The organism is Nocardioides okcheonensis (assembly GCF_020991065.1).
In the GTDB taxonomy this organism is placed as follows: domain Bacteria; phylum Actinomycetota; class Actinomycetes; order Propionibacteriales; family Nocardioidaceae; genus Nocardioides; species Nocardioides okcheonensis.
The window spans coordinates 3050578-3106178 of the sequence record NZ_CP087710.1 but is presented as its reverse complement, the minus strand read 5'-3'; the positions used below and the strand labels follow the sequence as shown (position 1 = coordinate 3106178).

59 protein-coding genes and 1 pseudogene (2 of these 60 only partly in view) are annotated in these 55601 nt (G+C 74.1%); 35 read left to right on the top strand and 25 right to left on the bottom strand.

What is annotated here, in order from left to right; translation table 11 throughout:
* Positions 1-315: the start of a Fic family protein gene (locus LN652_RS15145; RefSeq protein ID WP_230441442.1), read on the bottom strand. 405 nt of this gene lie to the left of the window's left edge; only the first 315 of its 720 coding nucleotides appear in the window; its start codon is at positions 313-315; its stop codon lies off the left edge, out of view.
* 82 nt (positions 316-397) lie between these two features.
* Here LN652_RS15145 and LN652_RS15140 point away from each other — a divergent pair, with 82 nt between their 5' ends.
* From LN652_RS15140 to LN652_RS15095, 10 genes are all read left to right on the top strand, one after another.
* Positions 398-1723 (top strand): hypothetical protein, encoded by a 1326-nt coding sequence (locus tag LN652_RS15140; RefSeq protein ID WP_230441441.1) that lies wholly within the window; start codon positions 398-400, stop codon positions 1721-1723.
* A 52-nt stretch (positions 1724-1775) separates the two neighbouring features.
* Positions 1776-2624 carry a class I SAM-dependent methyltransferase gene (locus LN652_RS15135; RefSeq protein WP_230441440.1) on the top strand — a complete coding sequence of 283 codons (849 nt, stop codon included), beginning with the start codon at positions 1776-1778 and terminating at the stop codon, positions 2622-2624.
* A 79-nt stretch (positions 2625-2703) separates the two neighbouring features.
* Positions 2704-4182, top strand: a complete 1479-nt coding sequence (locus LN652_RS15130; protein WP_230441439.1) for a calcium-binding protein — start codon at positions 2704-2706, stop codon at positions 4180-4182.
* The gene (locus LN652_RS15125) at positions 4179-5120 is read left to right on the top strand and encodes a calcium-binding protein (protein ID WP_230441438.1); all 942 of its coding nucleotides are present in this window, start codon (positions 4179-4181) and stop codon (positions 5118-5120) included. Before LN652_RS15130 ends, LN652_RS15125 begins: the two co-directional genes overlap by 4 nt.
* The gene (locus LN652_RS15120; RefSeq protein ID WP_230441437.1) at positions 5117-6388 is read left to right on the top strand and encodes a hypothetical protein; all 1272 of its coding nucleotides are present in this window, start codon (positions 5117-5119) and stop codon (positions 6386-6388) included. Before LN652_RS15125 ends, LN652_RS15120 begins: the two co-directional genes overlap by 4 nt.
* 19 nt (positions 6389-6407) lie before the next feature.
* Positions 6408-7535: a sensor histidine kinase gene (locus tag LN652_RS15115; RefSeq protein ID WP_230441436.1), complete on the top strand. Its 1128-nt coding sequence runs from the start codon at positions 6408-6410 to the stop codon at positions 7533-7535.
* Positions 7532-8245, top strand: coding sequence for a LytR/AlgR family response regulator transcription factor (locus LN652_RS15110; RefSeq protein ID WP_230441435.1), 714 nt, complete (start codon positions 7532-7534; stop codon positions 8243-8245). Before LN652_RS15115 ends, LN652_RS15110 begins: the two co-directional genes overlap by 4 nt.
* Positions 8242-8631, top strand: a complete 390-nt coding sequence (locus LN652_RS15105) for a hypothetical protein (RefSeq protein ID WP_230441434.1) — start codon at positions 8242-8244, stop codon at positions 8629-8631. Before LN652_RS15110 ends, LN652_RS15105 begins: the two co-directional genes overlap by 4 nt.
* Before the next feature lie 3 nt (positions 8632-8634).
* Positions 8635-10149, top strand: coding sequence for a sodium/solute symporter (locus LN652_RS15100; RefSeq protein WP_230441433.1), 1515 nt, complete (start codon positions 8635-8637; stop codon positions 10147-10149).
* 140 nt (positions 10150-10289) lie between these two features.
* Entirely contained in the window at positions 10290-11117 is an 828-nt protein-coding gene (locus tag LN652_RS15095) for a DUF4190 domain-containing protein (protein ID WP_230441432.1), read from the top strand.
* A 182-nt stretch (positions 11118-11299) separates the two neighbouring features.
* Here the strand turns inward: LN652_RS15095 and LN652_RS15090 are convergent, their stop codons facing one another.
* The 13 genes from LN652_RS15090 to LN652_RS15030 all read right to left on the bottom strand — a co-directional run bounded on the left by LN652_RS15090 (position 11300) and on the right by LN652_RS15030 (position 23618).
* On the bottom strand, positions 11300-11959 hold the full coding sequence (locus LN652_RS15090; RefSeq protein WP_230441431.1) for a VOC family protein: 660 nt from the start codon (positions 11957-11959) through the stop codon (positions 11300-11302).
* A 107-nt stretch (positions 11960-12066) separates the two neighbouring features.
* Complete coding sequence (locus tag LN652_RS15085; RefSeq protein ID WP_230441430.1) at positions 12067-12270, bottom strand: cold-shock protein; 204 nt, start codon at positions 12268-12270, stop codon at positions 12067-12069.
* A gap of 221 nt (positions 12271-12491) precedes the next feature.
* Complete coding sequence (locus LN652_RS15080) at positions 12492-13922, bottom strand: aldehyde dehydrogenase family protein (protein ID WP_230441429.1); 1431 nt, start codon at positions 13920-13922, stop codon at positions 12492-12494.
* A 31-nt stretch (positions 13923-13953) separates the two neighbouring features.
* Positions 13954-14727, bottom strand: a complete 774-nt coding sequence (locus LN652_RS15075) for an SDR family oxidoreductase (RefSeq protein ID WP_230441428.1) — start codon at positions 14725-14727, stop codon at positions 13954-13956.
* Positions 14727-15614, bottom strand: coding sequence for a dihydrodipicolinate synthase family protein (locus LN652_RS15070; protein ID WP_230441427.1), 888 nt, complete (start codon positions 15612-15614; stop codon positions 14727-14729). Before LN652_RS15070 ends, LN652_RS15075 begins: the two co-directional genes overlap by 1 nt.
* On the bottom strand, positions 15611-16408 hold the full coding sequence (locus LN652_RS15065; RefSeq protein WP_230441426.1) for an enoyl-CoA hydratase-related protein: 798 nt from the start codon (positions 16406-16408) through the stop codon (positions 15611-15613). The genes LN652_RS15070 and LN652_RS15065 overlap by 4 nt, the downstream gene beginning before the upstream one ends.
* Positions 16405-17601 carry a CaiB/BaiF CoA transferase family protein gene (locus LN652_RS15060; protein ID WP_230441425.1) on the bottom strand — a complete coding sequence of 399 codons (1197 nt, stop codon included), beginning with the start codon at positions 17599-17601 and terminating at the stop codon, positions 16405-16407. The genes LN652_RS15065 and LN652_RS15060 overlap by 4 nt, the downstream gene beginning before the upstream one ends.
* A complete protein-coding gene (locus LN652_RS15055) occupies positions 17601-18977 on the bottom strand; it encodes an FAD-dependent oxidoreductase (RefSeq protein WP_230441424.1) in 1377 nt (458 codons plus the stop codon). Before LN652_RS15055 ends, LN652_RS15060 begins: the two co-directional genes overlap by 1 nt.
* Positions 18978-18985: 8 nt before the next feature.
* Positions 18986-20302 carry an MFS transporter gene (locus tag LN652_RS15050; protein WP_230441423.1) on the bottom strand — a complete coding sequence of 439 codons (1317 nt, stop codon included), beginning with the start codon at positions 20300-20302 and terminating at the stop codon, positions 18986-18988.
* Positions 20303-20417: 115 nt separating this feature from the next.
* A complete protein-coding gene (locus tag LN652_RS15045) occupies positions 20418-21029 on the bottom strand; it encodes a helix-turn-helix domain-containing protein (protein WP_230441422.1) in 612 nt (203 codons plus the stop codon).
* 98 nt (positions 21030-21127) lie between these two features.
* Complete coding sequence (locus LN652_RS15040) at positions 21128-21793, bottom strand: hypothetical protein (RefSeq protein ID WP_230441421.1); 666 nt, start codon at positions 21791-21793, stop codon at positions 21128-21130.
* A 92-nt stretch (positions 21794-21885) separates the two neighbouring features.
* Entirely contained in the window at positions 21886-22935 is a 1050-nt protein-coding gene (locus LN652_RS15035; protein ID WP_230441420.1) for an S-adenosylmethionine:tRNA ribosyltransferase-isomerase, read from the bottom strand.
* Positions 22932-23618, bottom strand: coding sequence for an SDR family NAD(P)-dependent oxidoreductase (locus LN652_RS15030; protein ID WP_230441419.1), 687 nt, complete (start codon positions 23616-23618; stop codon positions 22932-22934). The genes LN652_RS15035 and LN652_RS15030 overlap by 4 nt, the downstream gene beginning before the upstream one ends.
* A gap of 49 nt (positions 23619-23667) precedes the next feature.
* Here LN652_RS15030 and soxR point away from each other — a divergent pair, with 49 nt between their 5' ends.
* Positions 23668-24162: a redox-sensitive transcriptional activator SoxR gene (gene soxR, locus LN652_RS15025; RefSeq protein ID WP_230441418.1), complete on the top strand. Its 495-nt coding sequence runs from the start codon at positions 23668-23670 to the stop codon at positions 24160-24162.
* On the opposite strand, the gene LN652_RS15020 is transcribed toward soxR, so the two are convergent.
* Both LN652_RS15020 and LN652_RS15015 read right to left on the bottom strand, forming a co-directional pair.
* A complete protein-coding gene (locus tag LN652_RS15020) occupies positions 24140-24538 on the bottom strand; it encodes a VOC family protein (RefSeq protein ID WP_230441417.1) in 399 nt (132 codons plus the stop codon). The genes soxR and LN652_RS15020 overlap by 23 nt on opposite strands.
* Before the next feature lie 40 nt (positions 24539-24578).
* Complete coding sequence (locus LN652_RS15015) at positions 24579-25481, bottom strand: NAD-dependent epimerase/dehydratase family protein (RefSeq protein WP_230441416.1); 903 nt, start codon at positions 25479-25481, stop codon at positions 24579-24581.
* A 166-nt stretch (positions 25482-25647) separates the two neighbouring features.
* On the opposite strand from LN652_RS15015, the gene LN652_RS15010 reads away from it, so the two are divergent.
* Entirely contained in the window at positions 25648-27765 is a 2118-nt protein-coding gene (locus LN652_RS15010; protein WP_230441415.1) for a GAF domain-containing SpoIIE family protein phosphatase, read from the top strand.
* Here LN652_RS15010 and LN652_RS15005 read toward each other — a convergent pair.
* A complete protein-coding gene (locus LN652_RS15005) occupies positions 27705-28415 on the bottom strand; it encodes a phosphatase PAP2 family protein (RefSeq protein ID WP_230441414.1) in 711 nt (236 codons plus the stop codon). The genes LN652_RS15010 and LN652_RS15005 overlap by 61 nt on opposite strands.
* A 207-nt stretch (positions 28416-28622) precedes the next feature.
* Here LN652_RS15005 and LN652_RS15000 point away from each other — a divergent pair, with 207 nt between their 5' ends.
* Both LN652_RS15000 and LN652_RS14995 read left to right on the top strand, forming a co-directional pair.
* Positions 28623-28970 (top strand): DUF485 domain-containing protein, encoded by a 348-nt coding sequence (locus LN652_RS15000; RefSeq protein ID WP_230441413.1) that lies wholly within the window; start codon positions 28623-28625, stop codon positions 28968-28970.
* 1 nt (position 28971) lies between these two features.
* A complete protein-coding gene (locus LN652_RS14995; protein ID WP_230441412.1) occupies positions 28972-30606 on the top strand; it encodes a solute symporter family protein in 1635 nt (544 codons plus the stop codon).
* A gap of 83 nt (positions 30607-30689) precedes the next feature.
* Here the strand turns inward: LN652_RS14995 and LN652_RS14990 are convergent, their stop codons facing one another.
* Positions 30690-32837: a hypothetical protein gene (locus tag LN652_RS14990; protein WP_230441411.1), complete on the bottom strand. Its 2148-nt coding sequence runs from the start codon at positions 32835-32837 to the stop codon at positions 30690-30692.
* Positions 32838-33118: 281 nt separating this feature from the next.
* On the opposite strand from LN652_RS14990, the gene LN652_RS14985 reads away from it, so the two are divergent.
* The 8 genes and pseudogenes from LN652_RS14985 to LN652_RS14955 all read left to right on the top strand — a co-directional run bounded on the left by LN652_RS14985 (position 33119) and on the right by LN652_RS14955 (position 39813).
* Complete coding sequence (locus LN652_RS14985) at positions 33119-33667, top strand: sigma-70 family RNA polymerase sigma factor (RefSeq protein WP_230441410.1); 549 nt, start codon at positions 33119-33121, stop codon at positions 33665-33667.
* Positions 33664-33741 (top strand): annotated as a pseudogene (locus LN652_RS22165) (hypothetical protein); the annotation flags it as partial. The gene LN652_RS14985 and the pseudogene LN652_RS22165, both read left to right, overlap by 4 nt.
* Positions 33742-33916: 175 nt before the next feature.
* Positions 33917-34384, top strand: coding sequence for a hypothetical protein (locus tag LN652_RS14980; RefSeq protein ID WP_230441409.1), 468 nt, complete (start codon positions 33917-33919; stop codon positions 34382-34384).
* A 144-nt stretch (positions 34385-34528) separates the two neighbouring features.
* Entirely contained in the window at positions 34529-36484 is a 1956-nt protein-coding gene (gene acs, locus LN652_RS14975) for an acetate--CoA ligase (RefSeq protein ID WP_230441408.1), read from the top strand.
* A 35-nt stretch (positions 36485-36519) separates the two neighbouring features.
* Complete coding sequence (locus tag LN652_RS14970) at positions 36520-37326, top strand: S-methyl-5'-thioadenosine phosphorylase (protein ID WP_230441407.1); 807 nt, start codon at positions 36520-36522, stop codon at positions 37324-37326.
* The gene (locus tag LN652_RS14965; RefSeq protein WP_230441406.1) at positions 37323-38375 is read left to right on the top strand and encodes an NAD-dependent epimerase/dehydratase family protein; all 1053 of its coding nucleotides are present in this window, start codon (positions 37323-37325) and stop codon (positions 38373-38375) included. The genes LN652_RS14970 and LN652_RS14965 overlap by 4 nt, the downstream gene beginning before the upstream one ends.
* A gap of 72 nt (positions 38376-38447) precedes the next feature.
* Positions 38448-39041, top strand: a complete 594-nt coding sequence (locus tag LN652_RS14960) for a redoxin family protein (RefSeq protein ID WP_230441405.1) — start codon at positions 38448-38450, stop codon at positions 39039-39041.
* 4 nt (positions 39042-39045) lie between these two features.
* On the top strand, positions 39046-39813 hold the full coding sequence (locus LN652_RS14955) for a cytochrome c biogenesis CcdA family protein (protein ID WP_230441404.1): 768 nt from the start codon (positions 39046-39048) through the stop codon (positions 39811-39813).
* A 6-nt stretch (positions 39814-39819) separates the two neighbouring features.
* On the opposite strand, the gene LN652_RS14950 is transcribed toward LN652_RS14955, so the two are convergent.
* Positions 39820-41160: a hypothetical protein gene (locus LN652_RS14950; protein ID WP_230441403.1), complete on the bottom strand. Its 1341-nt coding sequence runs from the start codon at positions 41158-41160 to the stop codon at positions 39820-39822.
* 113 nt (positions 41161-41273) lie between these two features.
* Between LN652_RS14950 and LN652_RS14945 the strand changes: the two genes are divergently transcribed.
* The 7 genes from LN652_RS14945 to LN652_RS14915 are packed head-to-tail and all read left to right on the top strand — an operon-like array spanning position 41274 to position 46658.
* A complete protein-coding gene (locus LN652_RS14945; protein ID WP_230441402.1) occupies positions 41274-41930 on the top strand; it encodes a glycosyltransferase family 2 protein in 657 nt (218 codons plus the stop codon).
* A complete protein-coding gene (locus LN652_RS14940) occupies positions 41927-42577 on the top strand; it encodes a TIGR04282 family arsenosugar biosynthesis glycosyltransferase (protein WP_230441401.1) in 651 nt (216 codons plus the stop codon). The genes LN652_RS14945 and LN652_RS14940 overlap by 4 nt, the downstream gene beginning before the upstream one ends.
* Positions 42574-43236 carry a methyltransferase domain-containing protein gene (locus LN652_RS14935; protein ID WP_230441400.1) on the top strand — a complete coding sequence of 221 codons (663 nt, stop codon included), beginning with the start codon at positions 42574-42576 and terminating at the stop codon, positions 43234-43236. The genes LN652_RS14940 and LN652_RS14935 overlap by 4 nt, the downstream gene beginning before the upstream one ends.
* Positions 43230-44405: a molybdopterin-dependent oxidoreductase gene (locus LN652_RS14930; RefSeq protein ID WP_230441399.1), complete on the top strand. Its 1176-nt coding sequence runs from the start codon at positions 43230-43232 to the stop codon at positions 44403-44405. The genes LN652_RS14935 and LN652_RS14930 overlap by 7 nt, the downstream gene beginning before the upstream one ends.
* Positions 44402-44815, top strand: coding sequence for a phosphoethanolamine transferase CptA (locus LN652_RS14925; RefSeq protein WP_230441398.1), 414 nt, complete (start codon positions 44402-44404; stop codon positions 44813-44815). Before LN652_RS14930 ends, LN652_RS14925 begins: the two co-directional genes overlap by 4 nt.
* A gap of 5 nt (positions 44816-44820) precedes the next feature.
* The gene (locus LN652_RS14920; protein WP_230441397.1) at positions 44821-45507 is read left to right on the top strand and encodes a response regulator transcription factor; all 687 of its coding nucleotides are present in this window, start codon (positions 44821-44823) and stop codon (positions 45505-45507) included.
* Positions 45504-46658, top strand: coding sequence for a sensor histidine kinase (locus LN652_RS14915; protein WP_230441396.1), 1155 nt, complete (start codon positions 45504-45506; stop codon positions 46656-46658). Before LN652_RS14920 ends, LN652_RS14915 begins: the two co-directional genes overlap by 4 nt.
* 3 nt (positions 46659-46661) lie before the next feature.
* Here the strand turns inward: LN652_RS14915 and LN652_RS14910 are convergent, their stop codons facing one another.
* The gene (locus tag LN652_RS14910; RefSeq protein WP_230441395.1) at positions 46662-47093 is read right to left on the bottom strand and encodes a VOC family protein; all 432 of its coding nucleotides are present in this window, start codon (positions 47091-47093) and stop codon (positions 46662-46664) included.
* 32 nt (positions 47094-47125) lie between these two features.
* Positions 47126-48529, bottom strand: coding sequence for a Na+/H+ antiporter NhaA (gene nhaA, locus LN652_RS14905; RefSeq protein WP_230441394.1), 1404 nt, complete (start codon positions 48527-48529; stop codon positions 47126-47128).
* A gap of 154 nt (positions 48530-48683) precedes the next feature.
* On the opposite strand from nhaA, the gene LN652_RS14900 reads away from it, so the two are divergent.
* On the top strand, positions 48684-49097 hold the full coding sequence (locus LN652_RS14900; protein ID WP_230441393.1) for a phage holin family protein: 414 nt from the start codon (positions 48684-48686) through the stop codon (positions 49095-49097).
* Positions 49098-49116: 19 nt separating this feature from the next.
* On the opposite strand, the gene LN652_RS14895 is transcribed toward LN652_RS14900, so the two are convergent.
* The 4 genes from LN652_RS14895 to nth are packed head-to-tail and all read right to left on the bottom strand — an operon-like array spanning position 49117 to position 52275.
* Complete coding sequence (locus LN652_RS14895) at positions 49117-50292, bottom strand: MarP family serine protease (protein ID WP_230441392.1); 1176 nt, start codon at positions 50290-50292, stop codon at positions 49117-49119.
* A complete protein-coding gene (locus tag LN652_RS14890; protein ID WP_230441391.1) occupies positions 50292-51020 on the bottom strand; it encodes an NUDIX hydrolase in 729 nt (242 codons plus the stop codon). The genes LN652_RS14895 and LN652_RS14890 overlap by 1 nt, the downstream gene beginning before the upstream one ends.
* A complete protein-coding gene (locus LN652_RS14885; RefSeq protein WP_230441390.1) occupies positions 51017-51622 on the bottom strand; it encodes a TlpA family protein disulfide reductase in 606 nt (201 codons plus the stop codon). Before LN652_RS14885 ends, LN652_RS14890 begins: the two co-directional genes overlap by 4 nt.
* Positions 51619-52275, bottom strand: a complete 657-nt coding sequence (nth, locus tag LN652_RS14880) for an endonuclease III (RefSeq protein WP_230444754.1) — start codon at positions 52273-52275, stop codon at positions 51619-51621. Before nth ends, LN652_RS14885 begins: the two co-directional genes overlap by 4 nt.
* Before the next feature lie 234 nt (positions 52276-52509).
* Between nth and LN652_RS14875 the strand changes: the two genes are divergently transcribed.
* The 5 genes from LN652_RS14875 to LN652_RS14855 all read left to right on the top strand — a co-directional run.
* Positions 52510-53187 carry a Crp/Fnr family transcriptional regulator gene (locus LN652_RS14875; RefSeq protein ID WP_211733895.1) on the top strand — a complete coding sequence of 226 codons (678 nt, stop codon included), beginning with the start codon at positions 52510-52512 and terminating at the stop codon, positions 53185-53187.
* A 67-nt stretch (positions 53188-53254) separates the two neighbouring features.
* Positions 53255-53746, top strand: a complete 492-nt coding sequence (locus LN652_RS14870) for a SigE family RNA polymerase sigma factor (protein WP_230441389.1) — start codon at positions 53255-53257, stop codon at positions 53744-53746.
* Positions 53743-54912, top strand: a complete 1170-nt coding sequence (locus LN652_RS14865) for a hypothetical protein (protein ID WP_230441388.1) — start codon at positions 53743-53745, stop codon at positions 54910-54912. The genes LN652_RS14870 and LN652_RS14865 overlap by 4 nt, the downstream gene beginning before the upstream one ends.
* A gap of 151 nt (positions 54913-55063) precedes the next feature.
* Positions 55064-55561 carry a SigE family RNA polymerase sigma factor gene (locus tag LN652_RS14860; protein WP_230441387.1) on the top strand — a complete coding sequence of 166 codons (498 nt, stop codon included), beginning with the start codon at positions 55064-55066 and terminating at the stop codon, positions 55559-55561.
* Positions 55558-55601 carry the 5' portion of a WD40 repeat domain-containing protein gene (locus LN652_RS14855; protein WP_230441386.1) on the top strand. The gene runs 1243 nt beyond the window's last position, so only the first 44 of its 1287 coding nucleotides appear in the window; the start codon lies at positions 55558-55560; the stop codon falls past the right edge of the window. The genes LN652_RS14860 and LN652_RS14855 overlap by 4 nt, the downstream gene beginning before the upstream one ends.

Below are 55601 nucleotides of genomic sequence, written 5' to 3'. Positions count from 1 at the left end.
GGCGTGCAGCCGGGCGATCGCCTGCAGCGGCGCGGTCTTGAGCAGCGGCGCCAGCGCGAGCATCGAGGCCGAGAGCCGGACCGCGTCCGCGGCGATCGCGTCGCCGGTGCCGGCCCGCACCTCCTCGAGCGACGAGGTCGATCCCTCCAGCACGGCGCTCGCGTGGGCGCCGCGCAGCAGCGACTCGCCCGTCATCTCGGGCGAGGTGCGCCGCAGCCCGCGGTCGCGCAGCATCACGTCGATCCCGTCGCGGGTGCCGGCGTAGGCCGACGGCACTCCCTCGAGGTCGGTGAGCCAGGCGAGCGGGTCGATCATGGGGAGGACGGTAGTCGCGGCAACTTCCCGGTCGTCCGCTGCGTCCCCTCCACGTACGTCGCCGTCGACCCTCGGGGGAACCATGCTCCGCACCACCACCCTGTCCGTCGCCGCCCTGCTCGGGCTCGCGCTGCTGGCGCCCTCCTCCGCGCAGGCTGCGGGCGAGACCTGCCAGGGCCTGCCCGCCACCGTCGTGGGCACGGAGGGCCAGCCGCTGACCGGCACCGAGGGCGCCGACGTCGTCGTGACCAACGGCGCCTCGCAGACCCGGACGCTCGGCGGCGACGACGTCGTCTGCGTCACCGGCAGCAGCAACCCGTACGTCGACACCGCGGCGGGCGACGACGTGGTCGTCTCGACGCTGGCCGCCGACGCCTTCTCGACCGTCAAGCTCGGGCCGGGCAGCGACCGCTTCACCGGGTCGGCGTCCTCCGACGTCGTCTACGCCGGCGGCAAGGTGAGCCGCGTGCTCGACGACCTCGACCGCGACGTCATCGACAGCGGACCGGCCAACCCGGAGTACGGCGACTACGTGGTCAGCGGCCAGCCCGGCCAGCCCAACGGGGACCAGGTGCGGGTGCCCGGCGGTGAGCCGGGGCGCGGCGGCAGCGCCAGCACGCTCGAGCTGCACGGCCTGCCCGACGCCGGGGGCTCCTTCGACGGGAGCGGCGGCAGCGAGCTGGTGCTGGAGACCGAGGGCGCGCGGAGGGCGTCCGTCGACACCGTCGCCGGCACCTGGGCCACCGAGGCCGGCACCACGTCGATCAGCGGCTTCGCCGACTTCACGGTCGTCGACCGCGAGGGCCCGCGCCGCCTCACCTTCCGCGGGAGCGGCCGCGACGAGTCGCTCGACGTGGACCTCGGCTCCGACCCGCGCCTCGACGTACGCCTCGGCGGGGGCGAGGACAGGGTCGTGCTCCGGGGCGACCGGCTCGCGCGCCGCGGCACCGTCCTCGCCGGAGGTGCGGGTCGCGACGGCATCGGCGTCGTCATGGTGCACCGCGACGTCGACCTCGACCTCGGACGCGGGCGCCTGGTGGCGGGGAAGCCGGGCCAGCGGGTGCCGGTCCGCGCCTCCGGCTTCGAGGACGCCGAGGTCGTCGCGGGACGCATCGACGTCCGGGGCACCCGGGGCGACAACGACATCCGGGCGTGGGGGTGCAGCGCCACCGTCCGGGCGCTCGCCGGCGACGACGTCGTCTCGCCGCTGACCCTCGTCTCGGACGCGTACTTCGAGTGCCGCTCCGTGCGGACCCGCTTCGAGGGTGGCCCGGGCGACGACCGGCTGTCCGGCGACGCCGGCAGGGACGTGCTGATCGGCGGTCCCGGACGTGACGTGGCCAACGGTCGCTCGGGCCGCGACACCTGCAGCGCGGAGAAGATGCGCCGCTGCGAGGTGCGCCGCTGACCGCTCGGGCGGTGCCGGGAGGTCCGCGGGGGCGCGGGATACGGTGAGCACGATGAGCGACCAGCAGCCCGAGAGCCCCGCCACCGTCGACCACGCCCGGTCCTTCGGCCCCGTCGCCGAGGCGTACGACCGGGGCCGGCCGACGTACCCCGCCGAGGCGGCCGCCTGGCTGGTCGGCGGCGAGGCGAAGGTCGTCCTCGAGCTGGCCGCCGGCACCGGCAAGCTCACGCGCGAGCTGGTCGACCAGGGGCACGCGGTCTTCGCCACCGAGCCCGACGAGGAGATGCTGGCCGTCCTGCGCGAGCGGGTGCCGGAGGTCAGCGCCAAGCCCGCGACCGCCGAGGAGATCCCGGCCAACGACCGGTCCGTCGACGTCGTCGTGGTCGCGCAGGCCTTCCACTGGTTCGACCCCGAGCGTGCCCTGCCGGAGATCGCTCGGGTCCTCAAGCCCGGGGGCCATGTCGCCCTGGTCTGGAACAGCCGCGACGAGCGGATCCCGTGGGTGCGCCGGATGGGCGACATCCTCGGCCGACAGGACCTCGACACCTCCTCCTCCGAGCACCTCGTGCACAGCGACCTGTTCGGCTTCGTGGAGGAGCAGTCGTTCAAGCACTGGCAGGAGATCGACCGCGAGTCGATCCTCGACATGGCACGCTCCCGGTCGAGCTTCGCGGTGATGGACGAGCAGGCCCGCGAGGACCACCTCGTCGAGGTGCTGGCCTTCTACGACGACTACGGCCGCGGCATGGACGGCATGCGCGTCCCCTACCGGACCCGCTGCTACCGCGCGGTGGTGATCGACCGCGACGGCCCCGGCCACGCCGGCGACGACCCCGAGCCCGAGGGCCCTGTCGTGAGCGACGGCACCGACACCGACATGCTGCTGATCGACTTCCGCTGAGCCCTGGCCTCCCGTCACAACCAGATCGGGCCGGCGTGCGTCCCACCATCACACGCACCCACCTAGCTCGGGAGAGACCATGCGTCGTACGACGTCCCTGACCGCCGCCGGCCTGCTCGGCCTGGCCCTCGCCGCCGTCCCCGCCACCGGCGCCACCGCGGCCGGCGAGACCTGCCGCGGCGAGGCCGCGACGATCGTGGGCACAGGGCCCACCCTCACCGGCACCGAGGGCCGCGACGTGATCGTCACCGCAGCGGCCCGCACCGTCGTCGCGCTGGGCGGCGACGACCTGATCTGCCTCAGCGGCACGCCGTCCACCGGGACCGACTTCATCAACGTGGACGCCGGCGCGGGGGCCGACACCGTGGACTCGACAGCCCTGGCGCCGGGCTACTACGCGACCACGGTGCTCGGGGCCGGGTCCGACACCTTCGTCGGCGGCCGTGCCTACGACGTGGTGTTCGCAGGCGAGCAGGTGGCCCTCCCCGGAGGCGGCAGCGCCCCGGGAGCCGACGCGGAGAAGGACACCATCGACACGGGCGACGCCCGCGACACCGTCTGGACCGGCGCCGCCGGCGTGCCCAACAGCGATGCCGTCACCCTCGGCACCGGGGAGGACGACCTCATCCTCGCCGGGTCCGCCGTCGCTCCCGACGCCGTCCTCGACGGCGGGACCGGCTACGACGGCCTCAACCTGCTCGGAGGGACCGGCGACCTCGGCGTCGACCTGGCGGCCGGCACGCTCACCACCTCGCTCGGCACGGCCCGCTTCAGCGGCTACGAGAGCGCGTCGCTCGAGGTCGGGACGGGCAACGTCTCCGTCCGTGGCACCGACGGACCCGACCGGGTGACCGTGCGGCCGACCGGCGGGGCGCCGACGCTCGACGTCGCGACCGGCGACGGCGACGACGTCCTCACCGTCGAGCCGGCCACGGCGATCGCACCGGGCAGCCGGATCGATGCGGGCACCGGCGAGGACGAGCTGGTCGCCGCCACGGACGCCGGCCGGCTGTCGCTCGACCTGGCGACCCAGCGGTTCGGCGTCGGCGGGGTCGACGCGGTGGCCGTCGGGCTCGAGGACGCCTTCCTGATGGCCCCCGAGGTGGTCATGGACGGCGACGACGGTGACAACGAGCTCATGTGGACCGGCTGCTCCGCCACGCTCCGGGGCGGCCTGGGCGACGACTCGCTGCGGTGGCAGTACGACTACGTCTTCGAGGCCTACGAGTTCCGCTGCGACGGTGACGTGTCGATGAACGGCGGCGACGGGCGCGACACCCTGCGCGGCTCGGGCAGTGACGACCTGCTGATCGGCGGGCGCGGCCACGACACCGTCGAGGGGCGCAACGGCGACGACCGGATCCGCGGCAGCCGGGGCAACGACCGGGTCGACGGCGGCGAGGGCCGCGACCGGGTCAGCGGTGGCTCCGGCAACGACGTGCTCAACGGCCGCGCGGCCGACGACGTCCTGATCGGCGGGCCCGGTCGCGACCGGGTCGACGGCAGCCGTGGCCGTGACCGCTGCGTCGCCGAGCGCAAGGCACGGTGCGAGCGATGAGGCGTACGACGATGCTGGGGGCAACCGCCCTCCTGGGCCTGGGGCTGCTGGTCCCGACCACGGGGGCGAGCGCCGCCGACGAGATGTGCCAGGGCCAGGTCGCAACCATCGTCGGCACGCCCGACGGGCGGCTGGTCGGCACGCCGGGTGACGACGTGATCGTGTCGTACGGCGACTACACCGTCGACGCCGGCGACGGCGACGACCTGATCTGCCTGCGCCCCATCGTGGGCGGACTCGTGGTCGAGGTCGATGCCGGGCCGGGCGACGACTCGGTGGTGTCGGAGGGCGAGCTCAACAACTCCTTCACCGACCTCGGCCCCGGACGCGACTCCTTCGTCGGCGGCGGCGGTGAGGACCGGGTCGACGCCAGCTTCGACGACACGGTGGTCGCCGACGCCGGGGACGACTTCGTGGACTACTCGATCGCCCGCGGCGAGCGCCTGCCGTCGGTGGTCGGGACCGCGACGATGTCGCGGCGTGAGGGCTGGATCAAGGTCATCGCGCCCGGGCGGAAGCTGGCCATCGACGGCCGAGCCGGCACGGTCCGGATCGACGGACGGGTGGTCACCACCTTCGAGGTGTCGCCCCGCATGCTGTTCGGCGTCGCCCAGCGGGTGGCGCTGTCCGGCACCCCGGGCTTCGACCGGCTCGGCTCGGCCGCCTGCGGGACCGCCGTGCTGAAGGGCCTCGGCGGCAACGACGAGCTCGTCGCCCTGGGCGACAAGGCGACGCCGAGGCGGGAGTGCCGCGACCGCCGGATGGTCGGCGACGGCGGCCCCGGCAACGACACGATCCAGGGGACCAAGCAGGACGACGTGCTGCGCGGAGGGGCCGGCAAGGACGACCTGCGCGGCTACGCCGGGACCGACACCGCCGACGGCGGCCCGGGCCGCGACCGGTGTGACGCGGAGCGCCGGACCGGGTGCGAGCGGTGACGAGTACGACGACCACCGCCCTGGCCGGGGCCACCCTGCTCGGCCTCGCCCTGCTCACCCCCACCTCCCACGCGGCCGCGGCTGCCGGGACCTGCCAGGGCGCGCCGGTCACGATCACCGGTGAGCCGGGCGGGCGGGTCACCGGCACCGAGGGCCCAGACGTGATCGTCACCGACGGCGCCATGTCGGTGGACGCGCTGGGCGGCGACGACCTGGTGTGCGTCTCCTTCGAGACCGGTTTCCCCGCCACTCCCGTGGCCGTGGACGCGGGCGCGGGCGACGACGTCGTGGACGGCACCTCCTCGACCGACGCGGTCGCAGCCGACCTGGGCACGGGCGCGGACACCTTCATCGGCAGCGACCTCGGGTCAGGCACGGACGACCTGGTCACCGTGGCGCCGGACTCCTCCGCGCCGGACGTCCTCCAGGCAGGAGGCGGCACCGACGGCCTGGTCCTCGACTCCGGCGCCGCCGACCTCGTGGTCGACAACGTCGCCGGCACCGCCCGCGTCGGCGGGCGGGTCGTCGCCACGTGGACCGGGATCGAGCAGTTCCGGCTGACCCGGACCGGCGCCCGGACCCTGACCTTCGTCGGCTCCTGGGTCTCCGAGACGGTCGTCGACGGTGGGACCGGCTCCGGCGTGCTCGACGTCGACCTCGGCGGCGGACGCGACTCGTTCGCCACGAGCGCCCCGCCGGCGGTCGGCAGCCGCATCGCCGCCGGCGGCGGCGACGACCGCCTGGAGATCGCTGCGGCCGGGACGGACCTCGACCTCGACCTCCAGAGCGGCGTCCTCGAGGTGGGCCGGCGCGCGACCCACGAGGTGGCGGTGCCGGACTTCGAGGACGTCGCGCTCACCGCGCGCCGCGCCGTCGTCGACGGCGACCGCGGACCCAACGACCTCGCGGTGACCGCCTGCTCCGCCGTCGTGCGCGGGCACGGCAGCGGCGACCGGATCGACACCCGCTACTCCAGCACCTTCGACGCAGGCGTCGACTGCCGTCGGTCCGCGCGGCTGGTCGGTGGCCCGGGCGGCGACGCGATCTTCGGCACCGGCGGACCCGACCGGATGTCCGGCGGACCGGGTGGCGACGAGCTGCGCGGGGGCGGCGGGGACGACCGGCTCAGCGGCGGCGCAGGGTCCGACTTCATGCTCGGTCAGTCCGGGCGTGACCGGGTGTGGGGGGACGGCGGCACGGACCTCGTCTCCGGCGGGCCGGGCCGCGACACGTGCCGCGCCGAGCGCGCGCGGTCCTGCGAGCGCTGAGCGGGGCTACCCTCGCGCCATGGCGTGGAGGTGGCGGCGTACGTCGCTGGGCGGCGAGGCCGACCGGGCAGCGTTCCGCACGCTCCACCACGCCTCGCTCGCCAGCCCGGCGCTGCGCGAGGGGCTGACCGTCGCCAGCGCCGAGCGCAGCGTCCGGCACCTGCGGGCCCTGCTCGACACCCCGGCCGCCGGGCTCGGCGACACCAGCGGGCTGCTGGCGTGGGACGGCCTCGGCACCCACCACCGCAGCCAGCTGCCGCCGACGATCGCGCAGGTCGCCGAGACCGGGCGCACGATGATCGTCGACGAGCGCACGCTGCGCTGCGACGACGGCGGCTGCCAGGTCAGGCAGGCGGTCGTGAGCCCGCTGGTCGTCGAGGACACCCTCGTCGGCGCCCTCGTGGTGGCCGCCCCGCACACGACGGGCGGCCTCGTGCGCGCCGCGGACGAGGTCGCGTCGTGGGTCAGCGGCCAGCTCGAGCTCGCCGAGCTCGACGCCTCGCGCACCCGGCTGATGGAGGCCGAGGTGCGCGCGCTGCGGGCCCAGATCAGCCCGCACTTCATCTACAACTCGCTCGGCGCGATCGCCAGCTTCGTGCGCACCGACCCCGACCGGGCCCGCGAGCTGCTGCTGGAGTTCGCCGACTTCACCCGCTACTCCTTCCGCCGCCACGGCGAGTACACGACGCTCGCCGAGGAGCTCCGCTCGGTCGAGCGCTACCTCCTGCTCGAGCAGGCGCGCTTCGGCGACCGGCTCCAGGTGACCCTCCAGGTCGCGCCCGAGGTGCTGCCGGTCGCGGTGCCGTTCCTCTGCATCCAGCCGCTGGTCGAGAACGCCGTGCGCCACGGCCTCGAGGCCAGCGCCGACAAGGAGGACGGCATCGGGCGGCTCTCGATCACTGCCCGCGACCTCGACCAGGAGTGCGTCATCGAGGTCGAGGACGACGGGACCGGCGAGGACCCCGAGCGGGTGCGTCGCGCGCTCGCCGGCGACGCGTCGATGGACTCGGTCGGCCTCGGCAACGTCGACGCGAGGCTGCGCAACGCCTACGGCGACGACTACGGTCTGGTCGTCGAGACCGCACCCGGCGCCGGCACCAAGGTCGTCGTGCGGGTGCCGAAGTTCGCCCCGGGGGTCCAGGTATGACGACGTTGCGTGTCCTGGTCATCGACGACGAGCGTCCCGCGCTCGACGAGCTGACCTACCTGCTCGGCCGCGACCCCCGCATCGGCGAGGTGCGCGGCACCGACTCCGCGACCGAGGCGCTGCGCGTCCTGCAGGCCGAGGAGGTCGACGCGGTCTTCCTCGACATCCAGATGCCCGGCCTGACCGGCCTCGACCTCGCGCAGGTGCTCTCCCGCTTCCGCACCCCGCCGCCGATCGTCTTCGTCACCGCCCACGAGGAGCACGCCGTCGCCGCGTTCGAGCTGCGCGCCGTCGACTACGTCCTCAAGCCGGTGCGTGAGGAGCGGCTGGCCGAGGCCGTACGCCGTGTCGTCGAGGCCGGCGGCCCGGCGCCGTCGGGCGACGTGCAGATCCCCGTCGAGCGCGCCGGCGTCACCCGCTTCGTCAACCGCTCCGACATCACCCACGTCGAGGCCCAGGGCGACTACGCCCGGCTGCACACCGCCGAGGGCTCCCACCTCGTCCGCACCCCGCTGACGTCGCTCGCCGAGCAGTGGGCCGACGCCGGCTTCGTGCGGATCCACCGCTCGGTGCTCGTCGCGCTCCCCCACGTCGAGGAGGTGCGCAGCGAGGCCGGCCGGGTCAGCGTCGTCGTCGGCGGCGTCGAGCTGCTGGTGAGCCGGCGCCACACCCGCGACCTGCGCTCGGTGCTGACGAAGAAGGGCACGTGAGCCAGCCGCCCCCGCCCCGCGTGCGGGTCACCGGCCCGCCGCGGCGCCGCGCCCACGTCGTACGCACCGGGCGGGCGTCGGAGATCGACGCGGAGACCGAGCTCGGCGAGGTCTTCATGCGCTCGCTGCTGCGCGAGCAGCTCCTGCTGGCCCTGCGGGTGCTGCTGGCGCTCGGGCTCACCGTCGGGGTGCTGCCCCTGGTGTTCCACCTGTTCCCCGGCCTCGACGACGCCCGGATCGGGCAGATGCCGCTCGCGTGGGCGCTGCTGGGGGTGCTGACCTACCCGTGGCTGGTCGTCCTCGGCTGGTGGTACGTCCGGCGCTCGGAGTCCAACGAGCGCGACTTCGCCGACCTCGTCGGCACCGTGCTCCCGGACGAGGACTGAGCGGTGAGCACCGACGTCGTGCCGGGCGTGGTCGCCGTCGTGCTGGTGTCCCTCGCTACCCTCGTGATCGGCACGTGGGGACTGCGGATCTCACGCACCACCAGCGACTTCTTCGTCGCCTCGCGGACCGTGCGTCCGCGGCTGAACGCGAGCGCGATCGGCGGGGAGTACCTCTCCGCGGCCTCCTTCCTCGGCGTCGCCGGGCTGCTGCTCACCTTCGGCGCCGAGATGCTCTGGTACCCGGTCGGCTGGACCGCGGGCTACCTCGTCCTGCTGGTCCTGGTCGCCGCGCCGCTGCGCCGCTCCGGGGCGTACACGCTGCCCGACTTCGCCGAGGCGCGGCTGGGCTCGCGCGGGGTCCGCAAGCTGTGCTCGGTGCTGGTCGTCGGCATCGGCTGGCTCTACCTGCTGCCCCAGTTCCAGGGCGCGGGCGTGACGCTGCGCGCCACCATCGGGGCGCCGCCGTGGGTCGGGTCGCTGGTGGTGGCGCTGGTCGTGCTGGCGTCGGTCAGCCCCGGCGGGATGCGCTCGATCACCTTCGTCCAGGCGTTCCAGTTCTGGCTCAAGCTCACCGCCCTGCTGGTGCCGGCGTGCGTGCTGCTCGCGGTCTGGGCCGCCGACGGCGCGGCCGACCCGACGACCTCCGCGCCGACGTCGTGGTCGGTCCCGCTGGCGGCGCCCGGCGACGGCATCGGGCTCTACACGACGTACTCGCTCATCGTGGCGACCTTCCTCGGCACCATGGGCCTGCCGCACGTGGTGGTGCGCTTCTACACCAACCCCGACGGGCGCGCCGCCCGGCGGACCACCCTCGCGGTGCTCGGCCTGCTCGGCATCTTCTACGTCCTCCCGCCGGTCTACGCCGCCCTCGGCCGGATCTACGCGCCCGACCTGGTGGCCGGGCGCTCCGACGTGCTGGTGCTGGAGCTCCCGGGCCTGATGCTCGACGGGCCGGTGGCCGCGGTGCTCACCGGCCTGCTGACCGCGGGCGCGTTCGCCGCCTTCCTCTCGACCAGCTCCGGGCTCACCATCGCGGTCGCCGGCGTGCTGTCGCAGGACGTGACCGGCCGGCGGTGGGGCTCGTTCCGGCTGGGCGGGGTCGCCGCCTTCCGCGTGGCCGCTGCGCTGGCCGTCGTCGTGCCGCTGGCGATGTCGGTGCCGGCCCAGGACGTCGCGGTCGCGCGGACCGTCGGGCTCGCGTTCGCGGTGACCGCCTCGACCTTCGCCCCGCTGCTGATGCTCGGCATCTGGTGGCGCGGCCTGACCCCGGCCGGCGCGGTCGCGGGGCTCCTGGTCGGCGGGCTCGGGTCCGGCACCGCGGTGGCCTGGACGCTGTCGACGTCGTCGGCCTCCGGCTGGACCGCCGCCCTGCTCGGCCAGCCCGCCGCCTGGTCGGTCCCCGCCTCCGTCCTGGCGATGGTGGCGGTCTCCCGCCTCACCCGGTCCTCCGTCCCCGCCCACGCCGGGCGGTTCATGGTGCGGCTGCACACGCCCGAGGCCGTCGACCTCCAGCGGTGAGGGTGTGATGTACGTCTACCCAACGTCAGGCATGTCTTTACACGTTCTCTGAACGTGGCCCCGTGATGGCTCTTAACCTTCAGCAGTCCTGCCCCACTCGGATCGGGACATCCAGACGATGACCACGCCCGGGGGAACAGATGACCCACACCGATCAGCCCAGCTACGCGCCCTACCCGAACCAGATGCCGCCAGTACAACAGCCCAAGGGGAGCAACGGGCTCGCGACCGCCGGGTTCGTCCTCGGCCTCCTCGGCCTCCTCGGATCGTGGATCCCGGTCCTGAACATCCTCGGCATCCTCCTCGGGGTCATCGGCGTGATCCTCGCCGCAGTGGGCCTGGCGAAGAGCAAGAAGGCCAACGCTGGCAAGGGGCTCGCCATCGCCGGCATCATTCTGGGCGTCCTTGCCGTCGTCTTCGCCGTTCTCGTCAATGCGGTGTTCGTCAGTGCGGTGGACGAGGCCGTGAAGGAGTCCACCAAGACCAGTGTCGACACCTCCAGCTCCGGCAAGGGCAGCAAGGCCTCCGGCAGCTCCGCGGACACCGAGATCGGTACGTCTCGGGACAACCCGGCACCGCTCGGCTCGTCGATCAAGGGCGACAACTGGAGCGTGAGGATCAACTCCGTCAAGCAGGTGGGCCAGGACTCCATGGGCCAGAGCCCTGCTGCAGGGATGACCCTGATCTCGATCAACCTGACCGCGACCTACGAGGGCAAGGACGCACAGGGAGAGACCGCATGGGCGACGGTCAAGTTCGTCTCTCCGGACGGCACGACCATCGACTCCACGGGCGGCTCCTCGATGTTCATCGCCGACAACGAGTTCGACTCGCTGCAGACCGTCTATGAAGGCGCGTCGGTCAAGGGTGACCAGCTGCTCGAGGTGCCCGCCGACAGCTGGCAGGACGGGGTGCTCGCCATCTCGCCCTCGATGCTGAGCGACGACACGTTCGTGGCCGTCAAGTAGACCTCGGTCCGAAGTGGCACCATGCAGGCAGTTCGCGCGTCGTCGCCGGACTTCCACGCTCAGCTCGTGGCCGACGCCGGCGAACTGCCTTCATGGTGCTCGCGTCAGCGGACGACAGTAGGCAGTTGGCGCTCTGACGTCAGCGGTCCACGCTCAGCCCAAGGTGGGAGCCGGCGAGCTGCCTACGCTGCTCGGACCCGCACCTCGTTGCCGTCCGGGTCGGCGAGCTCGACGTCGCCGTCGGTGCGGGCGACCACCCGGGCGCCGAGCGCGACCAGCCGGTCCACCTCGGCGTCGACGTCGCCGACCTCGAGGGCGAGGAGCATCCGGTCGGGGTGGTGCTTGGGGTTGAGCGGCTCCCCGCCCCAGGCGATCTTGAACCCGCCGGACGGCGGCGAGATCGCGGTCTCGCCGTCCTCGTCGTGCACCAGCGGCCACTCCAGCACGCGGCTCCAGAAGACGCCGAGGTCGCGGGTGCCGTCCGCGGCCAGCTCGCCGAGGAAGCCGGTGCCGGCGAGCCAGCTGTTGCCCTCGGGGATCACGCAGAACTCGTCGCCGCCCGGGTCGGCGAGCACGACGTGCGGCTCCTCGGGCAGCTGGCCGACGTCGAGGCGGGTCGCGCCGAGGGCGAGCGCCCGCTCCACCGTCTCCGCCTGCGTCCGGTCGTTGCTGGTCAGGTGGAGGTGGAACGGGTTGAGCCCGCGGCGCGGCTCGGCGGTCGCCTCGAACCGCAGCCCGACCGGCGCCCGGTCCAGGTCAGGGCCGAGCAGGTCGCTCCAGAAGCGCGCGACCCGCTCGGGGTCGCTGCACCGGACGACGAGGACGGGCACCCGGGCAACCATCCCGGCACCGTAGGCGGGTCGTCCGTCCCGCGGCCACCGGTTATCGGCCCCGGAACGGCGAGGAGCCCCGACCGCGTGGCGGTCGGGGCTCCTCGGTGGTGCGTGCGTCAGGCGACGCGGACGTTCTCGGCCTGCGGGCCCTTGGGGCCGGCGGTGATGTCGAACTCGACCTTCTGGTTCTCGTCGAGCGACTTGTAGCCGTTGGACTGGATGGCGGAGAAGTGGACGAACACGTCCTCGCCGCCACCGTCCTGCGCGATGAAGCCGAAGCCCTTGTCAGCGTTGAACCACTTGACGGTGCCCTGAGCCATGATCATTTCCCTTGTTCGAAACCGGCGGACGACGTGCCCGACCGGGCGCTGAAGACATCCGACTGAGCTGATGTCCAGCGAACCGAAGACCAGGAGCATGAGATACGAGCCGCACCAGGTGCGCGGCCAGGACGACCGTGGGTCGTCCCTTCAACACCACCAGCCTAGGGCACCGGGCCCAGAAGCGACACTTCCGCGCCCGAACCGGTCCGTACGGGTCGTCAGCGGTCGTGCCCGACGTAGACGCTCTTGGACCAGGTGTAGAAGTCGACGGCGCGCGCGCCCTGCTCCCGGAAGGTGTTGCTGGAGGAGTCGCCGACGCCGCCGAACGGCACGTTGAGGTCGAGGCCGGTGGTGGGACGGTTGACCTTCACCACGCCGACCCGCGCGCGGGCGGCGAAGTCGTGGGCGGCCGCGAGGTCGCGGGTGCAGACGCCGGCGGTGAGGCCGTACGCGCTGTCGTTGACCCGCGCCACGCCCTCGTCGAGGTCGGCGACGTCGATGACGGCGACGACCGGACCGAAGACCTCCTCGCGGGCGAGGCGGCTGTCGTGAGCCACACCGCTCGCGACCACCGGGTGGAGCAGCTGCCCCTGCGCCTCGCGCGGTTCGCCGCCGAGGTCGTAGCCGGCGGCCGCAGCACCGTGCACGGCCTCGACGTCCTTGGCCAGCTGCTCGGTCGAGACGACCGGCCCCATCGTGGTGGCGGGGTCGAGACCGTCGCCGGGCACGACCGCGGCGGCCCGCTCGCGCAGCGCTTTGACCAGCTGGTCGCGCGCCTGCGGGGTGACGTAGACCCGGGAGGTCGCGGTGCAGGCCTGCCCGGTGAGCCCGAACGCACCCGCGGCGATGGTCGCGGCGGCGGCCTCGGTGTCGGCGTCGTCGAGCACGAGGTAGGCGTTCTTGCCGCCCATCTCCAGCTGGGCGCGCGCGCCGCGGTCGTCGAGCAGGCGGCGGATCGACCGGCCCACGCCGGTGGACCCGGTGAACGACACCGCGGCGACGTCCGCGTGGCGCACCAGCGCGTCGCCGGCCTCGGCGCCGGTGCCGTGGACGACGTTGAGCACGCCGGGCGGCAGGCCCGCGTCGAGCAGCGCGGTGGCGAGGTGGTTGACCGAGAGCGGGGTGAGCTCGGCCGGCTTGAGGACCACGGCGTTGCCGGAGACCAGTGCGGGCGCGGCCTTCCACGCCGGGATCGCGATCGGGAAGTTCCACGGGGTGATCAGCCCGACCACGCCGAGCGGCTCGGCGCGCGTCCACACCGTGGTGTCCGGGACGACGCTCGGCAGCACCTCACCGCTCGCGCGCCAGCCGCCGGCACCGAAGAAGCGCAGCACGTCGATCGCCCGCCGCACCTCGCCCATCGCCTCGGCGCGGGTCTTGCCCTCCTCGCGGACCAGGTCCTCGGCGATGCCGGCGTGCCGCTGGCGCAGCAGGTCGGCGGCGTCGAGCAGCACGGTGCCGCGGGCGACGGGGGTCAGGGCCGCCCACCCGCGCTGGGCCTCGACGGCGGCGGCGACCGCGTCGGACACGTCGGCGGCGGTGGACCGCGGCGCGACCGCGACCACCTCGGTCGGGGCGGCGGGGTTGCGGCGCTCGGCCACGGGGTCGCCGGTCCAGCTCCCGGCGATCAGGTTCAGGGCGTGGGTCATGGAGGTCTCCTCGGAGAGGGGTGGTCGGGGGTCAGAGGTTGGCGAGCAGCCCGCCGTCGCAGCGGACCAGGCCGCCGGTCAGGTAGGACGCACGCGCGCTGCACAGGAACGCCGCAGCCGCGCCGAACTCCTCGGGGGCGCCGTAGCGGCCTGTCGGGATCCGTGCCTCGGAGGCCGCACGGACCAGGGCGACGTCGTTGCCCTGCCGCTCCGCTGCGGCGGCGTCGAGCGCGGCCACGCGGTCGGTGGCGATCCGGCCGGGCAGCAGCATGTTGACGGTGATCCCGTCGACGGCGACCTCGGCGGCGAGCGTCTTGAGGTACGCCGCGAGCGCCGCGCGGCCGACGTTGGAGGCCGCCAGCATCGGCAGCGGGGCCTCGACCCCGCTGGAGCCCACCGCGAGGACGCGGCCCCAGCCGCGGCGGCGCATCGGGCCGAGCGCGCGGTGCACCAGGTCGACGTGGGTCGCGAGCAGCAGGTCGGTCGCGGCGGTGGCGGCAGCGGCGTCCATGTCGGCCGCCGCCCCCGGGTGTGGACCGGGGCCGTTGAGGACGACGATGTCGGGGTCGCCGAAGGCCTCCCGGGCGCCGTCGAGCAACCGGGCGGCCGCGCCGGGCGCGGTGAGGTCGACGGCGAGCGCGCGGGCCGAGGGGAGGTCGGCGGCGACCTTCTCGGCCTTCTCCGCGTCGCGCCCCGCCACGACGACGTGGGCGCCCTCGTCGGCCAGGGCCCGGGCGACGGCCTCGCCGAGCCCTCCGGTCGCAGCCAGCACCAGCGCGGTGCGGCCCTGGATGCCGAGGTCCATCAGCGCACCCCCAGCCGCTCGAGGTGGGCGGCCAGCACGGGCGCCAGCGACGCCGGCAGCGACCGCGCCGGCGGCCGGACGGCCGACTCGGCGATCAGGCCGCGGCGGCGCAGGCACTCCTTGCGGATCGCGAGGGCGATGCCGGCCTGCTGCTCGAAGGTGATCAGCGGCAGGTGGTCGAGCAGCTCGGCCCGCGCCTGCTCCGGCTCCGCGGGGTCCCAGGCGCGTACGCACGCCACGAGCGCCTCGGGGAAGGAGAAGCCGGTCATCGCACCGGCGGCACCGACGGCGAGCTCGTCGAGCAGGTTGATGCCGCCGAGGCCGCCGAAGACCGGCACGTCGCAGCGTGCGGTCAGCTCGGCGACGGCGACCGGGGTCGGCGGGGACTCGGCCTTGACCGCCGTGACGTGCGGCGACGCGGAGACCACGTCGCCGAGCACGGCGGCGGACACGGCGACGCCGCTGACGACCGGGTAGTCCTGGACCACCACGTCGGCGCCGGTCGCCTCGTGGACGGCGCGCAGGTGGGTGTCGAGGACGGCCCGGTCGGCGCTGTTGGCCTGCACCATCACGCCGGCGAGCCGGTCGCCGACGAGCTCGACGGCCATCGCGGCCTCGTCGACCACGGGCGCGGTCGCCAGGCTGGTGCACCCGACGACGAGCGGCAGCTCGGTGGTGTCGAGGACTGTCTCGAGGACCTGGCGGCGCTCGGCCCAGGAGAGCCGCGCCGCCTCCCCGAAGACGCCGAGCACGGTCAGCCCGGTGACGCCGGCGGCGTCCGCGTGCTCGACCAGCTGGGCCAGGCCGTTGTCGTCGACGTCGTGGGTCGACCCAATGAACGGGGTGGCGAGCACGCCCCACACGCCGGGGCGCATGTGCGGGTTCACCGGTCGCTCCAGACCGGGCGCCGCTTCTGCTGGAATGCAGCGACCCCCTCGTCGGCGTTGGGGCTGACCAGGGCCTCGACGAGCGCGGGCAGGCGCGCGGCGTGGGCCTCGTGGTCGCTCAGGTGCTCGGTGCGGTTGAGCACCTGCTTGATCGCGCGCAGCGAGGTCGGGGCGCAGGCGAGGACCTGCTCGAGCCACCGGTCGACGGCGGCGTCGAGCTCCTCGGCCGGCACCACCTCGTTGACCAGGCCCATCGCCGCGAGCTCGGCGGCCGGGGCCCTGCGCCCGGTGAGCAGCAGCGACGCGGCCTGCGTGTAGGGGATGCGACGGGCCAGGCGCACCATGCCGCCGTCCAGCGGCATCCGGCCGACCCGGGGCTCGGTGAGCCCGAAGCTGGCGTGCTCGGCGGCGACCACCAGGTCGGCGCCGAGGACGACCTCCATGCCGCCACCGAGGGCGTAGCCGTTGACGCGGGCGATGACCGGGACGTCGAGGGTGCGGCGCAGGCTCAGCCCGGCGAACCCGTTGGGGTCGAGGTCGGCCCAGTAGTCCACGCCGGTCTTGCCGACGCCGGCGCTCGACATGTCGGCCCCGGTGCAGAACGCCCGGTCGCCGGCACCGGTCACCACGACGGCGTGGATGCCGGGGTCGCGCTCGACCTCGTCCCAGATCTCGTTGCACCGCCGGACGCTGGCGGCGTCGAGCGCGTTGAGGACGTGCTGGCGGTCGAACGTCACCCAGGCGACGTGACCCTTCAGCTCGAAGCGGACCTCGTCGACCTGCGCGGCGCTCACCGGATCACCCCGTCCCGGACGGCGGCGGCGACCGCGTCCTCGTCGTGGCCGAGCTCGCGCAGCACCTCGGCGTTGTGCTCGCCCAGCATCGGCGCCGGGCGCCGCGTCGAGCTCGGCGTGGCCGACAGCCGCAGGGGGCTGTTGAGCACCCGCACCGTGCCGGTGTGGGGGTGCTCCATCTCGGTGATCATCTGGTTGACGGCCGTCTGCTCGTCGGCCAGCGCCTCGGCGAGCGAGCGGACCGGCGCGCAGAGGATGTCCTGCTCCTCCAGCCGCTCGACCCAGTGGGCGGTCGGCTGCGTCGCGAACCGCGCGCGGAACAGCGCCTGCAGCTCGGGCTTGTGCTCGAACTGGCCCTCGAGGGTGTCCCACCCCGGACGGGTGGAGAGGTCCTCGTCGAGCTCGAGCGCCTTGGAGATGTCGCGCAGCGGGTTCTCCTTGAAGGCACCCACCATGCACACCGCGCCGTCGGTCGTCGGGAAGACCCCCGACAGGGGCATCGCCGCCCAGTTGACCTCGTGGCCGCGGTTGAGCTGGGTGGCCGCCTCCTGCATCTGCATGTGCAGCATCGAGTCGTACATGTTGACCTGGACCTTCTGGCCCTCGCCGGTGCGGTCACGGGCGATGAGCGCCAGCAGGATGCCCTGGCACAGGTGCATGCCGGTCGTGTAGTCGGCGAGCGTCGTCGGGTAGACCGACAGCGGCACGCTCTCGTCGGAGCGACGCCACATCACGCCGGAGTACGCCTGCGCGATCACGTCCTGCCCGCCCTTGTGGGCGTACGGGCCGCTGTCGCCGAAGCCGGTCCCGGAGGCCCAGATGATGCGCGGGTTGACCTCCTTGAGCGCCTCGTAGCCGAAGCCCATCCGCTCCATCACGCCGGAGCGGAAGTTGCTCACCACGACGTCGGAGCGCCGGACGAGGTCGAGGACGACCGCGCGGCCGGCCTCGGTGCGGGTGTCGATGGTGACGCTGCGCTTGTTGCGGTTGATCGAGATGAAGATCGGGTTGTCCTGCCCGGCCGGGTCGGGCAGCGAGTTGCGGCTCAGGTCCCCGTGGACCGGGCGCTCGACCTTCACCACCTCGGCGCCGTGGTCGGCGAGCATCTGCGTGGCGCTCGGTCCCATGTAGACCTGGGTGAAGTCGAGGACGACGACGCCGTCCAGTGCTGCCTGCGGGGCTTCGGTGCTCATCAGTGGGCCTCCTCGAGCGGGGTGTCGGTGCCGGTGTCGGTGCCGGCGTTGGCGGACGGCCGGTCGCCGGGGTCGGCGCCCTGGTCGCGCATCCGCATCTGGATCTCGTCGACCGGGACCTCGCGCACCAGCAGGTCCTTCTGGACCGCCAGCGCGGCGGCGATGCCGGTCGCCTGGCCCTGGGCCATGCACGGCGGGATCTCGCGCGACATCCGCTGGGCCTCGGGCGTCGCGGAGTAGTGCCGTCCGGCGACCAGGAGCTGGTCGACCTCGCGCGGGAGCAGGGCGCGGTAGGGCGTGTAGTAGTCGCGGCCACGGGCCACGCTGTCGGCGAAGTGCCGGCGGTTCACGACGTCCTCCTTCGTGACGACGTACTCCCCCTGCAGCAGTCGAGTCTGGCGCACGCCCATCTGCTGCGCCACGTCGAGGACGTAGGCGTCCTGGAAGCCGGGGAGGTCGGCGCGGATCGCGTCGAGGGCGGCCTCGATGCGGTCGCGGGCGGCGAACTCGGCGTTGGTGAGCGACTCGGGGTCCGCGCCGTCGAAGCCGGTCATGTGGGGGGTGTTGCACCACACGACGCCCGGGATCGGCGTCTTGAGCCACCACAGCTCCCAGGCACCGCCGAGCAGCCGCTTGATCCGGCGGTTGATCGCGCGGGCCTCGCGGGGGTTCTCCTGCTCGAACCGCTCGGCCGCGTCGGTGTCGACGCCGCCGAGGCGGAACACGAGGGTGACGAGGTACGCGTCGTGGGCGTGGGCCGCACCGGCGCGCGACGCCACGTCGATGTCTCCGGTCGTGTCGATCACGACGTCGGCCAGGATCGCCTGGGGGCCGGCCTTGGTCTCGACGACCACGCCCTTGACGACGCCGTCGTCGACGATCGGGCGGGAGAACCAGCTGTGCATCCGCAGGTGCACGCCGGCCTCGCGGACCAGGTCGATCGAGGTCGCCTTCCAGGCGTCCGGGTCGAACGCGACGGCGTAGCAGATCGGCTTGGGGTTGCTGTGGGAGTGGAAGTTGAAGGTGCCCCAGCGCCCCCACTTGTTCCACAGCTCCTGCGACGTGCGGCGCTCCTCGACCGGCGGGTAGACGGCGAGCTTCTTGCGCGCCATCCGCTCGACGTACTCGTCCACGATGCCGGTCACGGTGATCTCGTTGCCGTTGACCATGTCGTCGAGGACGAGGACCATCCCGCCGGAGGCGAGGCCGCCGAGCGCGGAGTAGCGCTCGACGAGCGTCACGTCCACGCCGCTGCGGGCCGCCGCGACCGCGGCGCTTACGCCGGCGGGGCCGCCGCCGACCACCAGCACGCCCGTGCGGCGGACCACCGGTGCGTCGAGCTGGTCGCTGTTGATACTGAGCTTCTGGGTGTTCACGTGGGTTCTCACTCTCCGGCGAAGATGCCGCTGTGGCGGCGGGCGACGAGGTACAGGACGACGCTGATGACGGACAGGGCCGCGCAGTAGACCGGGAAGACCCAGAGCAGGTCGCGGGTCTGCAGCCACACCAGCAGGTAGGAGGCGGTGCCGCCGAAGAGGGCGACGGCGACGCCGTAGCCGAGGCCGGTGCCGGTGGCCCGGCAGTACTTCGGCATCAGCGAGGTGGCGACCACGTTGTAGAGGGTCATGTTGGCCACCAGGACGATCCCGCCGACGAACAGGACGGCGGCGAAGGTGCCCATCCCGGGGCCGGCGTAGAGCAGCATGAGGAACACGGCGGGCACCGAGGCGAGGCGGGTCACGAGGAAGGTGCGCGAGAGCCTCGCCCGGTCGGCGACGGCCCCGGTGACGAGCGAGCCGAGGAGCAGGATCACGCCGAGCCCCGTGGTCATCGCGAACACCGTGGTCGGGTCCTCGCCGAAGCTGCCGCGGGCCAGGCTCGGCAGCCCGACGTTCCACGCGTAGTTGAACGCCTGGGTCGCACCGACGACGAAGACGATCGCCAGCAGGCCCAGCCAGTGGGTGCGCAGCCCGGCCCAGGTGCCGGTGGGCTGGTCGGCCTTCTCCTCCTCGGAGAGGGTCTCGGGCAGCGAGCGGCGCAGGTAGAGCACGAAGAAGCTCATCGCCGAGCCGAGGAGGATCGGCACCCGCCAGCCCCACTCGGCCATCGCATCGCCGCCGACCAGCCAGCTGGTGAGGAAGCTGGCGAGCGAGGCGAGGAGGATGCCGAGGTTGACGAAGAAGGACATGTAGCCCGCGGCCCGGCCCTCGCGGCCGGCCGGGTTGAGCTCGACGGCGTACGCGATGGAGAGCGGCGCCTCGATGCCGGTCGAGAGGCCCTGGAGGACGCGGCAGGCGAGCAGCACGATGCCGGCCCAGACGCCGATCGTGTCGTAGGTGGGCAGCAGGCCGATCACCAGCGTGGTGACCGCCATCAGGCTCACCGACAGCAGCATCACGCGGCGGCGGCCGACGCGGTCGGCGACGTGGCCGAGCAGCACGCCGCCGAGGGGGCGCACCACGAAGCCGACGGCGAACACCGCGAGCGCGTCGAGGGTGGCGCTCACCGGGTCTTGGGAGGCGAAGAACTGCGGACCGATGATCGCGGCCAGCAGGCCGAAGATCATCCAGTCGTACCACTCGAGGGTGTTGCCGAGGCCGAGGCCGAGCATCGCCCGGCGGGTCACGTGGTCGTCGTGGGCGCGGGTCGCGGGGTCGGGCGTCACGGGGTCGGGGGTCGTGGGTCGTTGGGTCGTGGTCATGGCGGGCTCCGGTTCGGTCCGTGCCGAGCTGCGGGCAGGCAGCATCGACCGAGGCGTCGACGACGCCGGACGGCTGTGAGGGGAGGGAGGTGGGGCGACCGGAGGGGTCGCAGGGCTACCAGGTGGGCGGGGTGCTCACCCAGACCGCCGTGCACTCCTCGGTGTCCGAGGGGTTGGCGTACCAGTGCGGGATCGTCGAGGCGTAGCGGATCGAGTCGCCCGCCTCGAGCCGGTGACGGACTCCGTCGAGGAAGACGTCCTTCGTCCCGGACAGCACGATCCCGAACTCCTCGCCGTTGTGGCGGTAGGGGGTGGCGCTGGTGTCGTAGCCGGGTGGGGTCACCACCCAGTTGGCCTCGAGCGCGCCGTTGAGGTCGGGGGTCAGCAGCTCGATCCTCTCGCCGTCGCCGCTGACAACACCGTGGTTGTCCAGTCGCCGCCGCTCGTCCTTGCGGACCACGACCTTCTGGGTCTCGCTGGGCTCGAGCAGCTGTCCGACGGGGAGCTGCAGGCCGTGCGCGAGCTGGGCCAGGGTCGCGAAGGAGGGGTTGCCGCGCCCGCGCTCGATCTGGCTGATCAAGCCGACGCTCACCCCCGCCGCCTCCGCCAGCCGCTCGGTGGAGAGCTGGCGCTCCTTGCGGAGCGTGCGGAGACGGGCACCGAAGTCAGAGAGCATGGACTCCACCGGAAGAGCGTTGGTGCCGTTCTTCGAGCTGTCCCTGCTCATGTGACCTCCGTCTGCTGTGGTGTGGACCACAGCATGGTCGGCCGTCCTTCACTATGTCAACGATTTCTTCATTTTAGTGAAGGAAGCCGTCGGCGAGGTCATGCCAGCCGGTAGATCTCCGCCCCGCCCGCGTCGTCGTCGAGCGAGATCCGCGCGTAGTCGGCGAAGCCGGCGCCGCCGGAGAAGGAGGCGCGCAGCAGGCTCAGGTGGTCCGCCGACCACCACGGTCCGCTCCGGTCGAGCTCCAGGCCCGCGACCGCCTCGGGCACGGCTGCGCCGTCCGGCGCCTCGAGCCGGCCCAGGACGATCTCGGGGCGGAAGTTGCGGCGGTCGAGGTAGAAGCGGTGCAGCGCGGCGACCTCGAGGACGTTGCGGTAGATCTCGCGCAGCGCGTCGACGTCGCCCTCGAGCTCGGCCGTCACGGTGTACGGCGCCGACTCCGCCACGACGACCTTGGTGACGCGCAGCACGGGGGCGTGCCAGGCCCCGGCCGCCTCCTCGAGCTCGGCGGCCAGGTCACCCGCGACGTCGGCGGTCACGTTGCCGAACTTGGCGATCTTGACGAACACCGACTCCGGGGCCGCGGGGGCGAACGACACGACCGGCGCGAGCGGCTCGGCCGGGCGGCGACGCCACCGGGCCAGCAGGCCGCGCTCCGGCTCGGGCTCGGGCGGCGCGGTCGCCGCGATCAGGGCGGGGACGGCGTCGAGCACGGTCGCCCGGATCGCCTCCTCGGGCACGGCCACCACTGCGTGCAGCTGCATCGTCGACCCCCTCGACAACGGTTCCGGTCCGCACGGCCCTGCGCGCACCTCTGTCCCCACCCATCGGCCCCCTGCGGTGCGACCTGAGGGATTCAGCGGCGCAGCAGCAACGCCGCGTCCCCGAACTCGTGCCACAGGTAGCCCTCCGCGACCGCCGAGTCGTACGCCGCCTGCGTGAGGCGCTCCCCCGCGACCGACTCGACGAGGAGGAGGTGGGAGGCCATCGGGTCGTGCCAGCCGGTCACCAGGCCGTCGACCACCCGGGGCGGCTGGGCGGGGCTGACCACGCGCGACGTCCAGCCGCGACTGGCGACGACGTGGCGGCCGAGCACCGCCGACTCGAGGGCCCGCGTCGCCGTGGTGCCGACGGCGACGACCCGGCCGCCCGCGTCGCGAGCGGCGTTGATGGTGCGGGCGCTGCCGGGCGACACCTCGAACCACTCCGGGCCCGGCGCCTCGCCGGCCTCCTGCGACGAGACGCCCGTGTGCAGCAGGACGGGCGCGAAGGCGACGCCGGCGGTCACCAGGCGGGTCACCAGCTCGTGGGTGAACGGCCGGCCCGCCGAGGCCATCTCGGCGCTGCCGGGGTGCCGGCCGAAGACGGTCTGGTACGCCTCGAGCGGGTAGCGGCGGTCGAGGTAGCCGTAGGCGATCGGACGCCCGTGCCCCGTGAGCCGGTGGTCGAGGTCGCCGCGCACGCCCGCCCGCCAGAGGCGGTTGCCCGAGCCGGTCGGCGACGACGCCCGGCCCGGCCACGGCTCGCGCAGCACCAGGCGGACGTCACCCACCGCGACGACGTCGCCCGCGCGGGCGTCGAGCAGGGACCGGGAGGCGTCGGGCGCCGTGCGCAGCTCGACCACGCGGTCGCCGTCGTCGAGGCGGTGGGCGACGTGGAGCACGACCGGCGTGCCGTCGAGGGTGGCGTCGACCTCCGCGTGGACCGTCGCCGAGGTGTTGACGACGAGGACGTCGCCCGGGTGCAGGTGGTCGGGGAGGTCGCGGAAGCGGACGTGCGACAGTCCGTCGGGCGTGCCGACCAGCAGCCGCACCCCGTCCCGCTCGAGCCCGCGCTCCTCGGCGGGCCGGGGCGCGAAGGTCGACGCGGCGAAGCGGGTGTGCGGGGTCTCGGCGAGCAGGGTCATCGGACCTCCTCCGCCCGGTAGCGGCCGGAGGCCGGGCGGTCGGCGAGCAGCGCGAGGAGCCGAGGCACCACCGACTCGGGCAGCGGCCGGTCGGAGATGTCCTCGCCCGGGAAGGCGTCCTGGTGCATCGCGGTGCGCATGTCCCCGGGATCGACCGCGTACGCCGTCAGGCCGGTCTCGGCGGCGAAGGTGAGGGTGACGTGGTCGAGCGCCGCCTTGCTGGCGCCGTAGAGGCCCCAGGTCCCGTAGTGGTGCACCGCGGCGTCCGAGCTGATCGAGACCAGCGCCCCGTCCGACGCCCGCAGGAGGGGCAGCAGGGCCGACGTCAGGACGAGCGGCCCGCCGACGTTGGTCCGCCACACCTGCTGGAGGTCGGCGAGGTCGACCTCGGCCAGCGGGCGCATCGGCAGCGGGCCGAGCGTGCTGGCGTTGTGCACCAGCAGGTCGAGCCGTCCGTACCCCTCGACCGCCGCCACCAGGGCGGCACGGTGGTCGGCGTCGGTGAGGTCGCCGACCACGACGTCGACCCCGTCCGGGAGGTCCGCGCCGGCGAACCTGTCCCCGCTGCGGCCGTCGGTGACGACCCGCCACCCCTCGGTGGCGAGCGCCCTGCTCAGGGCCAGTCCCAGACCGGCCGATCCCCCGGTGACCAGAGCCACCCGTGCTGTCGTTGTGGTGTCCATGGCGCTATCGTTCAAGTTGAAGTGAACTTGAGTTCAAGGGAGGACGACGATGGATCCACGCGACCTGCTGCCGATGGGCGAGATCTCGCGGCGCAGCGGATTCGCCGCGTCGGCGATCCGCTACTACGAGGCCGAGGGGCTCATCGAGGCACACCGCTCCCCGGGCGGGCAGCGCCAGTTCGAGCGCAGCGTGCTGCGCCGGCTCGCCTTCGTCCGGGCAGCGTCCAACGTCGGGCTGAGCATCGAGGAGATCCGCGACGAGCTGGGCCGGCTCCCCGGCAACCGGACCCCGACCAAGGCCGACTGGCACCGCATCTCGCGGCACTGGGGGCGACGCCTCGACGAGCAGATCGCGGCGCTCCAGCGGCTCAAGAGCGGCCTGGACGGCTGCATCGGCTGCGGCTGCCTGAGCCTGCGCTCGTGCGCCTTCTCCAACCCCGGCGACGTCGTCGGGGAGCGCGGCCCCGGCGCCGGGCTGCTGCCCGACACCCTCCGCCGGCCGCACCCCACCCGAGGGTCGGTCAGGACACCTCCGCCGCGCTGAAGAGCGTCAGCTGCATCCCGTCCGGAGCGGCCACGCGGGCGTTCCGGTCGCCCCACGGCGTGACGGCGGCCGGCGCCACCTCGGACGCGCCGGCCCGGACCAGCGCCGCCGCCGTGGCGTCGGCGTCGGCGACCCGCAGCGCGAACCGCACCGGGCCCGACACGCGCCGCCCGACCTCGACGTCGTCGACCATCGCCGCCTGCGCGGCGTCGAACAGCTCGAGGGTCGCGCGGCCCGCGTCGAGCAGCAGCACGCGACCCCGGTCGCTGCTCCAGTCCTCGAGCTGCGCGAGCCCGAGGGCATCGCGGTAGAGGGCGACGGCGGCGTCGAAGTCATCGACGGTGAGGGCGATCCTGAGCTCGGTCACAACGGTCATGGACCGATCCTGCGGCCTCGGGTGCACGTGAGGTCAAGGGTCAGCGCAGCCCGGCCCGCAGCTCGTCCAGGGCGTCCGCGAGGGCGACCCGCGGCGACCAGCCCCAGCCGCGGGCCCGGTCGGCCAGGATCCGGCCGGTCCAGGCCGGGCCGTCCTCCCAGGTCGGCTCGAGCCCGAGGGCGGCGCACACGGCACCGACGTAGTCACGCCGGGTGGCGGGCTCCCCCGCCACGTTGACCGGCGTGCAGGCCCCGACGACCGGACCGTGCGCGGCGTCGGAGGCCACCGTGGCGATCGCCCCGGTCGCGACGTCCGCGACCAGCGTCGCGAGGTCGTCGACGTGCACCCAGGCGAAGGTCGCGCCGGGCACCGCGCGCCGGCGGGACTCGTCCTGCGCCATCGCCGCCGGGGTGACCGTGTTCCACACCGAGGACTCGCCCGCACCGAGGATCGCCGGCGGACGCACGAGCACGCGGGTGGTGCCGCCGAGGCGCGCGAGGGCCGCGTCGGTGTCACGCTTCACCACGCCGTAGTCGTCCGCGTCGTCCGGCACCAGCGCGCCGTCCTCGTCGACGTCGCCCACGTCGGGGCTCCGGTCGTAGACCCCGGCGGTCGAGACGTGCACGACCAGCGGCACGCCGGCGTCGGTGGCGGCCGCGGCGATCGTCATCGTGCCGTCGAGGCCGACGCGCCGCTGGTCGTCGCGGCCCGAGCCGAGCGGGTGGACCGTCGTCACCAGCACGTCGGCACCGGCCACGACACCGGCGGCGTACGCCGGGTCGGCGAAGTCACCGACGTGCTCCTCGACCCCGGGCAGGTCGGGTGCGGTCCCGGCGCGGCGCACGACGGCGCGCACGGCGGCGCCCCGCTCGCTCAGCGCTCGCACCACGTGGCTGCCCACGAGTCCGTTGGCCCCGGTCACGACGACGGTGGAGGTGGTCATGCCCCCACTCTGTCGCACCCCCGGTCGCGGGCCCAGCGACACCACCCCTCGGCGATCCGCGTACGCGCGCTCGGGGGCACGTCTACCATCGAGACGACGGCTGCGCCCTCCGGCGCCGGCAGCCGTGCACGGCCGTGGCGCCGGCGGACCCGATGGCAGGTGGGCCGTGACCGACCGAGCCCGCGCGCTTCGCGAGAGCCCGATGTGGCTGAGTGGCGTCCTGCTGCTCCTCGTGGTGATGGGCGTCGACCTCCTGCTCGGGCGCCAGGTCAACGGCGCCTACGGCGGTGCCGCCGTGCTCACCGCGGTCTACGCCGACACCCGGCGCACCACCGGCGTGGCGGCGCTCGGTCTCGCGCTGTCGGTGGCGTCGGGCGTGTGGCACGGCAACCTCGGCGACCGCGACTGGGCGCTCCGCTTCACCACCTGCGTCATGATCTGCGCCCTCGCGCTGGTGAGCGCCCGCGCCAACGAGCGCGGCCAGCAGCGCCTGGTGCGGACGACGGCGCTGGCCCAGCGCGTGCTCGACTCGCTGGCGGTCGAGCTCACCGGCGCCCGGACGGTCAAGGAGGTGGCGGACGGGTTCCTGGGACAGGCGATCGGGACGATGGGCGCGAGCTCGGCGATGGTGATGTCCCTCGACGACGACGGGGTGCTGCGGACCCTCAGCTGGTACGGCCGCGGTGGCACCGCCGCGGACCAGTACCGGGAGGTCCCGCTGTCCAGCGACCTGCCGGGCGCGGTCGCGGTCCGGGAGGGCCGGGACATCCACTACCGCTCGGTGGCGGAGATCGTCGCCGCCTTCCCCGGCCTGGCCGGCTACTACCAGACCGAGCGCAGCCTCCACCTGCTGCCGCTGCGCCGCGACGACCGGACCCACGGACTCCTGGTCATCACCTTCCCGCCGGACCTCCTCACCCCGCACGAGGACGGCTTCCTGCACTCCCTGGCCGGCGCGCTGACCAGCGCGGTGGAGCGCGCCGCCGAGCTGCAGCGGGCCGACGCGGCCGCCCAGCGCACGCTCCTGCTGTCGGAGCTCTCGATGAGCCTGTCCCGCACCCTCGACACCGGCGCCACCCTCGCCGAGTGCGGGCGGATCCTCGTGCCGCGCTTCGCCGACTGGTGCTCGATCCGGCCGCTGCGCGACGGCGTCCCGGGGCCGGCGTCGGTCACGAGCGGCGCGACCGGCGCGGACGGGGAGGCACTGCTCCACGTCTTCCCCGCGGCACGCGTCGTCGCGTCGGGTCGCAGCGAGCTGCACCCCTACGTCCCGGCGGACCTGCTCGAGGCCGCGGCGATCGGGCCCGAGCACCTGGCCGCGCTCCGGGCGGTCGCCCCGACCAGCGCGATGGTCGTGCCGCTGCGCGGACGCGACGGCGTCATCGGGACGCTCACGCTCGTCCAGGCCGGGTCCGGGCGCCACTACGACGAGGAGGACGTCGCGTTCCTCGAGGCGGTCGCGGACCGCGTGGCCGTCGCCCTGGAGACCGCCTTGACGTTCGAGCAGCAGTCCGAGCGGCTCGCCGACGTCACCCTCGTCGCGGAGGCGGCGCAGCGGGCGATCCTGGCGCCGCCACCCCCGCGGGCCGGCCCGGTCAGCCTCGCCGCGCGCTACCGCTCCGCCACGACCGCGGCCCAGGTGGGCGGCGACCTCTACGAGGTGGTGACCGGCCCGACGTCCGTGCGGCTGCTCGTCGGCGACGTGCGGGGCAAGGGGCTGTCGGCCGTCCGCACGGCGACGGTCGTGCTCGGCGAGTTCCGGGCCGCCGCGGCCGGCGCCGAGGACGTCGCCCACGTGGCCCGCGAGATCGACCGGCGGATCCTGCCGTACCTCACCGACGCCGAGGACTTCGTGACCGGCGTGCTCGTCGACATCCGCGACGACGGCACGTTCGACGTCGTCTCGTGCGGCCACCCGGCGCCCCTCCTGCTGCCCACCTCCGGGCTCGTCGTGCCGCTCGACCTCGACCACTCGCCGCCGCTCGGCCTGGGCGTGGACCCGACGGTCGCCCACGGCGTCCTGGCGCCGGGCGACCGGATGCTGCTGTTCACCGACGGGCTGATCGAGGCGCGCTCGCCCGACGGCCGCTTCGTCGACCCCGTGCCGCTGCTCGCCGACGTGGGCAGCGCCAGCCTCGACGCCACGCTCGACGGCCTGCTGCTGGCGCTCACCCGGGCCGCGGGCCACGCCCTGGAGGACGACCTCGCCCTGGTGCTGGCCTGCTACGACCCCGTCGACGAGGTGGCGCCGGTGCCCGCGGGACCGCGGGCGGTCCGGGGCTGACGCGCCTCGGCGCGGGGCAGCACCACCGCCGCGACCACCGCCACCCAGATCGGCGCGAAGACCAGGCTGGTCAGCACGTCGGTGGGGTGGTGGGCGCCTTGGTAGAGCCGTGACGGGACCACGACCAGGGGCACCAGCCAGAGCGGCCACGCCCAGCGCGCCGCCCCCGGGACCGTCCGGGAGAGGTAGAGCGCGGTCGCGCAGTAGACGACGACCGAGGTCGCGACGTGCCCCGACGGGAAGCTGTGGTCGGGCACCAGGCCGGGGTCGAGGATCTCCACCGGCGGGCGGTCGCGGGTGATCAGGTGGGTGACGACGAGGTAGAGCGCCAGCGTGCCGCCGACGAGGAGGGCGTAGAACACCAGCGGGGTCCGCGTGCGCTGCACCCGCCACGCCACGAGCGCGACCACGACCGCCACGCCGACCCCGACGACGGTGTCGGCCACGTGGCTGCCGATCGCGGCCGCGAGGTCGAGGCCCGGCGTGCGGCGCTCGGCGATCCAGCGCTCGACGGAGTCGTCCCACGGGTCGACCGTGGACTCGAGCGGGTGGGTGAGCAGCCAGCCGACCGCCAGCACGCCGAGGGTCAGCAGCACCCAGGCGACGGCCAGGGTCCGGGCAGCGGTGCGGCGGGAGGTCGGGTCGTCCACCGGCGCAGCCTCGCACCTCCCCCGGCGGTCCGCACCACCTCCCGGAGGGTCCCGCCGGACGACCGCTCGTCGCGCCCGGTCCACCGCTCACCGCGCCGGGCGGCCCATCGGGCGACCGGACGCCGCGCACCCCTCCCGGGCCCGACGTGACCGGTGTCACGGTGACGGCGGTCACATGCCGGTGACCCCGCCCGGAAGGACCCTGACGTGACACAGGAAACGCACGACCAGGCCGCGCGCCACGATCCCGTCTACGACGAGCTGTCGGCCCGCCCCGAGTTCGCGGAGCTGCGCTCGCGCTACCGCCGGTTCATCATCCCCGCCACCGCGGCGTTCCTCGCCTGGTACGGGCTCTACGTGCTGCTGTCGATGTTCGCCGGCGGCTTCATGGCCGCGAAGGTCGTCGGCAACATCAACGTCGCACTGGTCTTCGGCCTGCTGCAGTTCGTGACGACGTTCCTCATCGCGTTCCTCTACAGCCGTTACTCCAACACCCACCTCGACCCGCTGGCCAAGCAGCTGTCGGACGAGTACTACTCCACCAGGGAGCGCTGACATGGAAGGCCACCAGTTCCTCACCAGCGGGCTGTTCCTCGCGGTCGTCGCACTGACCGTCGGGATCACCATCTGGGCCAGCCGCAACTCCTCCGGCGCGGCCGACCACTACGCCGGCGGCCGCGGCTTCTCCGGCTTCCAGAACGGCCTGGCGATCGGCGGCGACTACATGTCGGCGGCGTCGTTCCTCGGCATCTCCGGCGCCATCGCGCTCTCGGGCTACGACGGCTTCCTCTACTCCATCGGCTTCCTCGTCGCCTGGCTGGTCGCGCTGCTGCTGGTCGCCGAGGTGCTCCGCAACTCCGGGCGCTACACGATGGCCGACCAGCTGGCTTACCGGATGCGGCAGAAGCCGGTCCGCACCGCCGCCGCCACCTCCACCGTGGTCGTCTCGATCTTCTACCTGCTCGCCCAGATGGTCGGCGCCGGCGCGCTGGTCGCGCTGCTGCTCGACGTGCAGAGCGAGGGCCTGAAGAACCTGACGATCTTCTTCGTCGGCGCGCTGATGATCTTCTACGTCACCGTCGGCGGCATGAAGGGCACGACCTGGGTGCAGATCGTCAAGGCCGTGCTGCTGATGGCCGGCTCCGCGCTGATCGTGGTGCTGGTGCTCGCCAAGTTCGGCTTCAACCTGTCCGAGCTGCTCGGCACCGCCGCCTCCAACAGCGGCAAGGGCGGCGCGTTCCTCGAGCCGGGCCTGAAGTACGGCCCCGAGCTGCACAAGAAGATCGACTTCCTGTCCCTCGGCATCGCGCTCGTGCTCGGCACCGCCGGCCTGCCGCACATCCTGATCCGCTTCTACACCACCCCGACCTCCCGCGACGCCCGCAAGTCGGTGCTGTGGGCGATCGGCCTGATCGGCGCGTTCTACCTCTTCACGCTCGTCCTCGGCTTCGGCGCCGCCGCGCTGCTCGACAAGGACGCGTACGCCGAGGTGGCCGCGTCGGGCGGCAACCTGGCCTCGCCGCTGCTGGCGGAGGCCGTCGGAGGTGGGCCGGGCTCGACCGGAGGCGCCGTGCTGCTGGCACTGATCGCGGCGGTCGCCTTCGCCACGATCCTCGCGGTGGTGGCCGGACTGACCCTCACCTCGTCGGTCTCGGTGGCGCACGACCTCTACAACTCGGTCTTCAAGGACGGCAAGGCGTCCGAGGCCGAGGAGATCCGGGTCTCGCGCATCGCCGCCGGCGTGATCGGCCTGATCGCCATCGTCCTGGCCATCCCGGCGCAGAAGCTCAACATCGCCTTCCTCGTCGCCCTGGCCTTCGCGGTCGCGGCGTCGGCCAACCTGCCGGCGATCATCTACAACATGTTCTGGCGGCGCTTCAACACCCGCGGCGCGCTCTGGAGCATCTACGGCGGCCTGATCTCGTCGGTCGGCCTGGTGATCTTCAGCCCGGTCGTCTCCGGCAAGGGCCTCGACCCGGTCAGCGGGAAGAACCTGTCGCTGCTGCCGACCAGCATCGACATCTCCTGGTTCCCGCTGGAGAACCCCGGCATCGTGTCCATCCCGCTCGGCTTCCTGCTCGGCTACCTCGGCACCATCACGTCGAAGGAGCCGTCCGCGGAGGAGCGCTACACCGAGCTGGAGGTCCGTGCCCTCACCGGCGCGGGCGCGGAGCAGGCCGTCCAGCACTGACCGGTCCCCGCACCGGACACGGGACACGGCGACGCCCCGGAGGCCAGGCCTCCGGGGCGTCGTCGCGTGGTGGAGCGAGTTGCTCAGATGCCGCTGCCGGGCAGGACCGGTGCGCCGTTGACGAGCATCGTCCCGCCGTCGTTGTAGGCGTCCGGACCCTCCGGCGCGGTGTTGGCGCCGAAGTCGATCCCGGTCGCCGTCAGGCTGCCGGTGGCGGAGTTCCACAGGCCGCCGCCCTCGTTGGCGGCGCTGTTGGCGGTGATCGTGCCGTTGGTCCAGGTGACCGTGCCGGCACCGGTGATGTGCAGCGCACCGCCGTTGCCGGGGGCCGCGCCCGTGGTGTTGGCGTCGGCGTCGACGTTGGTCAGCGCGGCCTGGCCGCCGTTGACCTCGACCGCACCGCCCGCACGCGGGGCGGAGTTGCCGTCGAGGGCGCTCCAGCCCATCGTCAGCCCGCCGCCGAGCGACAGGATGCCGCCGCCGGAGCCGGCCGCGCCGGTCGCGCGGTTGGCCTCGATCGTGGCGCCCATGACGGTGAGGTCACCGCCGTCGTCGTAGATCGCGCCGCCACCCTGGTCGGCCGCCGCCCCGCTGGCGACGTTGCCGCGCAGGTGGGTGTCGGTCACCGACATGGTGCCGGTCGCGGAGTTCCACAGGCCGCCACCCTCGACGGCGCGGTTGTCGTAGACCTTGCTCTGCGACACCTCGACCGTGCCGGCGCCCGTGAGGTGCAGGCCGCCGCCGTTGCCCGGGGCGGTGCCGGCGTCGTTGCCGCTGAGCACCGAGCGGGCCACGCTCGTCGTGCCGAGGTTGGCCTCGATGCCACCGCCCGCGCGCCTGGCGGTGTTGCCCTCCAGCGTGGTGCCGCCGACGGTCAGCCTGCCCTGGTTGTTGAGCACGCCGCCGCCCGAGCCGGCCGCGCCGGTCGCGGTGTTGCGCGAGATCGTCGAGCCGTTGACCGTCGTGGTGCCGTCGGAGTAGATGCCGCCGCCGCCCTGGTCGGCCGCCGCGCCCGACGCGGAGTTGCCGGTGATCGTCGAGCCGGTCACCGTCATCGTGCCGGTGGCGGCGTTCCAGAGGCCGCCGCCCTCGACGGCGGTGTTGCCGACCACCTGGGTGGTGTCGACGGTGACCGTGCCGGCGCCGGTGAGGTGCAGGCCGCCACCGTTGCCGGGTGCGGCGCCGGTGCTGTTGGCGAGCAGGGTCGAGCCGATGACGGTCGTGGTCCCCACGTTGGCCTCCACGCCGCCGCCCGCGCGGGGCGCGGAGTTGCCGCGCACCTCGCTGGTGACCAGCACGAGGGTGCCGAGGTTGTTGAGCAGGCCGCCGCCCGAGCCGGCCGCGCCCGTCGCGGTGTTGTCGCTGATCTCGCTGCCGCGCACCGTCAGCGCGCCGCCGTCGTTGAAGAGACCGCCGCCGCCCTGGTCCGCCGCAGCGCCGGCCGCGCTGTTGCGCCGGACCGTGGTGCGCTCGACGGTGAAGGTGCCGGTCGCGGAGTTCCAGAGACCGCCGCCCTCGGCGCCTGCGGTGTTGCCCGCGACGAGGCCGTCGCGCACGAGCACGGCGCCGGTCCCGGTGAGGTGCAGCCCGCCGCCGTTGCCCGGGCCGGGGCCCGTCGCGTTGCCGGTGAGCCGGCTGCGGACGAGCGTCGTGCTGCCCCCGTTGGCCTCGATGCCGCCGCCCGCGCGCTCCGCGGCGTTGCCGCGCACCCGGGTGTCGACGAGGCGCACCGTGCCACCGTCGTTCATCACCGCGCCGCCGGAGGCACCCGCCCCCGCGACCGTCGAGTCGAGCAGGTGCGACTTGCGCACGACCACCGTGCCCCGGCTGCGGACCAGTCCGCCGCTCTCGGTCTCGGCCGGCGCACCGTTGCGCAGCGTGACGCGCTTGAGCACCAGCCGGCTGTCGGAGCGGACGTCGAAGACGCGGTCGACCTTCCGGGCGTTGATCGTCTTGCCGCGGCCGAGCACGACCAGGCTGCCCCGCACGTCGAGGTCACCGCGTCCCGCTCCGCCGCTCGCGGAGCCACGGGTGTCGAACCGGATGCTCCGCAGCAGGACGATGCGGTCCTTGCCGTCACTCTTGTTGGCCTTGCGCACCGCGGTGCGCAGCTGCTTCTCGGTGCGCACCCGCCACGTACGTCCCTTGGCGGCCTTCGTCTCCACCGTGCCGGTGGCCGTGGCGGCCGCCCCGGGGGTGCTGGCGCCGTCGGCCGCGTGTGCTGGTGCCACCGCGAACGCTGCGAGCGCGAGCGCCGACGCGGCCACCCCCGTCGTCGCGCGTGCTCCGGCTGTCCTTCGTGCTGACATCGCTGTCCGCCCTCCTGGTCGTCGTCCGGCGACGGTCTGCGCCGCCTGCGTGCCGTCCGCCTGTGCGGCGGTCGACACAGGTGGGTACGGCGGTCGACGGGACCGTGTTCACGGACCCACCCGGAGCGGTGGGAAGGCCCCGGTCGCTGAACGGCGCCGTGTCGCGCGCCGTACCCACGGGCGTGACCGGAAGACTGCGTGGCGTGAGCGACCCCGACGGCAGCGTCCCCTCGCTCGGCGACGAGGACGGCGTGATGGCTGCCTACCGTCAGCACGGGGCGGAGGTCTACCGCTTCGTGCTGCGCGGGCTCGGCGACCCGATGTCGGCCCAGGACGTCACGCAGGAGACGTTCGTGAAGGCGTGGCGCCACGCCGACCGGTTCGACCCCGAGGTCGGCTCGCTGCGGGTCTGGCTGTTCGGGATCGCGCGCAACACGATGATCGACCACGCCCGCGCCCGCCGGGCCAGGCCCTGGCAGGGCAGCCTGGCCGACCCGCCGACGGTCGAGGCGGCGGCCGGCTCGGTGGGCGACCACGCGGACGCGGTGCTCGACGGGTGGCTCGTCGAGGAGGGCCTGCGCCGCCTGGCCCCGCACCACCGCGAGGCGCTGGTGCAGACCCACCTGCTGGGGCGTCCCTACGACGAGGTGGCCGCCGAGCTGTCGATCCCGGTCGGCACGCTCCGGAGCCGGGTGTTCTACGCGATGCGGGCCCTGCGGGCCGCGATGGACGAGATGGGAGTGAGCCTGTGAGCACGTTCGACGACGGCCACCGCGAGCTGCGGGAGCTGCTGGGGTCCTACGCGTCGGGCCACCTGCCCGACGCCGAGGCCGACCGGGTCCGGGCGCACCTCGACGGGTGCGCCGAGTGCCGCGCCGAGCTCGACGGGCTGGTCTCCGTCGCCCGCGCGCTGCGCGGCGTCGACGTCTCGTCGTTCACCGACCCCGCGCCGGTGCCGCCCGGGCTGGGCGAGGGCGTACGCCGGGCGGTGGCGCAGGCACGTGGTCGACCACGACGCCGACGAGCTCGGCCGGCGCCGGGCCGCCGCCGTCGCGCGGCGGCGCCGCTCGCGGCTGCGGCTGCTCGGTGCTGCGGCGGCCGTGGTCGTGGCGCTCGGCGTCGGCGGCGCGGTCGGCCGCGCCACGGCGCCCGAGCCGCCGCAGCCGCCGCTGGAGGCGATCTCGATGGAGGTCGGCGCCGACCAGGAGGTCTCGGTGGAGAGCGCCGACCTCGTGGCGCACACCTGGGGCGTCGAGCTGCGGATCGTCGCCGTCGGCTTCGCCGAGGGCGAGACGTTCCAGGCCGCGTTCCGCACCGACGACGGACGGCTGGTCCCGGCCGGGGAGTTCATCGGCGTGGGCTCCTCGCCGATGACCTGCTTCCTGCAGTCGGCGGCGCTGCGGGGCGACGTCACGCAGGTCGTGGTGACCGGCGCGGGCGGCCGGACGGTGCTCTCCTCCGACCTCTGACGGACCTCTGGGCCGGTCGCCCGGGCCATCCGGCGCAGCCGCACGACCGCCCGTCGCTCGACGAGCGGGGCGACCTGCCGCGGACCAACCTCGGGGCAGTACGTTCGACCGTGACGACGATCACGTGCGCCTGAGGAGAGAGCCTTGTCCGAGCAGACCCTGTCGAACCTGTCCCGCGAGGACCGCCGCTTCGAGCCCCCGGCCGACCTGGCCGCCGGCGCCAACGTGACGGAGGAGGCCTACGCCCGCGCCGACGCCGACCGCGAGGCCTTCTGGGCCGAGGCCGCCGACCGGCTCGAGTGGAGCCAGAAGTGGGACCAGGTCCTCGACTGGTCGAACCCGCCGTTCGCGAAGTGGTTCGTCGGCGGCACCATCAACGCCTCGGTCAACTGCGTGGACCGCCACGTCGCGGCCGGCAACGGCGACAAGGTGGCGCTGCACTGGGTCGGCGAGCCCGAGGACGACACCCGCGACATCACCTACGCGCAACTGAAGGACGAGGTGTCGAAGGCCGCCAACGCGCTCACCGACCTCGGCGTGCAGAAGGGCGACCGGGTCGCGATCTACATGCCGATGATCCCCGAGGTCGTCGTCGCGATGCTCGCCTGCGCCCGCCTCGGCGCCCCGCACACCGTCGTGTTCGGCGGCTTCTCCGCCGACGCGCTCGCCTCGCGCATCACCGACTGCGAGGCGCACGTCGTCATCACCTCCGACGGCGGCTTCCGCCGCGGTGCGCCGTCGGCGCTCAAGCCCGCGGTCGACGAGGCCGTCGAGAAGACCGGCGACCTGGTGCGCAACGTCCTCGTCGTGCGCCGCACCGGCCAGGACGTCGACTGGCACGAGGGCCGCGACGTGTGGTGGCACGACGCCGTCGACGCGGCCTCCGCCGACCACGAGCCCGAGATGCACGACTCCGAGCACCCGCTCTACGTCATGTACACCTCCGGCACGACCGGCAAGCCCAAGGGCATCCTGCACACCACCGGCGGCTACCTCACCGGCACGTCGTTCACGCACTGGGAGGTCTTCGACCTCAAGCCCGAGACCGACGTCTACTGGTGCACCGCCGACGTGGGCTGGGTGACCGGCCACTCCTACATGGTCTACGGCCCGCTCGCGAACGGCGCGACCCAGGTGATGTACGAGGGCACGCCCGAGAAGGGCCGCTGGTGGCAGATCATCCAGGACCTCGGCGTCACGATCTTCTACACCGCCCCCACCGCGATCCGGACCTTCATGAAGCAGGGCCGCGAGATCCCGGACGGCTACGACCTGTCCTCGCTGCGGCTGCTCGGCTCGGTGGGTGAGTCGATCAACCCCGAGGCGTACGTCTGGTACCGCGAGGTCATCGGCGGCGAGCGCTGCCCGATCGTCGACACCTGGTGGCAGACCGAGACCGGCCAGATCATGATCAGCCCGCTGCCCGGCGTGACCGCCGGCAAGCCCGGGTCGGCGATGCGGGCGCTGCCCGGGATCTCCGCCGACGTGGTCGACGACGAGGCCCACCCGGTCGGCAACGGCAACGGCGGCTACCTCGTGCTGAAGGAGCCGTGGCCGGCGATGCTGCGCACGCTGTGGGGCGACGACCAGCGGTTCAAGGACACGTACTGGTCGCGCTGGGAGGGCCTCTACTTCGCCGGTGACGGCGCCAAGCTCGACGACGACGGCGACATCTGGCTGCTCGGTCGCGTCGACGACGTCATGAACGTCTCGGGCCACCGCCTGTCCACCACCGAGATCGAGTCGGCGCTGGTGTCGCACCCCAAGGTCGCCGAGGCGGCCGTGGTGGGTGCGGCCGACGAGACCACCGGCCAGGCCGTGTGCGCGTTCGTCATCCTGCGCGACTCCGCCGGCGACGGCGGCGAGGACATCGTGGAGGAGCTGCGCCGGCACGTCGCGAAGGAGATCGGCGCGATCGCCAAGCCGCGCCAGATCATGGTGGTGCCCGAGCTGCCCAAGACCCGCTCCGGCAAGATCATGCGCCGCCTGCTCAAGGACGTCGCCGAGCACCGCGAGGTCGGTGACGTCACCACCCTCGCCGACTCGACGGTGATGGACCTGATCAAGGACAGGGAGGGCTCGGCGGCCAGCGAGGACTGACCCCCTGCCACCCGGGCGCTCACTAGGGTGGCCGGGTGAGCACACCCCGCGCCGACGTCGCCGTGATCGGCGGCTCCGGCTTCTACTCCTTCCTGCCAGACGCGACCGAGCACGAGGTGTCGACGCCCTACGGCGACCCGTCGGCGCCGATCGCGATCGGCGAGGTGGCGGGTCGCCCGGTCGCCTTCCTCCCCCGCCACGGCCGGCACCACGACCACCCGCCGCACGGCATCCCCTACCGCGCCAACGCGTGGGCCCTGCGCTCGCTCGGCGTGCGGCAGGTGCTCGCGCCGTGCGCCGTCGGCGGGCTGCGGGAGACGGTGGCGCCGGGTGACCTCGTGGTCCCCGACCAGCTCGTCGACCGCACCCACCGTCGCGTCGGGTCGTTCGTGGAGTCCGGCGCGGTGCACCTGCCGTTCGCCGACCCGTACTGCCCGGGCGTCTCGGCCGCGCTCGCGTCGGCCGCCGACGACGTGCGTCACGGCGCCACCATGGTGGTCGTCGAGGGCCCGCGCTTCTCCACCCGCGCCGAGTCGCGCCACTACGCCGACCAGGGCTGGGACCTCGTCAACATGACCGGCGCGCCCGAGGCCGCGCTCGCCCGCGAGATGGGCCAGTGCTACGCCGCGCTCGCGCTCGTCACCGACATGGACGCCGGCGCGGGGTCCGGTGCGGGCGTGGGCCAGGAGGAGGTCTTCGCGCTCTTCCGCGCCAACCTCGACCGGCTCACCGACCTGCTGGCCGCCACCGTGGGCGCGCTGCCCGACCCGGACGGCTGCGCGTGCGGCACCTGGTGGGACGACGTCGAGCTGACCTACGACGTGCCGGGCACCGGCCGGTGAGGGTCCTGCTCACCGGCGCCGCCGGCTTCATCGGGGCGACGATCGCCCGGCAGCTCGCCGACGCCGGCCACGAGGTCGTCGGCGTCGACCTCATGCTGTCCGACGCCCACGGGGCCGGCAGCGAGCCCCCGCCCGGGGTGCACCGCCTCGACGTCCGCGACGCCGGGTCGCCGGAGTGGTCGGCGCTGCTGCGCGGGGCCGACGCGGTGTGCCACCAGGCGGCGCTCGTCGGCGCGGGGGTGCGCGTCGGCGACCTGCCGTCGTACGCCTCCCACAACGACCTCGGCACCGCCGCGCTGCTCGCCGCGATGCACGAGGCCGACGTCGACCGGCTGGTGCTGGCCTCGTCGATGGTCGTCTACGGCGAGGGCCGCTACGCGTGCCCCGACCACGGCCACCAGCAGCCGCCGCCGCGTGCCGTCGCCGCCCTCGAGGCCGGCGACTTCGAGAACCACTGCCCGGCGTGCGGGCGCACCCTGGCGTGGGAGCTCGTGCCCGAGGACGCGCGCCTCGACCCGCGCAGCAGCTACGCCGCGAGCAAGCTCGCGCAGGAGCACTACGCCTCGTCGTGGGTGCGTCAGGCGGGAGCCGCCGCCGTGGCGCTGCGCTACCACAACGTCTACGGGCCGGGGATGCCGCGCGACACCCCCTACTCGGGTGTCGCCGCGATGTTCCGCTCGTCGCTGGAGCGCGGCGAGGCGCCGCAGGTCTACGAGGACGGCGGCCAGGTGCGCGACTTCGTCCACGTCGACGACGTGGCGCGCGCCAACGTGCTGGCGCTCGAGCAGGTCGTCGGCGCCGCGGCGGGGCGCTATACCGCCTACAACGTGTGCTCGGGGCGGCCGGCCACGATCCTCGACGTGGCCACCCGGGTCGCCGAGGGCACCGGGTCCGGCCTCGCACCGCAGGTCACCGGCGGCTTCCGCGCCGGCGACGTGCGGCACGTCGTCGCCTCTCCCGCGCTGGCCGCGAGCGAGCTCGGCTTCACCGCCGCGGTGGACCCGTCCGTCGGGCTCGCCGACTTCGCGACCGCGCCGCTGCGCGCCTGAGCAACCCTTACGGTTCGGTGACCTCCTCGCCGGACCGGCGGTCGCCGGCGGTCCCGGTGGGACCATCGAGGGGTGTCCAGGTCCTCGTCAGCACCCCGTCCGGTCCTAGCGGTCGCCCTCGCCGCGCTCCTCCTCGGCGGGTGCGCCGACGGTGCCGAGCAGCCCGGCGACGCGGCGTCCGCGCCCGCGTCGTCGACCGCCCCGTCGTCGACCGCCGCGACGCCCCCCGGTCCGGACGCGACCTCGACCGGCGCCCAGGTGCCGGAGCTCCTGGAGTTCACCGCCACGACCGTCTCGGGTGAGGCCTTCGACGGGGCGTCGCTGGCCGGGCGCCCGACCCTGTTCTGGTTCTGGGCCCCCTGGTGCCCCACCTGCCGGGGGCAGATCCCCCAGGTGGAGGCCGTCGCGGCCGAGCACGGGGACCAGGTCAACGTGGTGGGGATCGGCTCCCTCGACAGCGCCGAGGCGATCAGCGAGTTCGCCGCCGACGCGGGCGCCGGCGCCGTCACCCACCTCGAGGACGTGGACGGCGAGCTGTGGACCCGGTTCGGGGTGACCGAGCAGTCCTCGTTCGTGCTGCTCGACGCCGACGGTGCCGTGGTCCTCGAGGCCGGCTACGGCGGCACCGAGGAGCTCGGCGCCCGCGTCGGCGCCCTCGTCGGGTGACCCCGTGGCCGAGGCCCTGACGCTCGCCCTCGCCGCCGGCATGCTGGCCGCGGTCAACCCGTGCGGGTTCGCGCTGCTGCCCGCCTACCTCTCGGTGCTGGTGCTCGGAGACGACTCGCCGAGCGCCGCACGCGCGGTCGGCCGGGCGGTCGCGCTGACCGCCTGGATGACCCTCGGGTTCGTCGCGGTGTTCGGGGCGTTCGGGCTGCTCGTCTCGCCCGTCGCCTCGCAGGCACAGCAGTACCTGCCGTGGTTCACCGTCGTGCTCGGTGTCGCGGTGGCGGGCGCCGGGGTGTGGCTCGCCGCGGGCCGGGAGCTCCCCCGCCTCCGTCGTCGGGCGGGAGGTGGCGCCGCCCTCACCCGGTCCGCGCCGGCCATGCTGGGCTTCGGCGTGTCCTACGCCCTCGCCTCGCTGACCTGCTCCGTGGCACCGTTCCTCGCACTGGTGGTCGCCAGCCTGCGCGCGGGCTCGACCGGGCGGGGCCTCCTCCTCTTCGTCACGTACGGCGTCGGCATGGGGCTGCTGGTCGGGCTCGCCGCCGTGGCCGTCGCCCTCGCCCGGCGCGGCGTGGTCACCCGCCTGCGCCGCACCGGACGCTGGGTACCCCGTGCCGGGGGGATCCTGCTCCTCGTCGTCGGGCTCTACGTCGCGTGGTACGGCGCGTGGGAGCTGCGGGTCCTCGGCGGCGACGAGCCGGCGGACCCCGTCATCGAGGCCGCGGCCCGCCTCCAGCGGACGCTCGCGGACTGGGTGCGGGCCCTCGCGCCCTGACCGGGCTCACCAGCTGGTGTAGAGCAGGTGCTGCACCAGCAGCGCGGTGCCGACCTGCAGGGCCAGGCCCCAGCGTCGCCACCCGGGCGGCAGCAGCGCCAGCGACAGCGTCAGCCACGGCACGAAGGGCAGCCAGATCCGCTCCACCTCGGCCTTGGACATCCGGCTCAGGTCGGCGACCAGCACGGCGGCGACCGCGGCGAGCGCGAGCACCGACAGCACCCGAGCCTCACCGGCGTGACGGCGGGCGGCGACCGCGACGCCCGCGGCCAGCAGCGGGCCGCCCGAGACGAGCAGGGCCCCGAGGTTGCCCCACGTCCAGTACGCCGCCGGCCGCGTGGCCGCGATGCCGTCCCAGTAGCGGTCGACGAGGACCGGGTAGGCGTCCCACCACGCGAAGCCGAGCGCGGCGAAGCCGAGCACGACCGCGAGCGCCGCGGCCGCCGCCACCGGCAGCGGCGACCACCGGCGCGCGAGCCACAGCACGGCCAGGCACGGCAGCCCCAGCAGCGGGAGCCCGTAGGAGCTCATCACGCACCAGCCCAGCAGCAGGCCGGCGAGCACGCCCCAGCCGACCAGTCCGGCCCGCGACCGCGACGTCGCCGACGCCGCGAGGGCCGCCAGCCCCCAGGCGGCCGTGGCCGTGAAGACCGCGTCCGCGGAGACGGCGAGGTAGACCGCGGCCGGGCCGAGCACCAGGAACGGCGCCGCCGTCCGGGCGCCGTCGTCCAGCCCCAGCCGACGCAGCGTCACCAGCGTCGCGGCCGGGATGCTCGCCGCGACCGCGACCACCGCCAGTGCCGCCGCGAGGTCGCCCCCGAGGCCGACCCGCACCAGGGCGACGAAGAACAGCAGAGCGCCCGGGGGGTGCCCGGCCAGGTGGGTGGGCAAGTTGTCCGGGTGGCTGCTCGGGATCCGGTCGACGTACGCGCGCAGCGTCGCCGGGACGTCGGTGACCTCGCGGGCGGTGATGAGGTACTCGTGGTCGTTGGTCATGACGCGGGTGAGCCCGGACCACCCGTCGACCAGGGCGAGCGCGAGCATCCACACCAGGGCGACGACGTACGACACCACGAGCAGGCGACGCCACGCGAGGGTGCGCGCCAGCGCCTCGGCCCGCCACACGCCGGCCACCGCGAGCAGCACGGCGACGACCGTCGCCGGGGCGACCTTGACGTCGAGGTAGCCGTGGGTGGGCGGCACGCCCAGCATGTCGCTGCGGGCGTCGACGTCCCACCCGAGCAGGGGCGGCACGACGAACGAGGCGGCCAGGACCACGACTCCGAGGGCGAGACCGACGGCCGCCCGGCGGGCCACGGACGCCGGGTCCACGCTCGCCTGGCTCATGCGTCCCAGCCTAGGGACGCGACGGCCCGGATCACGTCCAGCGGCCGCACGTCACGACTTCGTAAGGAGCGAACCCGTCGGTTTCGGGGCCGTCCGTCACTAGCGTCGACGACGTGCCCACCTGTGATCTCGTGCTCCCCTGCCGCGACGAGGCCCCCGCCCTGCGGGACCTCCTCCCGCGGGTGCCGTCGACCTTCTCCGTCATCGTCGTCGACAACGGCTCGCGCGACGACACCGCCTCCGTCGCGCGGTCCCTCGGGGCCCGCGTGGTCACCGAGCCGGCGCCGGGCTACGGCGCCGCGGTCCACGCCGGGGTCGAGGCCGCGTCCGCCGACTTCGTCGCGGTGATGGACGGCGACGGCTCCTTCGACCCCGGTCAGCTGCTGCCGATGCTGGCCGAGGTGGCGTCGGGGTCGGTCGACATCGCGGTCGGCCGGCGGCGACCGGTCCGGCGCGGGGTGTGGCCCTGGCACGCGCGCCTCGGCAACGCCCTGGTCGCGGCGTGGCTGCGGCGGCGCATCGGCATGGACGCCCACGACATCGCGCCGATGCGCGTGTGCGGCCGCGAGGCGCTGCTCGGCCTCGACCTCCGCGACCGCCGGTTCGGCTACCCCGTCGAGCTGCTGCAGGCCGTCACCCACCGCGGGTGGCGCGTCTCCGAGCACGACGTCGACTACCACCCGCGCGCCGCTGGCACCCGCTCCAAGGTGTCCGGCTCGGTGCGCGGCACGCTGCGCGCGACGCGCGACTTCGCCCGGGTCCTGCGATGAAGGTGCTGCTCGTCGCGAAGGCGCCCGTCGCCGGCCAGGTCAAGACCCGCCTCGGCACGGTGATCGGCGCCGAGCCGGCCGCGTCGCTCGCCGCTGCGGCGCTGCTCGACACGATCGAGGCGTGCCGTGCGGCGGGCGCCGAGGGGCACCTCAGCCTCGCCGGCGACCTGCGCGACGCCGTCCGGGGCGGGGCCATCACGGCCGCGCTCGACGGCTGGACCGTGAGCCCCCAGCGCGGCGACGGCTTCGCCGAGCGGCTGGTCCGGGCCCACGCCGACGCCGGTCCCGGACCCGTCGTCCAGATCGGCATGGACACCCCGCACGTCACCGCGGCGGCGCTGGCCGCGGTCGCCGACGGGCTCACCGACCACGACGCGGTGCTCGCGCCGGCCGAGGACGGCGGCTGGTGGGCGCTCGCCCGCCGCGACCCCGACGTCGTGCGCCACGTCGCGCAGGTGGAGATGTCCACCGCCGACACCTTCGCCCACACCCGCAGCGCGCTCGAGCTCGCCGGCTGCCGGGTCGCCCACGCCGCGGCGATGACCGACGTCGACACCGTCGAGGACGCCGACCTCGTCGCGGGGCTCGCCCCGCACACCCGATTCGCCCGCGCGTGGCGCGGGGTCCGTCCCGGAGGTGACGCATGATCGACCAGTCCTTCAGCGCGGTGTTCGCCAGCGCCCTGCACGGAGCGCCCACCGTGGTCGTGCGCCACGGCGAGGAGCCGACGACGCTGCCGGTCGACCTGTGGCGGCGCCCGGCCGACCAGCACGACCGCACCCTCGTCGAGCTGTGCGTGGGCCCCACCATCGACGTCGGCTGCGGTCCAGGCCGGATGACCGAGGCGCTCGCGCTGGCCGGCCACCTGGCCCTGGGGATCGACGTGGTCGACGCCGCGGTGGCGATGACCCGCGAGCGCGGGGTCGCCGCGGTCCGGCGCGACGTGTTCGACCGGGTGCCCGGTGAGGGCCGCTGGGCCACCGCGCTGCTCGCCGACGGCAACATCGGCATCGGGGGCGACCCGGTCGCGCTGCTGCGCCGGGTGCGGCGCCTGCTCGCCCCCGGCGGTCGCGTCGTCGTCGAGGTCGGGGGCCCGGGCGTGCGGCTGGCCCAGGGCTGGGCCTCGCTCGAGACCGCCGGACGTCGCAGCCGGCCCTTCCGCTGGGCGACGCTCGGCGTGGACGACCTCCCGGGCACCGCCGCCGCGGCCGGCCTGGGGGTGCACGCCGTGCACCGGCTCGGCGACCGGTACGCCGCCGTGCTGGCCGGCGCCTGCCCCGGCCCGTCGAGCGGGTCGTCGTGGTGACGACGCGGCTGCGGCCGCCGACCCCCGACTCGTTCACCTCGCGCCTGCGCAGCCCCGCGGTCGCCGCCCGCGTCGGGCTGTGGCTGGGGGTGTCGTTCGGGATCTGCTTCCTGACCGGGCTGGTCAGCCACTACGCCCAGCTGCCCACGCACCCGATCCCCTTCCCGACGAGCCCGAGCTGGGGCTACCGCCTCACCCAGGGCCTCCACGTCACCACCGGCGTCGCGGCGATCCCGCTGCTCCTCGTCAAGCTGTGGTCGGTGCTGCCGCGGCTCTTCGAGGCGCCGCCGCTGGGCGACCCGCGGCGGTTGCTGCTGACCGTGCTCGAGCGCGGGTCGATCGCGGTCCTGGTGGCCGCGTCGGTCTTTCAGCTGGCCACCGGCGTGCTCAACGCGGCGCAGTGGTACCCGTGGACGTCCTTCTCCTTCCGCACCACCCACTACGCCCTCGCCTGGGTCGCGATCGGCGCGCTGCTGGTCCACGTCGCGGTGAAGCTGCCGGTGGTGCGCGACGTGCTGGCGCACGACATCGACGACACGAGCCACGACCGGCCGGCCGCGACCGTCGCCGGCCCCCTGTCCCGGCGCGCGCTGGTCCGGACGACGTTCGCCGCGGCCGGCGTCGCCGTCCTCGCCACGGCCGGTGGCACCGTGCCGTGGCTGCGTCGGGTCTCGGTGTTCGCCACCCGCACCGGCGAGGGCCCCGGCGGGGTGCCGATCAACAAGTCGGCCCGCGCCGCCGGGGTCGAGGAGTCGGCCACGTCCGCCGACTGGCGGCTCGAGGTCGTCGTCGACGGCGCGGTCGCGACGGCGCTGTCGCTCGACGACCTGCGGAGGATGCCGCAGCACACCGTCGACCTGCCGATCGCCTGCGTCGAGGGCTGGAGCGCCCAGGGCACGTGGTCCGGCGTCAGGCTCGCCGACGTCCTGCGCGGGGCCGGGGCGGCGGCCGGGAGCGACGTCGCCGTCACCTCGCTGCAGCAGGCGGGCGCCTTCCGGCGCACGACGCTGCCGGCCGGCTTCGCCGACGACGAGCGCACCCTGCTGGCCCTCGACCTGGCCGGCGAGCCGCTCGCCCTCGACCACGGCTTCCCGTGCCGCCTGATCGCGCCGAACCGGCCCGGCGTGCTGCAGACCAAGTGGCTCTCCCGCCTGGAGGTGGGCGCATGAGGACCCGGCTGCTCCTCGGTGCCGCGGGCGCCGCTCTCGGGCTCTACGGACTCCTCCTGCTGCTGACCCGGCAGGAGCCGGGCCAGTGGTTCGAGGTCGCCCTGTGGCTCGGCGCCGGGGTGGTGGCGCACGACGTGCTGCTCTCCGGGCTGGTCATCGGGGCCTGCCTGCTCGGCTCCCGGCTGCTGCCGGCACCGTGGCGGGCGCCGGCGGCGATCGCGCTGGTCGTGTGGGGCGCTCTCAGCGTGGTCGCCGTCCCGGTCCTGGTCGGCGGCGGCGTACGGGCCGACAACCCGACGCTGCTGGACCGGCCCTACGTCGCCACCTGGTGGGTCGTCAGTGCCATCGTGGTCCTCACGGTGGCGGTCACCGGGCTCGTCCGGGCCCGCCGCGCCCGCGGCGAGGGGTGAGGCGGATGGCGAAGGTCCTGGTGGTCGACGACGACGCCACCGTGCGCGAGGTGGTCGTCGGCTACCTCCGCAACGCCGGCCACGACGTCCACGAGGCGGTCGACGGGGCGGGCGCCCTGGAGGCGGTCCGGAGCGCCGCACCCGACCTGCTCGTGCTCGACGTGATGATGCCCGGGATCGACGGCCTCGAGGTGTGTCGTCGCGTACGACGGCACTCCGACGTCCCGGTGGTGCTGCTGACGGCGCTGGGCGAGGAGCAGGACCGCGTGGTCGGGCTCGAGATCGGCGCCGACGACTACGTCACCAAGCCCTTCAGCCCCCGCGAGCTGGTCCTGCGGGTCGACTCCATCCTGCGCCGCTCGTCCGGCGGCGCCGAGGTCGGCGTGCCGTCCGTGACCGTCGACGGCGACCTGGTCGTCGACCGCGACCGGCGCCGGGTGACGCTCGCGGGCCGCGAGGCGCAGCTCACCGGCCGCGAGTTCGACCTGCTGGCCTTCCTCGCCGCGCGGCCCGGCATCGCCTTCTCGCGCGACGACCTGCTGCAGCAGGTGTGGGGCTGGTCCTTCGGCGACCAGTCGACGGTCACCGTCCACGTGCGGCGCCTGCGCGAGAAGGTCGAGGCCGACCCGACCACCCCGACCCGGCTCCTCACCGTCTGGGGCGTCGGCTACCGCTGGGAGCCGCAGGCATGAGCGACCTCACCGAGATCTGGCTCGTGGCCGCCGGCAGCGGCGTCACCGTCGGCCTGCTGGGCCTGCTCGCGGGGTGGTGGCTGCGCCACCGCTCGCTGCGGTGGCAGCTGGCGATCATCGCCGTGGCCACCACCCTCACGATCCTGGTGGGCGTGCAGGCGATCTCGAGGCGGATGCTGATCTCCGACCACGACCGCTCGGTGGCGCTGATCGTGACGACCGCCGCCGCGCTGGTCTCCCTCGTGGTGGCCGTGGCGCTCTCGGGTGCCCTGGTCCGCTGGTCCCGGTCGCTGCGTGAGGACGTGCGCCGGGTCGGTGACGGCGACCCCGTCGTCGGCGGCCGGCGCTGGCCGACCGAGTTCCAGGGCCTCGCCGACGAGCTGGCCCTCGCCCACGAGCGGCTGGCCGAGGCGCGCGGTCGCGAGCAGCGGCTCGAGGAGTCGCGCCGCGAGCTCGTCTCGTGGGTGTCGCACGACCTGCGCACCCCGCTGGCGGGGATCCGGGTCATGGCCGAGGCGCTCGAGGACTCGATCGCGACGGACCCCGCGCGCTACCACCGCCAGATCCGCGGGGAGGTCGACCGGATGGTCCAGATGGTCGACGACCTCTTCGAGCTCTCCCGCATCCACGCCGGCCAGCTGGTCGTGGCCCGCCAGCCGATCGTGGTCGGCGACCTGGTGAGCGAGGCCCTCGCGGCCGCCGAGCCCGTGGCGCGGGCGCGCCAGGTCACCCTCGGCGGCGAGGTCCCGCACGGCCTGCAGGTCGAGGCCGACCCCGCCGGGCTCACCCGCGTGCTCGCCAACCTGATCGTCAACGGCATCCGCCACACGCCCTCCGACGGCACCGTGCACGTGGCGGCGCGACCCGTCGAGGGCGGCGTCGAGCTCGCCGTCACCGACGGCTGCGGCGGCATCCCCGACACCGAGCGCGAGCGGCTGTTCGAGGTGGGCTACCGCGGCAGCGCCGCGCGTACGCCCGACAACCCCCTGCAGGACGTGCACACCTCGCGGGCGGGCCTCGGGCTGGCGATCGTCAAGGGCATCGTCGAGGCCCACCACGGCGAGGTCACGGTCGACAACGTCGGCGCCGACGCCGTGCCGACGTCGTCGACCGGCTGCCGCTTCCGCGTGCTGCTCCCGTCGGCGGGGTGAGCCTCAGCCGAGCGGCGCGGTGAGCTCGACGTTGATGTCGTCGGGGTCCTGGAACGACAGGATCGCGATGCCGGCGTCCTCGAGGTCGATGACCTCACCGTGCTCGATCCCCGCACCGGCGAGCGCCTCGCGGGCGGCCTCGAGGTCGGCGCGGGAGTCGACGGCGAAGCTCACGTGGTCGAGGCCGGTGGTGTCGGCGTCGAAGCCGGTGCTCCCGACCGGGCGCAGGCCGAAGAGGGTGCCCTGCGGCGTCTGGTAGACGGTGCCGCCGAAGAACGCCTCGGCCGACTCGCGCACGCCGGGCTCGTCGACGCGGTCGGAGCTGTCGACTGCGGTCGGCCAGCCGAACAACCGGTCGTAGAACTCCTTCGACCGGGCGATGTCGGTGACGGTCAGGCGGACGTGGGCGAAGCCGGAGCTGGTGATGAGGGCCATGCGGCCTTTCTACCCCGCACCCCAAGGGGTGCTCACCGGGTGACGGCCTCCGCGGCGCGCTCGTCCGCCTCCTCGACGTCCCGGCCGCGGGTCGAGGCCAGCAGCAGCGCGACGCCGACCACCGCGGCCAGCAGCGAGGCCAGCAGGATCGCGATCTTCGCCTCCTCGGTCAGCAGGTCGGCTCCGGGGAACGACAGGCCCGCGATGAAGATCGAGACCGTGAAGCCGATGCCCGCCACGGCACCGAGGCCGAGCACCATCGGCCACGTCGTGTCGGCGGGCATCCTCGCCAGGCCGAGGCGCACCGCGAGGTAGGAGCTCACGAAGATGCCGACGGGCTTGCCCACGACCAGCCCGAGGATGATGCCGATGCCCACCGGCTCGGTGAAGACCTTGCCGATCGCACCCAGCTCCACACCGGCGTTCGCGAGCGCGAACACGGGCAGCACGACGTACGCCGAGACCGGGTGCAGCGTGCTGATCAGCCGCTCCACCACCGACACCGACTCCTTCAGCAGGAAGCGCAGCCGGGCCAGCTCGTCGGGGTCGAGGACGTTGTCGCGCAGCGCCTCGCGGGCGTGGCCGCGGGCGATCTCCTCACGCAGCAGCGGCGTCGCCGGGGCGAGCAGACCGATCGCGACGCCGGCGAGCGTCGCGTGCACGCCCGACTCGAGCAGGGCGAACCACACACCGATGCCGAGGATCGCGTAGACCACGATGGTCCACACGCGCAGCAGCCGGGCCACGACCATGGCCGCCAGCAGCCCGATCGCGATCGCCAGCCAGCCCAGCGACAGGTCGGCGGTGTAGAAGACCGCGATCACCAGGATCGCGCCGATGTCGTCGACGATCGCCAGCGTCAGCAGGAACAGCCGGGCCGAGGACGGGATCCGTCGCCCGAGGACACCGAGCACGCCGACCGCGAACGCGATGTCGGTCGCCATCGGGATGCCCCAGCCGTCCACGCCGTCGCTGCCCGGCGGGTTGAGCGCGAGGTAGATGCCGGCGGGCACGACCATGCCGCCGATCGCGGCCACGATCGGCAGGGCGGCGGTCTTCGGGTCGCGCAGGTCGCCGTTGACCAGCTCGTACTTGATCTCGAGCCCGACGACGAAGAAGAAGATCACCATCAGCGCGTCGTTGACCCAGTGCTGGAGCGACTCGTCGAGGTGCAGCGGGCCGACGTCGAGGACCAGGTGGGTGTGCCACAGGGAGTCGTACGACGACGCCCACGGGCTGTTGGCCCACACCAGCGCGACCGCCGCGGCCAGCAGCAGGAGCAGCGAGCCGGCCGCCTCGACCCGGAGGAACTCGCGCACCGGTCGCGCGACCAGGCGGGCCAGGGGCTTGTTGCTCTCGAGGTACGAGGGCCCGGTCTCCCACAGCTCGTCGCTGATGCTCGGGTCGTCGTGCGGGTTCGAGGGGCGGGAGGCCATGCGGGGGCCACCTTTCGGGGTGGTCGGGGCGATCTCTCCGCAGCGTCCGCCGCGGGCCGACCAGACTTCCCGGCTCACCTGAGGGGCCAGTCTAGTCGGTCGCGTTGGTAGGGTCACACCGTCAGCCGGCGACCACGACGAAGGACCTCCCTCCATGTCCCACGCACCGACCAAGCCCGGCCCGATCGGCGATGGCGACCCGACCCTCGGCAAGCTCGTCATGGACGCCCAGCGCGACATCTCGACGCTCATCTCCAAGGAGATCCAGCTCGCCAAGTCCGAGATCAAGGTCAGCGTCAAGCACGGCGGCGTCGGCATCGGGCTGTTCGCCGGGGCGGCGTTCCTCGGGCTGCTCGCGGTGATCATGCTGTCGGTCTCGATCGCCTACTTCATCCACTGGGCCGGCCTCGGCCTGCACTGGGCCTTCCTGATCGTGTTCGGCCTCTACGTCCTGCTCGCCGCGCTGCTCGCGCTGGTCGGCGTCAAGCAGGTCAAGCAGGTCAAGGCGCCCGAGCGCGCGATCGAGCAGGGCAAGCAGATCCCGCAGGCGCTCAAGGGCAAGGCCTGACCCAGGGGCCGTACGCCCCTCAGCTCACGCAGGTGCCGGTGTCGACCGGCGACTGCCGGGTCAGGCCCTCCGCGGCCGACTCCGCGACCTGGCTCGCGGTCAGCGCGTAGCCGGTGTCGCGGTCGCTCACCGACGCCGCGAACACCATCCCGGCGACGTCGCCGGCCGACGTCAGCACCGGGCCACCCGAGTTGCCGGGACGGATCAGCGCCCGCAGCGAGTAGACCTGGCGGATGACCGTGCCCTGGCCGTAGATGTCGGGCGAGCGCAGCCGCTGCTGGGACCGGATCCGGCCGGAGCGCACGTCGTAGGGGCCGTCCTGCGGGTAGCCGACGACGGCGATGTCGTCGAGCGGCTGCGCCTCGGTGTCGAACTTCAGCGGCACGACCGCCGCGGACGGCACGGACAGGACCGCGATGTCGAGGTCGGGGTCGTAGAGGACGACGCTGGCCACGACCGTCGAGCCGCCGATCTCGACCTCGGGGCGGGTGACGCCCGCGACGACGTGGGCGTTGGTCATCAGCCGGCCGGTCGCGTAGAGGAAGCCGGTGCCCTCGACCCCGCTGCCACAGCCGTTGGCGCCGCGCACCTTCAGCACGCTCGGCTGGGCCGCCACCACGTCGGGGTCGGTCAGCATCCGCGGGTCGCCGGGGTCGACCGCGACGATCCGCTCGGGGGCGAAGGGCTCGAGGTAGCGCGGGAAGAAGGTGGTGCCGACGACGTTGTTGAAGGCCTGGAGGACCTGGTCGGCGTCGCCGGGCAGGGTCTGGTCGACCTTCGCGAGGAGCGTCGAGTCGCGCACGAGCGGGGTGATCGCCCCGATCCGGGTGCCGGAGACGGCGACGCCGAGCGCCCAGGCGACGAGCAGGACCGCGACCGCGCTCAGCGCCGAGCCGCCGACGGCGTCGAGGGCGCGCACCGGCTGCCAGGTGATCCGGTCGCGGATCCGCGAGCCGGCGAACTGGAGCACCGCCTGGCCGAGCGAGGCGCAGATGATGACGATGAACAGGGCGCCGAGCGAAACCCAGAGCGACGGCGCTGCGTCGCCGAGCGCGAGGGGCGCGGCCCAGATGCCGGCGAGGCCGCCGAGGAGGAGGCCGGCGGTGGCGAAGGCGCCGGTGATGAAGCCCTGCCAGTAGCCGGACAGCGCGTAGATCCCCACGAGCGCCACGAGGCACCAGTCGAGGACGTTCATCACTGCTCCTCGAGCTTGGTGTCGGTCGCCAGGTCGGCTGTCCTGGGGACACCTTGCAGCATGTGGTCCGGCAGGTCACGCACCCGGGCCTCGTCCCACGCCTCGGTCCAGCCGAGGTAGCCGAAGAGCCGCGCGACGATGCCGGCGGTGAAGCCCCACAGGATGACGTCCTTGTCCGGGCCGATCAGGAAGCCGGGACCGACCCATCCGCTCGGGTGGCGCACGTTGACCCGGTGCTCCGGGTCGAGCAGGTCGGCGATCGCGACGCGGTGGATCGCGTGGACCTCGTCGGGGCTCTCGATCCGCACCTCGCCGGGGTCGCGCCAGTAGCCGAGGACCGGGGTGACAGCGAAGTTGCTGGGCGGCAGCCACAGCTCGGGCAGCTCGCCGAAGACCTCCACCTCGGCCGGCTGGAGGCCGATCTCCTCCAGCGCCTCGCGCAGCGCCGCCTCGCGGGGCGTCTCCCCCGCGTCGAGCGAGCCGCCCGGGAACGAGACCTGCCCGGGGTGCGAGCGCATGTGGTGGGCCCGCTCGGTGAGCAGCAGCTCGCCGCGGTGCGCGAGGTCGTCCGGGGCGCTCGGGTCGTCGTCGCGGTCGGCGAAGACCATCAGCACGGCGCCGCGGCGTGCGTCGCTGCCGGGTGGCGGCACGAAGCGGGTGAGCTCGCCGGCGGTGATCGTGGAGGCGGCCTCGACCACGGGGGCGAGCCAGGTGGGGAGCGGGCTCACAGGGTGATCCCGAGCTGGTCGGCGACGAGCTCCTTGACCTCGTCGACCGAGTCGACCCCACCCGAGCTCTGGCCGACGACGGTGCCGTCGGCGTCGACGAGCACGAAGGCCGGCAGCCCGCGGCGCGCGATCGCGAAGGTCTCCTCGCCCATCAGCTCACCACCCGGGTCCGCCAGCGACGGATAGGTCGCACCGGTCTCCTCGGCGAGGGCGAGGGCACCCTCGGGGTGGACGTCGTTGAAGTCGATGCCGAGCACGGCCACCTGGTCGCCGTACTGCTGGTGGAACCGCTCGAGCGCCGGCATCTCCTTGCGGCACGGCCCGCAGTTGAACTGCCACAGGTTGATCAGCATCGGCCCGCGCAGCGACGACAGGTCGACGTCGGGGCCGCCGCCGAGGCACGGCAGCGTCACGTCGGGCAGGCCGTCGGCCACCGCCGCGCCCCGGCCCGGGACGCAGTCGTCCATCCCGATGCGCTCCTTGACCTGGCGCAGCGCCGGGGTGTCGACCTCCACGTCCGGGGGGCGTACGTCGATGCCGTCCTGCCCGCTGCAGGCGGTGAGGACGGCGGCCGCGAGGACCGCGAGGAGCGCCTTCCTCATGCCGGCCCCTGGGTGGTGACCAGCTTCTCGGCCTCGACCGGGTCGGTCGGACCGGCGCCGAACGCCGGGCACAGGCGGGCGAGCGGGCAGGCGCCGCAGGCCGGCTTCTTCGCGTGGCAGCGGCGCCGGCCGTGCCAGATGAGGTGGTGCGAGAGCATCGTCCAGTCGCGCCTGGGGAACAGCGCGCCGACGGCGTGCTCGACCTTGACCGGGTCGGTCTCCTCGGTCCAGCCGAAGCGGCGCGCGAGGCGGCCGAAGTGGGTGTCGACGGTGATGCCGGGCAAGCCGAACGCGTTGCCGAGGACCACGTTGGCGGTCTTGCGGCCGACGCCCGGGAGCTTCACCAGGTCGTCGAGGCGCCCGGGGACCTGTCCGTCGAAGTCGTCGACCAGCGCCTGGCTGAGCCGCAGCACCGAGTCGGTCTTCTGCCGGAAGAACCCCAGCGGGCCGAGCAGCTGCTCGAGGTGCTCGCGTGGGGCCGCGGCCATCGCCTCGGGCGTCGGGTAGGCCGCGAACAGCGCGGGGCTGGCGGCGTTGACCCGGCGGTCGGTGGTCTGCGCGGAGATGACGGTGACGACGAGGCACTCGAAGGCGTTGGTGAAGTCGAGCTCGGCCTTCGCGTCGGGATAGGTCGCGGCCAGGATCCGATCCATCTTGCGGGCCCTGCGCACGAGGGACGTGTCGGGCTTGACGGGCTCGGTCGCGGCAGGCACGCGCCCAGCCTACGGTCCGGGTCCGACACGCCCGGCCTCGGCGCAGGACCCGCACGGGTGGGTGCATTCGCACTTGTGACACGCACCACGGCTAGGATCGTGCCCGATCCCGAGGGCCCGTGCAGCGAGCCCGCACCGGACGTGGCACGGGACGCACCGACTTGGAGGACTGACGTGGACAACGACGTGCTCAGGCAGGCACCGCTGTTCAGCTCGCTCGACGACGAGGCGGCCACCGCCCTGGGCGGTTCCATGGCGGAGACGACGCTGCGTCGCGGCGACGTGCTGTTCCACGAGGGCGACTCCGGCGACCGCCTCTACATCGTCACCGAGGGCAAGGTGAAGCTCGGCCGCTCCTCCTCCGACGGCCGCGAGAACCTGCTCGCGATCATGGGCCCCGGCCAGATGTTCGGCGAGCTCTCCCTCTTCGACCCGGGCCCGCGCTCGGCGACCGTCACGGCCGTCACCGACGCCTCCTTCGCCTCGCTGTCCCACGACGACCTGCTGAAGTGGCTCGAGGGCCGCCCGCAGGTCGCCCGCGGCCTGCTCTCCCAGCTCGCCTCGCGGCTGCGCAAGTCCAACGACGTCGTGGCCGACCTGGTCTTCTCCGACGTGCCGGGCCGCGTCGCTAAGGCGCTGCTCGACCTCGCCGACCGCTTCGGCCGCACCGCCGACGACGGCGTCCACGTCCACCACGACCTCACCCAGGAGGAGCTCGCCCAGCTCGTCGGCGCCTCCCGCGAGACGGTCAACAAGGCGCTCGCCGACTTCGCCTCGCGCGGCTGGCTGCGCCTGGAGCCCCGCTCCGTGGTGATCATGGACCTCGAGCGGCTCTCGCGCCGCGCCCGCTGAGCTTTCTTCCGTCGACTGACCCCCGCGGCGGCGCACCCGTGCGTCGTAGGTGGTGAAGGGGGTCTCGATGACTGATCGATCCGGGTTCGACGAGTTCGTCCACGCACGCGGTCCTGCGCTCGCGCGCACCGCGTACCTGCTCACGGGTGACCACCACCTCGCCGAGGACCTGGTGCAGGCCGCGCTGGTGCAGGCCGCGAAGCACTGGGAGCGCATCGAGACCTCGCCGGAGGCCTACGTCCGGCGCACGATGTACCACCAGAACATCTCGTGGTGGCGGCGCCGGCGGTTTGCCGAGAGCCCCCTGGGGGCGCACGACGAGCCGGTGCCGGCGTCCGACCCGACGCTGCGACTGACCCTCGAGCAGGCGCTTCGCCGGCTCACCCCGCGCCAGCGCACCGTGCTGGTGCTGCGCTACTTCGAGGACCTCACCGAGGTCCAGACGGCCGCCGCTCTGGGCATCTCCAGCGGCGCGGTCAAGTCCATGGCGCGCCAGGCCCTCCAGCGGCTGCGCGTCCTGGCCCCCGAGCTCGCCGACCTGGTGGGAGCAGACGCATGACCACACAGCTGCGCGAGGAGCTCGACGCCCTCGCCCACACCCACTCCTTCTCGCCCGACCCCGCCGCGTGGGAGCGCGGACGCCGCGCGCGCCGGCGCGGTCGGGTCGTCGCCGTCGCCGCCGTGCTGGTGCTCGTCGCCTCCGTCGGCGGGCTCGCGACGCTCTGGACGCGCGAGCCGGTCGCGCCGGCCGGCAGGGTCGACGGTGGAGCGATCCCGAGCGTGGTCGACCTGAGGTCCCTGGACCCCGGCGCAGCGTTCGAGGAGGACTTCGCGATCGGCCGGGCGTCGGTGGCGCTCGGCCTCGACGGCGGCGGCCTCGTCCTCGTCGGCGCGGAGGACGGTGCGTACCACCGGTTCTCGGTCCCGAACGACGCGTACGCACTCTCCCCCGACGGTTATCACGTCGCGTGGTGGAGCGGCGGCGACGAGGCCCCCGAGGGCAACCGGATCCGGATCGCCGACCTGCGGACCGGCGAGGTGCTCGACTGGGCGTTCCAGCAGGGCGCGGGCGGCACGGTCAGCTCACTCTCCTGGCAGGCCGACTCGATCCTGCTGCTGTGGCAGGGACGCAGTGACGACGGCACGAAGCGCGCCGCGCTGATCGACGTGCCCGGCCGGTCCGAGGAGTACGACTTCCACGGACGCTACGGCGCACGAGGCATCGCGTCCCCGAGCCGCGACATGATCGCCCTTCCCTCCGACGGCGAGGTCGCCGCGGCACCCTTCGAGCAGATCCCCGGGCGCGAGAGCGGCCGGATGACTGGTGTCCCTGTCGACCGCGCGCTCCCGTACGACCTCTACCCCGACGGTGCCGTGGTCACCCCGGTCGGCTGGGCTGACGAGGACCACGTCGTCGCGATCGTCGACCCGCCGCCCGGCGAGGGTGTCGAGCGGCCACGCCTGGCCGTGTTCACCTCTCCTGACCGACCGGAGTCGGAGTGGACCTACCGCGAGTTCCTCCCCCGCCTTCCGCCCGAGGCGACGAGCTTCGCCGTCGACCTGATCCCCGACCTCACCGGCGATCCCGACCAGGAGCTCACCCACGACTTCGCAGCGGCGCCCGCGGCGGACGGCGGCCGCGACCGGGCGCCGGTGGTAGCCGGCGGCGTCCTCGCGCTGCTCGCCGGGCTCGCGTTCGTCCGGATGCTGCGGCGCCGGGCGTAGACGCGCAGGCATTCGTCACCACGCTGGCGCCCGCCCACGCGTGAGATCGTCGGTCCCGGCGACCAATGCCTGCGCGTCTCCGAGAAAGTCCGGGCGACGTACCACCCGGACCGGGCCGCACCTGCGTCTGTGGGGGTGAAGGAGGTCCACGGTGATCACTGACGACGAGGCGGGCTTCGCCGAGTTCGTGGCTGCGCGGCAGTCCGCGCTGTCACGCACGGCGTACCTGCTGACCGGTGACCACCACCTGGCGCAGGACCTGGTGCAGGCGGCGCTCATGCAGGCGGCGAGGCACTGGCGGCGGATCCACACCTCGCCGGAGGCCTACGTCCGGCGAGCGATGTACCACCAGAACATCTCCTGGTGGCGCCGCCGGCGCTTCGCCGAGAGCGGGCTCGGCGGTCACGACGACGCGGCGCCGGCCGTCGACACGGACCTCCGGCTGACCCTCGACCAGGCGCTCGCCGGGCTCACGCCCAGGCAGCGCACCGTGCTGGTGCTGCGGTTCTACGAGGACCTCACCGAGGTCGAGACCGCGCGTGCGCTGGCGCTGTCGACCAGCACCGTGAAGTCCACGACCCGACACGCCCTCGCCCGGCTGCGGACGCTCGCGCCCGAGCTCGCCGAGCTGATCGGAGCAGACGCATGACGCCGCAGACCGAGCACCTCCGCACCACCCTCCACCGGCT

What these genes read in the sequence shown, in the direction of transcription:
- LN652_RS15140 (WP_230441441.1), top strand. Translation starts at nt 398, where the DNA reads ATGCTCCGCACCACCACCCTGTCCGTCGCCGCCCTGCTCGGGCTCGCG.
- LN652_RS15135 (WP_230441440.1), top strand. Translation starts at nt 1,776, where the DNA reads ATGAGCGACCAGCAGCCCGAGAGCCCCGCCACCGTCGACCACGCCCGG.
- LN652_RS15130 (WP_230441439.1), top strand. Translation starts at nt 2,704, where the DNA reads ATGCGTCGTACGACGTCCCTGACCGCCGCCGGCCTGCTCGGCCTGGCC.
- LN652_RS15125 (WP_230441438.1), top strand. Translation starts at nt 4,179, where the DNA reads ATGAGGCGTACGACGATGCTGGGGGCAACCGCCCTCCTGGGCCTGGGG.
- LN652_RS15115 (WP_230441436.1), top strand. Translation starts at nt 6,408, where the DNA reads ATGGCGTGGAGGTGGCGGCGTACGTCGCTGGGCGGCGAGGCCGACCGG.
- LN652_RS15110 (WP_230441435.1), top strand. Translation starts at nt 7,532, where the DNA reads ATGACGACGTTGCGTGTCCTGGTCATCGACGACGAGCGTCCCGCGCTC.
- LN652_RS15095 (WP_230441432.1), top strand. Translation starts at nt 10,290, where the DNA reads ATGACCCACACCGATCAGCCCAGCTACGCGCCCTACCCGAACCAGATG.
- LN652_RS15090 (WP_230441431.1), bottom strand. Translation starts at nt 11,959, where the DNA reads ATGGTTGCCCGGGTGCCCGTCCTCGTCGTCCGGTGCAGCGACCCCGAG.
- LN652_RS15085 (WP_230441430.1), bottom strand. Translation starts at nt 12,270, where the DNA reads ATGGCTCAGGGCACCGTCAAGTGGTTCAACGCTGACAAGGGCTTCGGC.
- LN652_RS15080 (WP_230441429.1), bottom strand. Translation starts at nt 13,922, where the DNA reads ATGACCCACGCCCTGAACCTGATCGCCGGGAGCTGGACCGGCGACCCC.
- LN652_RS15075 (WP_230441428.1), bottom strand. Translation starts at nt 14,727, where the DNA reads ATGGACCTCGGCATCCAGGGCCGCACCGCGCTGGTGCTGGCTGCGACC.
- LN652_RS15060 (WP_230441425.1), bottom strand. Translation starts at nt 17,601, where the DNA reads ATGAGCACCGAAGCCCCGCAGGCAGCACTGGACGGCGTCGTCGTCCTC.
- LN652_RS15050 (WP_230441423.1), bottom strand. Translation starts at nt 20,302, where the DNA reads ATGACCACGACCCAACGACCCACGACCCCCGACCCCGTGACGCCCGAC.
- LN652_RS15045 (WP_230441422.1), bottom strand. Translation starts at nt 21,029, where the DNA reads ATGAGCAGGGACAGCTCGAAGAACGGCACCAACGCTCTTCCGGTGGAG.
- LN652_RS15040 (WP_230441421.1), bottom strand. Translation starts at nt 21,793, where the DNA reads ATGCAGCTGCACGCAGTGGTGGCCGTGCCCGAGGAGGCGATCCGGGCG.
- LN652_RS15035 (WP_230441420.1), bottom strand. Translation starts at nt 22,935, where the DNA reads ATGACCCTGCTCGCCGAGACCCCGCACACCCGCTTCGCCGCGTCGACC.
- LN652_RS15030 (WP_230441419.1), bottom strand. Translation starts at nt 23,618, where the DNA reads ATGGACACCACAACGACAGCACGGGTGGCTCTGGTCACCGGGGGATCG.
- soxR (WP_230441418.1), top strand. Translation starts at nt 23,668, where the DNA reads ATGGATCCACGCGACCTGCTGCCGATGGGCGAGATCTCGCGGCGCAGC.
- LN652_RS15020 (WP_230441417.1), bottom strand. Translation starts at nt 24,538, where the DNA reads ATGACCGTTGTGACCGAGCTCAGGATCGCCCTCACCGTCGATGACTTC.
- LN652_RS15015 (WP_230441416.1), bottom strand. Translation starts at nt 25,481, where the DNA reads ATGACCACCTCCACCGTCGTCGTGACCGGGGCCAACGGACTCGTGGGC.
- LN652_RS14995 (WP_230441412.1), top strand. Translation starts at nt 28,972, where the DNA reads ATGGAAGGCCACCAGTTCCTCACCAGCGGGCTGTTCCTCGCGGTCGTC.
- LN652_RS14950 (WP_230441403.1), bottom strand. Translation starts at nt 41,160, where the DNA reads ATGAGCCAGGCGAGCGTGGACCCGGCGTCCGTGGCCCGCCGGGCGGCC.
- LN652_RS14940 (WP_230441401.1), top strand. Translation starts at nt 41,927, where the DNA reads ATGAAGGTGCTGCTCGTCGCGAAGGCGCCCGTCGCCGGCCAGGTCAAG.
- LN652_RS14935 (WP_230441400.1), top strand. Translation starts at nt 42,574, where the DNA reads ATGATCGACCAGTCCTTCAGCGCGGTGTTCGCCAGCGCCCTGCACGGA.
- LN652_RS14925 (WP_230441398.1), top strand. Translation starts at nt 44,402, where the DNA reads ATGAGGACCCGGCTGCTCCTCGGTGCCGCGGGCGCCGCTCTCGGGCTC.
- LN652_RS14920 (WP_230441397.1), top strand. Translation starts at nt 44,821, where the DNA reads ATGGCGAAGGTCCTGGTGGTCGACGACGACGCCACCGTGCGCGAGGTG.
- LN652_RS14915 (WP_230441396.1), top strand. Translation starts at nt 45,504, where the DNA reads ATGAGCGACCTCACCGAGATCTGGCTCGTGGCCGCCGGCAGCGGCGTC.
- LN652_RS14910 (WP_230441395.1), bottom strand. Translation starts at nt 47,093, where the DNA reads ATGGCCCTCATCACCAGCTCCGGCTTCGCCCACGTCCGCCTGACCGTC.
- nhaA (WP_230441394.1), bottom strand. Translation starts at nt 48,529, where the DNA reads ATGGCCTCCCGCCCCTCGAACCCGCACGACGACCCGAGCATCAGCGAC.
- LN652_RS14900 (WP_230441393.1), top strand. Translation starts at nt 48,684, where the DNA reads ATGTCCCACGCACCGACCAAGCCCGGCCCGATCGGCGATGGCGACCCG.
- LN652_RS14895 (WP_230441392.1), bottom strand. Translation starts at nt 50,292, where the DNA reads ATGAACGTCCTCGACTGGTGCCTCGTGGCGCTCGTGGGGATCTACGCG.
- LN652_RS14885 (WP_230441390.1), bottom strand. Translation starts at nt 51,622, where the DNA reads ATGAGGAAGGCGCTCCTCGCGGTCCTCGCGGCCGCCGTCCTCACCGCC.
- nth (WP_230444754.1), bottom strand. Translation starts at nt 52,275, where the DNA reads ATGGATCGGATCCTGGCCGCGACCTATCCCGACGCGAAGGCCGAGCTC.
- LN652_RS14870 (WP_230441389.1), top strand. Translation starts at nt 53,255, where the DNA reads ATGACTGATCGATCCGGGTTCGACGAGTTCGTCCACGCACGCGGTCCT.
- LN652_RS14865 (WP_230441388.1), top strand. Translation starts at nt 53,743, where the DNA reads ATGACCACACAGCTGCGCGAGGAGCTCGACGCCCTCGCCCACACCCAC.